50 protein-coding genes and 1 tRNA gene (2 of these 51 only partly in view) are annotated in these 57,671 nt (G+C 42.9%); 29 read left to right on the top strand and 22 right to left on the bottom strand.

Features of this window, described 5'->3' with window-relative positions:
• The 3 genes from K1X66_02190 to K1X66_02180 form a co-directional block, all read left to right on the top strand.
• Positions 1 to 1,186, top strand: the 3' portion of a protein-coding gene (locus tag K1X66_02190) for an ATP-dependent DNA helicase (GenBank protein ID MBX7157185.1). The gene continues 827 nt to the left of window position 1, outside the view; the window shows 1,186 of its 2,013 coding nt (coding positions 828-2,013); its start codon lies beyond the left edge, outside the window; the stop codon is at positions 1,184 to 1,186.
• Complete coding sequence (locus K1X66_02185) at positions 1,179 to 2,360, top strand: cysteine desulfurase (protein MBX7157184.1); 1,182 nt, start codon at positions 1,179 to 1,181, stop codon at positions 2,358 to 2,360. Before K1X66_02190 ends, K1X66_02185 begins: the two co-directional genes overlap by 8 nt.
• A gap of 143 nt (positions 2,361 to 2,503) precedes the next feature.
• Positions 2,504 to 4,882, top strand: coding sequence for an integrin alpha (locus K1X66_02180; GenBank protein ID MBX7157183.1), 2,379 nt, complete (start codon positions 2,504 to 2,506; stop codon positions 4,880 to 4,882).
• A gap of 1 nt (position 4,883) precedes the next feature.
• Here the strand turns inward: K1X66_02180 and K1X66_02175 are convergent, their stop codons facing one another.
• The 5 genes from K1X66_02175 to tmk form a co-directional block, all read right to left on the bottom strand.
• Complete coding sequence (locus tag K1X66_02175) at positions 4,884 to 5,759, bottom strand: bifunctional 5,10-methylenetetrahydrofolate dehydrogenase/5,10-methenyltetrahydrofolate cyclohydrolase (GenBank protein MBX7157182.1); 876 nt, start codon at positions 5,757 to 5,759, stop codon at positions 4,884 to 4,886.
• A gap of 17 nt (positions 5,760 to 5,776) precedes the next feature.
• Positions 5,777 to 7,147 carry an acetyl-CoA carboxylase biotin carboxylase subunit gene (accC, locus tag K1X66_02170; GenBank protein MBX7157181.1) on the bottom strand — a complete coding sequence of 457 codons (1,371 nt, stop codon included), beginning with the start codon at positions 7,145 to 7,147 and terminating at the stop codon, positions 5,777 to 5,779.
• Between the two features lie 34 nt (positions 7,148 to 7,181).
• Positions 7,182 to 7,652, bottom strand: coding sequence for an acetyl-CoA carboxylase biotin carboxyl carrier protein (accB, locus tag K1X66_02165; protein MBX7157180.1), 471 nt, complete (start codon positions 7,650 to 7,652; stop codon positions 7,182 to 7,184).
• 91 nt (positions 7,653 to 7,743) lie between these two features.
• Positions 7,744 to 8,628, bottom strand: a complete 885-nt coding sequence (locus tag K1X66_02160; protein ID MBX7157179.1) for a hypothetical protein — start codon at positions 8,626 to 8,628, stop codon at positions 7,744 to 7,746.
• Positions 8,588 to 9,250: a dTMP kinase gene (gene tmk, locus K1X66_02155; protein MBX7157178.1), complete on the bottom strand. Its 663-nt coding sequence runs from the start codon at positions 9,248 to 9,250 to the stop codon at positions 8,588 to 8,590. The genes K1X66_02160 and tmk overlap by 41 nt, the downstream gene beginning before the upstream one ends.
• Positions 9,251 to 9,412: 162 nt before the next feature.
• Here tmk and K1X66_02150 point away from each other — a divergent pair, with 162 nt between their 5' ends.
• From K1X66_02150 to K1X66_02140, 3 genes are read left to right on the top strand one after another with little or no spacing between them, the layout of a single operon-like run.
• Positions 9,413 to 10,726 (top strand): bifunctional UDP-3-O-[3-hydroxymyristoyl] N-acetylglucosamine deacetylase/3-hydroxyacyl-ACP dehydratase, encoded by a 1,314-nt coding sequence (locus K1X66_02150; GenBank protein ID MBX7157177.1) that lies wholly within the window; start codon positions 9,413 to 9,415, stop codon positions 10,724 to 10,726.
• Positions 10,727 to 10,730: 4 nt separating this feature from the next.
• Positions 10,731 to 11,510 (top strand): acyl-ACP--UDP-N-acetylglucosamine O-acyltransferase, encoded by a 780-nt coding sequence (gene lpxA, locus K1X66_02145; protein MBX7157176.1) that lies wholly within the window; start codon positions 10,731 to 10,733, stop codon positions 11,508 to 11,510.
• Between the two features lie 60 nt (positions 11,511 to 11,570).
• Positions 11,571 to 12,650 (top strand): polyprenyl synthetase family protein, encoded by a 1,080-nt coding sequence (locus K1X66_02140; protein ID MBX7157175.1) that lies wholly within the window; start codon positions 11,571 to 11,573, stop codon positions 12,648 to 12,650.
• 17 nt (positions 12,651 to 12,667) lie between these two features.
• On the opposite strand, the gene K1X66_02135 is transcribed toward K1X66_02140, so the two are convergent.
• Both K1X66_02135 and K1X66_02130 read right to left on the bottom strand, forming a co-directional pair.
• Positions 12,668 to 12,739, bottom strand: a tRNA-Ile gene (locus tag K1X66_02135).
• Between the two features lie 72 nt (positions 12,740 to 12,811).
• A complete protein-coding gene (locus K1X66_02130) occupies positions 12,812 to 15,355 on the bottom strand; it encodes a BatD family protein (GenBank protein MBX7157174.1) in 2,544 nt (847 codons plus the stop codon).
• Between the two features lie 114 nt (positions 15,356 to 15,469).
• On the opposite strand from K1X66_02130, the gene K1X66_02125 reads away from it, so the two are divergent.
• From K1X66_02125 to def, 4 genes are all read left to right on the top strand, one after another.
• Positions 15,470 to 16,357 carry a hypothetical protein gene (locus tag K1X66_02125; protein MBX7157173.1) on the top strand — a complete coding sequence of 296 codons (888 nt, stop codon included), beginning with the start codon at positions 15,470 to 15,472 and terminating at the stop codon, positions 16,355 to 16,357.
• Positions 16,358 to 16,424: 67 nt separating this feature from the next.
• On the top strand, positions 16,425 to 17,060 hold the full coding sequence (locus K1X66_02120; GenBank protein ID MBX7157172.1) for a MotA/TolQ/ExbB proton channel family protein: 636 nt from the start codon (positions 16,425 to 16,427) through the stop codon (positions 17,058 to 17,060).
• Between the two features lie 4 nt (positions 17,061 to 17,064).
• On the top strand, positions 17,065 to 17,478 hold the full coding sequence (locus K1X66_02115) for a biopolymer transporter ExbD (protein MBX7157171.1): 414 nt from the start codon (positions 17,065 to 17,067) through the stop codon (positions 17,476 to 17,478).
• Complete coding sequence (gene def, locus K1X66_02110; GenBank protein ID MBX7157170.1) at positions 17,475 to 18,017, top strand: peptide deformylase; 543 nt, start codon at positions 17,475 to 17,477, stop codon at positions 18,015 to 18,017. Before K1X66_02115 ends, def begins: the two co-directional genes overlap by 4 nt.
• Here def and K1X66_02105 read toward each other — a convergent pair whose 3' ends face one another.
• Both K1X66_02105 and K1X66_02100 read right to left on the bottom strand, forming a co-directional pair.
• Positions 18,018 to 19,172 (bottom strand): hypothetical protein, encoded by a 1,155-nt coding sequence (locus K1X66_02105; GenBank protein MBX7157169.1) that lies wholly within the window; start codon positions 19,170 to 19,172, stop codon positions 18,018 to 18,020.
• A gap of 94 nt (positions 19,173 to 19,266) precedes the next feature.
• Positions 19,267 to 20,442: a hypothetical protein gene (locus K1X66_02100; protein MBX7157168.1), complete on the bottom strand. Its 1,176-nt coding sequence runs from the start codon at positions 20,440 to 20,442 to the stop codon at positions 19,267 to 19,269.
• A 143-nt stretch (positions 20,443 to 20,585) separates the two neighbouring features.
• Between K1X66_02100 and K1X66_02095 the strand changes: the two genes are divergently transcribed.
• From K1X66_02095 to K1X66_02085, 3 genes are read left to right on the top strand one after another with little or no spacing between them, the layout of a single operon-like run.
• The gene (locus K1X66_02095) at positions 20,586 to 21,242 is read left to right on the top strand and encodes a class I SAM-dependent methyltransferase (protein ID MBX7157167.1); all 657 of its coding nucleotides are present in this window, start codon (positions 20,586 to 20,588) and stop codon (positions 21,240 to 21,242) included.
• Positions 21,164 to 22,258, top strand: coding sequence for a hypothetical protein (locus K1X66_02090; protein ID MBX7157166.1), 1,095 nt, complete (start codon positions 21,164 to 21,166; stop codon positions 22,256 to 22,258). The genes K1X66_02095 and K1X66_02090 overlap by 79 nt, the downstream gene beginning before the upstream one ends.
• 1 nt (position 22,259) lies before the next feature.
• Complete coding sequence (locus K1X66_02085) at positions 22,260 to 23,300, top strand: stilbene synthase (protein MBX7157165.1); 1,041 nt, start codon at positions 22,260 to 22,262, stop codon at positions 23,298 to 23,300.
• 549 nt (positions 23,301 to 23,849) lie between these two features.
• Here the strand turns inward: K1X66_02085 and K1X66_02080 are convergent.
• The 4 genes from K1X66_02080 to K1X66_02065 are packed head-to-tail and all read right to left on the bottom strand — an operon-like array spanning position 23,850 to position 29,639.
• Positions 23,850 to 24,854 (bottom strand): carboxypeptidase-like regulatory domain-containing protein, encoded by a 1,005-nt coding sequence (locus K1X66_02080; protein ID MBX7157164.1) that lies wholly within the window; start codon positions 24,852 to 24,854, stop codon positions 23,850 to 23,852.
• Positions 24,851 to 28,507 (bottom strand): alpha/beta hydrolase, encoded by a 3,657-nt coding sequence (locus K1X66_02075; protein ID MBX7157163.1) that lies wholly within the window; start codon positions 28,505 to 28,507, stop codon positions 24,851 to 24,853. The genes K1X66_02080 and K1X66_02075 overlap by 4 nt, the downstream gene beginning before the upstream one ends.
• 33 nt (positions 28,508 to 28,540) lie before the next feature.
• Positions 28,541 to 29,350 carry a hypothetical protein gene (locus tag K1X66_02070; GenBank protein ID MBX7157162.1) on the bottom strand — a complete coding sequence of 270 codons (810 nt, stop codon included), beginning with the start codon at positions 29,348 to 29,350 and terminating at the stop codon, positions 28,541 to 28,543.
• 13 nt (positions 29,351 to 29,363) lie between these two features.
• Positions 29,364 to 29,639, bottom strand: coding sequence for a hypothetical protein (locus K1X66_02065; protein ID MBX7157161.1), 276 nt, complete (start codon positions 29,637 to 29,639; stop codon positions 29,364 to 29,366).
• Between the two features lie 389 nt (positions 29,640 to 30,028).
• Here K1X66_02065 and K1X66_02060 point away from each other — a divergent pair, with 389 nt between their 5' ends.
• From K1X66_02060 to K1X66_02050, 3 genes are read left to right on the top strand one after another with little or no spacing between them, the layout of a single operon-like run.
• Positions 30,029 to 30,238: a hypothetical protein gene (locus K1X66_02060; protein ID MBX7157160.1), complete on the top strand. Its 210-nt coding sequence runs from the start codon at positions 30,029 to 30,031 to the stop codon at positions 30,236 to 30,238.
• 3 nt (positions 30,239 to 30,241) lie between these two features.
• Positions 30,242 to 31,051 carry a hypothetical protein gene (locus tag K1X66_02055; protein ID MBX7157159.1) on the top strand — a complete coding sequence of 270 codons (810 nt, stop codon included), beginning with the start codon at positions 30,242 to 30,244 and terminating at the stop codon, positions 31,049 to 31,051.
• Complete coding sequence (locus K1X66_02050; protein MBX7157158.1) at positions 31,048 to 32,235, top strand: hypothetical protein; 1,188 nt, start codon at positions 31,048 to 31,050, stop codon at positions 32,233 to 32,235. The genes K1X66_02055 and K1X66_02050 overlap by 4 nt, the downstream gene beginning before the upstream one ends.
• Here K1X66_02050 and K1X66_02045 read toward each other — a convergent pair.
• From K1X66_02045 to K1X66_02030, 4 genes are read right to left on the bottom strand one after another with little or no spacing between them, the layout of a single operon-like run.
• The gene (locus K1X66_02045; protein ID MBX7157157.1) at positions 32,228 to 32,584 is read right to left on the bottom strand and encodes a sulfite exporter TauE/SafE family protein; all 357 of its coding nucleotides are present in this window, start codon (positions 32,582 to 32,584) and stop codon (positions 32,228 to 32,230) included. The two genes, K1X66_02050 and K1X66_02045, sit on opposite strands and share 8 nt — an antisense overlap.
• Before the next feature lie 6 nt (positions 32,585 to 32,590).
• Positions 32,591 to 32,953, bottom strand: coding sequence for a 6-carboxytetrahydropterin synthase QueD (queD, locus tag K1X66_02040; protein MBX7157156.1), 363 nt, complete (start codon positions 32,951 to 32,953; stop codon positions 32,591 to 32,593).
• A gap of 29 nt (positions 32,954 to 32,982) precedes the next feature.
• Complete coding sequence (locus K1X66_02035; protein MBX7157155.1) at positions 32,983 to 34,038, bottom strand: hypothetical protein; 1,056 nt, start codon at positions 34,036 to 34,038, stop codon at positions 32,983 to 32,985.
• Entirely contained in the window at positions 34,035 to 35,078 is a 1,044-nt protein-coding gene (locus tag K1X66_02030; protein ID MBX7157154.1) for a hypothetical protein, read from the bottom strand. Before K1X66_02030 ends, K1X66_02035 begins: the two co-directional genes overlap by 4 nt.
• A 54-nt stretch (positions 35,079 to 35,132) precedes the next feature.
• On the opposite strand from K1X66_02030, the gene K1X66_02025 reads away from it, so the two are divergent.
• The 8 genes from K1X66_02025 to K1X66_01990 all read left to right on the top strand — a co-directional run bounded on the left by K1X66_02025 (position 35,133) and on the right by K1X66_01990 (position 44,913).
• Complete coding sequence (locus K1X66_02025; protein ID MBX7157153.1) at positions 35,133 to 35,498, top strand: polymer-forming cytoskeletal protein; 366 nt, start codon at positions 35,133 to 35,135, stop codon at positions 35,496 to 35,498.
• Complete coding sequence (locus K1X66_02020) at positions 35,498 to 36,055, top strand: hypothetical protein (GenBank protein ID MBX7157152.1); 558 nt, start codon at positions 35,498 to 35,500, stop codon at positions 36,053 to 36,055. The genes K1X66_02025 and K1X66_02020 overlap by 1 nt, the downstream gene beginning before the upstream one ends.
• 76 nt (positions 36,056 to 36,131) lie before the next feature.
• Positions 36,132 to 37,070: an ATP-binding cassette domain-containing protein gene (locus K1X66_02015; protein MBX7157151.1), complete on the top strand. Its 939-nt coding sequence runs from the start codon at positions 36,132 to 36,134 to the stop codon at positions 37,068 to 37,070.
• Positions 37,067 to 37,822, top strand: coding sequence for an ABC transporter permease (locus tag K1X66_02010; protein ID MBX7157150.1), 756 nt, complete (start codon positions 37,067 to 37,069; stop codon positions 37,820 to 37,822). The genes K1X66_02015 and K1X66_02010 overlap by 4 nt, the downstream gene beginning before the upstream one ends.
• Positions 37,823 to 37,828: 6 nt before the next feature.
• Complete coding sequence (locus K1X66_02005) at positions 37,829 to 39,289, top strand: GldG family protein (GenBank protein MBX7157149.1); 1,461 nt, start codon at positions 37,829 to 37,831, stop codon at positions 39,287 to 39,289.
• A 13-nt stretch (positions 39,290 to 39,302) separates the two neighbouring features.
• Positions 39,303 to 41,102 (top strand): DUF4340 domain-containing protein, encoded by a 1,800-nt coding sequence (locus K1X66_02000; GenBank protein ID MBX7157148.1) that lies wholly within the window; start codon positions 39,303 to 39,305, stop codon positions 41,100 to 41,102.
• Positions 41,103 to 41,106: 4 nt separating this feature from the next.
• Complete coding sequence (locus tag K1X66_01995; GenBank protein MBX7157147.1) at positions 41,107 to 43,479, top strand: AsmA-like C-terminal region-containing protein; 2,373 nt, start codon at positions 41,107 to 41,109, stop codon at positions 43,477 to 43,479.
• A gap of 81 nt (positions 43,480 to 43,560) precedes the next feature.
• On the top strand, positions 43,561 to 44,913 hold the full coding sequence (locus K1X66_01990) for a hypothetical protein (GenBank protein MBX7157146.1): 1,353 nt from the start codon (positions 43,561 to 43,563) through the stop codon (positions 44,911 to 44,913).
• On the opposite strand, the gene K1X66_01985 is transcribed toward K1X66_01990, so the two are convergent.
• Genes K1X66_01985 through K1X66_01970 form a run of 4 tightly spaced genes read right to left on the bottom strand, consistent with a single transcriptional unit; the run spans position 44,910 to position 50,170 of the window.
• Positions 44,910 to 46,607: a hypothetical protein gene (locus K1X66_01985; protein ID MBX7157145.1), complete on the bottom strand. Its 1,698-nt coding sequence runs from the start codon at positions 46,605 to 46,607 to the stop codon at positions 44,910 to 44,912. The genes K1X66_01990 and K1X66_01985 overlap by 4 nt on opposite strands.
• The gene (locus K1X66_01980) at positions 46,607 to 47,029 is read right to left on the bottom strand and encodes a DUF1844 domain-containing protein (GenBank protein MBX7157144.1); all 423 of its coding nucleotides are present in this window, start codon (positions 47,027 to 47,029) and stop codon (positions 46,607 to 46,609) included. The genes K1X66_01985 and K1X66_01980 overlap by 1 nt, the downstream gene beginning before the upstream one ends.
• 4 nt (positions 47,030 to 47,033) lie before the next feature.
• Positions 47,034 to 49,679 (bottom strand): insulinase family protein, encoded by a 2,646-nt coding sequence (locus tag K1X66_01975; GenBank protein ID MBX7157143.1) that lies wholly within the window; start codon positions 49,677 to 49,679, stop codon positions 47,034 to 47,036.
• Positions 49,676 to 50,170 carry a hypothetical protein gene (locus K1X66_01970; GenBank protein ID MBX7157142.1) on the bottom strand — a complete coding sequence of 165 codons (495 nt, stop codon included), beginning with the start codon at positions 50,168 to 50,170 and terminating at the stop codon, positions 49,676 to 49,678. Before K1X66_01970 ends, K1X66_01975 begins: the two co-directional genes overlap by 4 nt.
• A gap of 296 nt (positions 50,171 to 50,466) precedes the next feature.
• Between K1X66_01970 and K1X66_01965 the strand changes: the two genes are divergently transcribed.
• Genes K1X66_01965 through rnc form a run of 3 tightly spaced genes read left to right on the top strand, consistent with a single transcriptional unit; the run spans position 50,467 to position 52,777 of the window.
• A complete protein-coding gene (locus tag K1X66_01965) occupies positions 50,467 to 51,057 on the top strand; it encodes a redoxin domain-containing protein (GenBank protein ID MBX7157141.1) in 591 nt (196 codons plus the stop codon).
• Between the two features lie 55 nt (positions 51,058 to 51,112).
• Positions 51,113 to 52,033 (top strand): tyrosine recombinase, encoded by a 921-nt coding sequence (locus K1X66_01960; GenBank protein ID MBX7157140.1) that lies wholly within the window; start codon positions 51,113 to 51,115, stop codon positions 52,031 to 52,033.
• A gap of 12 nt (positions 52,034 to 52,045) precedes the next feature.
• Positions 52,046 to 52,777 (top strand): ribonuclease III, encoded by a 732-nt coding sequence (gene rnc / locus K1X66_01955; protein MBX7157139.1) that lies wholly within the window; start codon positions 52,046 to 52,048, stop codon positions 52,775 to 52,777.
• On the opposite strand, the gene K1X66_01950 is transcribed toward rnc, so the two are convergent.
• On the bottom strand, positions 52,683 to 55,259 hold the full coding sequence (locus K1X66_01950; GenBank protein ID MBX7157138.1) for a hypothetical protein: 2,577 nt from the start codon (positions 55,257 to 55,259) through the stop codon (positions 52,683 to 52,685). The two genes, rnc and K1X66_01950, sit on opposite strands and share 95 nt — an antisense overlap.
• An 85-nt stretch (positions 55,260 to 55,344) precedes the next feature.
• Between K1X66_01950 and K1X66_01945 the strand changes: the two genes are divergently transcribed.
• Together K1X66_01945 and K1X66_01940 are read left to right on the top strand one after the other, a co-directional pair.
• On the top strand, positions 55,345 to 57,054 hold the full coding sequence (locus K1X66_01945) for a chloride channel protein (GenBank protein ID MBX7157137.1): 1,710 nt from the start codon (positions 55,345 to 55,347) through the stop codon (positions 57,052 to 57,054).
• 47 nt (positions 57,055 to 57,101) lie between these two features.
• On the top strand, positions 57,102 to 57,671 hold the 5' portion of the coding sequence (locus K1X66_01940) for a DUF4126 domain-containing protein (GenBank protein ID MBX7157136.1). It continues 465 nt past the right edge of the window; 570 of the gene's 1,035 nt are visible here — the first part of the coding sequence; the start codon lies at positions 57,102 to 57,104; the stop codon falls past the right edge of the window.

The raw sequence follows: 57,671 nt of genomic DNA, 5'->3' as shown, positions 1-57,671 counted from the left end.
TAATACGAAAAAAGGGCTTCTGACTTTTTTGCGTGAGGCGGATGCGATTCGTTTAACAACGGATATGGAATTTTCAGCAGGCCAGTTTTTCGATAAAGTGGAAGGCGCGTGTCAATTTAAGGAATCGAATGAGATTCGTATTAAACGAGCAGATTTTGTTTCGGATGAGGTGAGTTTTCCATTGCGGCGATTGCAGACGGAATTAAGCCGGATTATTAAAACGGTTGAAGATCAAGAAACCAAACTGGAATTGCAAGAGGTGAATCATCGATTGGGAGAGTTGCGCGAGCATGTGGCAAATTTTTTGACGCAAGCGGGTCAAGATTTTGTGTATTGGGTGGAACGTGGCGGACGTTATCAGCGTAATCTTTCTTTGAATGCGGCGCCGATTGATTTGGCGGAGGCGTTGCGTCAACTTTTGTTTCGCGAGTCGAGCCAGGCGGTTTTGACGAGCGCGACTTTGTCCACTTCTACAAACAAGGGATTGGATTATATTCAGCGGAGGCTTGGCGCCGAGAATGCGAAGGCTTTGCAACTCAGTTCGCCTTTTGATTATGCGCGGCAGATGAAGGTTTATATTCCTAAAAAGATGCCGGATCCTCGGCAGGGGGCGGCTTTTGAGGAGGCTTTGGAATGTTATGTGAAATATTTTATTCGTAAAACGCATGGAAAGGCTTTTGTGTTGTTCACGAGTTATGGTTTGATGCATCGCATGGCTGAGCGGTTAAATTCTTTCTTTGAAAGAGAAAATTTAAATTATTTTGTGCAAGGCAAAGGCATGCCGCGGCATGAAATGTTACAGCGTTTTAAAGAGGATCGCGATTCGGTTTTGCTAGGAACGGACAGTTTTTGGGCTGGTGTGGATATTCCGGGAGAAAGTTTGAGTAATGTCATTTTGACGCGATTGCCTTTTGCAGTGCCGGATCATCCGCTCATTGAAGCGAAATTGGAGGCGATCAAAGAAGCGGGTGGTGATCCATTTAATGATTATTCTTTGCCGGAAGCAGTTTTGAAGTTTCGTCAGGGTGTGGGTCGGTTGATTCGCAGCCAATCGGATCGTGGAATTATTGTTATTTTGGATAATCGCATTTTGAGCAAAAGTTATGGCAAAGCTTTTTTGGATGCTTTGCCCGAATGTCCAATGGAACTGGTAGATGGCAGTGTAGTAGAAAATGATTATGAGTAGGCAGCGGGTTTATTTGGATCATGAGGCGAGCACGCCTGTGTTGCCAGAAGTGGTGAATGCGATGCAACATTATTTTTCAGAAAAATTTGGGAGTCCTTCGAGTTTGCATCGTGATGGATTGCGCGTGCGTGAAGCCATTCAACAGGCTCGCAAGCAAGTGGCAGAATTGGTGGGGGCTACGAGCCATGAGGAAATTTATTTTACTTCAAACGGAACGGAGGCTGTAAATTGGGCGTTGAAAGGATTTGCATGGGCTAATCGTCATCGCGGAAATCATATTATTATTTCTTCAGTAGAACATCCGGCGGTGATGGGTTCTGTAGCATTTTTGGAGCGACATGGTTTTGAAATAACAAAAGTTCAAGTTGATAAAGAGGGTTTTATTTCTTTGGATGAGATTGAAAAAGCGATTCGTAAAGAAACGATTTTAATTGGGACTCATTTGGTGAATCACGATATTGGCACGCGACAACTCCTTGCGGGAGGCGATTTTTCAAAGAAACTTGCAGAGCGAAAGATTGTTTTTTTCTGCGATGCGGTAGCGGCTGCGGGTTGGGTGCCGATCGAAGTAGAAAAAATTGGATGCCATTTATTAAGCTTGTCGCCGCATCGTTTTTATGGGCCTAAAGGTGTCGGTGTTTTGTATGCGCAACGGGGCACGAAGTTGGAACCGCTTTTGCATGGGGGGATGCAGGAGCAGGGAAAGCGAGCGGGTATGGAAAATGTGCCGGCGATTGTGGGGGCGGGTGTGGCATCTGAAATAGCAAGACGAGATTTATCGCAGCGTCAATCGCATGTTGAGAGGTTGCAAAAATATTTGGATGAAAAAATTTCTCAAACTATGTCGCAGGTGCATTTAATCGGTCCAAAAGTCGGAGAAAAACGGGCGCCTCATTTATTGAATTACGCGGCGGAAGGCACAGAGGGAGAAGCGCAAATGTTGGCTTTGGATTTGCAGGGAATCGCGGTGACATCAGGAACAATGTGTGCCAGTCGGGAGATGCGAGTGTCACCTGTGTTGAAGGCGATTGGTTTGGATTTGGCGTTAGCTCAGGGAAGTATTGTTTTGAGTTTAGGGAAAGACAACACGCGTGAAGAGATAGATTATTTTGTGGAGGTTTATGGGAAAATTGTTAAGCGTTTTCGAGAGATGTCGCTTCGTCGGAAAAATTGAAGTCATTAATTCTTAATAAGAAATTAATTCTATTTTTGATAAATCTTACTCCTATAATGCTCCTTTTTTCTTTAGGGGAATTATTTGACTTAATTATTTTAACCTTTACACCTTTGTCATTAATAAAACAAAAAGGATGACTAGTGGTTACGGAGAGAAAAAAATATAATGTATTGGGGAATGGTTCATTAGTTATAGGAGCCATTGGAATTTTAAGCGCATTTAAAGCTCATGCTATTCCGTTTACTGAAGTTTTTGAAACGTCGAGTTTGGGTGGAACGAATCAGGCGGGAGCTGTGATTAATGGTGAGGCAGCGAATCATAGTTCTGGTTTTTCAGTTAGTGGTGCGGGCGATGTGAATGGTGATGGGATCGATGATTTTGTAATAGGCGCGCCCTTTTTTATGTCACCTAATCCAGGTCATAGTTATGTGGTTTTTGGTAAGAAGGGCGGAATCCCTTCACAGTTGGCTTTAAGCAGTTTAAATGGATCGGATGGTTTTAGGATTGAAGGTCTCACAGGCACGCCGCGTTTTGGCTTTTCAGTAAGTAGTACAGGTGATTTTAATGGCGATGGGATTGATGATATTATTGTGAGTGACTATAAAGGATCACCTCCTGGAAAAACATCAGCGGGCCGTTGTTATTTAATTTTTGGTAAGACAGAGCCTTTTGATGCCAAACTACAAATCAGTTCGCTGAATGGCGTAAATGGCTTTCGTATTAATGGAATTGTGAGTTCTGATGGTGCTTTGGGTAATAAAGTGAGCGGAGCGGGTGACGTCAATGGTGATGGGATTGATGATGTGATTATTGGAGCGCCTTATGCTTCACCGAATGGAAAGTTTGCTGCGGGTCAAAGTTACGTGATTTTCGGGAGCCAATCACCTTTTCCTGCAGATTTTGAATTAAGTAGTCTTAATGGAAGTAATGGTTTTAAAATTAATGGTGTAGTGAGTGGTGATACCTCTGGGATTTCAGTGGGAGGGGGCCATGATGTGAATGGTGATGGGATCGATGATGTGATTATTGGTGCTCCTCATTTAGCTGGAGGAGCTCCTGGTCAAAGTTACGTTATTTTTGGTAAGACAGAGCCTTTTGGGGCAACTTTGGAGCTTAATAGTTTAAATGGTAATGACGGATTCAAATTAACCGGCGAAGTTAATGCTGATTTTGCTGGTATTTCAGTCAACCTAGTGAGTGATGCGAATGGAGATGGTTTGGGTGATTTGCTAACCGGAGCCATTAATTTTTCGGATCTTGGCAATGGCAAAAGTTATTTGATTTTTGGAAAAACCGACGCTTTTGCTTCGACTGTTGCTTTAAATAGTTTGGATGGTAAAAACGGAACCCGGTTTATTGCGCCGCCCTTGAATAATACCACTAATATTGCATTGGGCGATGTGGTAAGTGAGGCAGGAGATATCAATGGAGATGGTTTAAGCGATCTTTTATTCCATGCCCCTTTTGTAAGGATTAATGGTAATATTAGTAATAATTTTACTTATGTAGTTTTTGGTAAGCGTGCTGGTTTAGGCGCTAATTTAGATTTGAATGATCTTCCGCTTACAAAAGGATTTAAAATTAGAACAGCTAACTTTTTGCAGCTTAATTTCACGAGTCCACATGAGGTGGCTAGCAATGTTGGTGATGTCAACGGTGACGGAGTGGATGATATTATTTTGGGTAACACCCTTGCTTCTCCTAATGGCGCGAGCTCGGGTGAAAGTTATATTATTTATGGTCACGACTATAGTCCACAGGGCGATTTTACCGCGAATAGCGCCCCTGATTTATTTTTAAAGAAGGGTAGAAATTATAGTGTGTTGCCATTAGCTATAGATGACACCAAACGAGTTATTGCTGAGTTGCCAGACAATGGCACTTTCGCTTTGCCAGCATCCATTTTTGCCAATCAAAAACGTCCTAAAGTATTGGTGACATTGGATTTTGATGATGGAGGTGTGACGGATGTTTTAGTAAAAAATGGCAAGAGTCAATTGAAGCTTTTTAGATTGGAAAATGACGGAAAGCCAGTAACACCCACTTTATTAGATGAAATAGATTTTACTTTAGCTAAAAAACATCGCTTTTTAGCGGCTGGACCGTTTACGGGTAAAAGAGATGATAAACTCGATTTATTGATAAAGAACAAAAAAAATCTTTTCGTGGCCGAAAATACGGGAAGAAGTTTTAAGACTAACTTAGTTCCGGTAAGCGGGAAATTGGCAAAAGGAAAAATTTTATCGATTCAAAAAGATGGGATTTATTTGTTAAAAGGTAAAAAGATCAGTCGACAAACGATTGATAATTTAGCGCTAGGCGCCACAACGGAACTGGGAAAATTAGCTTCGGGACAAAAAGCCAAATTAATTTTAGACATTAATCAAGATGGTAAACTTGATGTCGTGGCTCAAGGCAAAAAACGAGCCATCGGTTATGTATCGATTGATAGTTTGGCCGCCACACCGACTCCTATTTTAACTTTGCCTAAGAAAAATAAATTAATCGGTCCGAAATAATTTAGATTTTTGAAGTTAATTTTTCGCAGGCGCGGACGACGTTGGCCATGAGCATGGCAATGGTCATGGGGCCAACGCCACCAGGATTAGGAGTGATGAAGCTGGCGGCTTGTTGCACAGCTTCAAAATCCACGTCGCCCACAATGCGATGGGTTGCGGGATCACGGCTTACACCGACGTCAATAACGGTTGCTCCAGGTTTGACCATTTCTGCTTTGATGAAATGAGGCTTTCCCATTGCGGCGATCAGAATGTCGGCGTGCTGGCAAATTTCTGGAATATTTTTACTGTGGGAGTGTAACACTGTGACTGTGGCATTACAGTCTTTGGCTTTTTGCATGAGAAGCGCTGCAATGGGTTTTCCGACAATGTTGCCACGGCCGAGGAGAGCGACGTTTGCGCCTTCGATAGGAATTTTATATTCTATTAACAAGCGATGAATGCCGGCGGGTGTGCAAGGAATAAAGCCAGAAAAATCGCCGAGAAGAAGTTTGCCCATGTTTTCGGGATGAAATCCATCGACATCCTTTTGCGGAGCGATTGCTGAAAAAAAGGTTTGTTCATTAAGATGAGAAGGGAGCGGAGATTGCAGTAGAATGCCGTGGATTTTGGGATCGGAATTAGATTGTTGGATGAGAGAAAAAATTTCTTTTTCTGAGACACTATCGGGTAAAATATGAGTTTGGGTGAATATGGCGAGTTCGGCCGCTTTTTTGTCTTTCATGCTCACGTAAATTTGTGAGGCAGGATCTTCACCGACGCGAATGAACAAGATGGAAGGAGTGACGCCTTTTTCTTTTAATTGTTTAACTTGTTGAAGCGTTTGTTGATGAATTTTTTGAGCAACTTTTTTTCCGTCGAGCAGTTGGGCTGTCATAGTGTAAAAAATGGCAGCTAAGGAGCTTTGGGGAGGAGGTTTTGGGTTTTGGAAAGGAGTTGCTCCACGAAGCTGGTGGAGTATTTGCCACGTCGGAAATTAGGATCGTTCATAACGAGGCTGGCAAATGGTAAGGTGGTTTTGACGCCTTCAACGATATATTCATTGAGTGCGCGCGACATGCGATGGATGGCGATGGAACGTTCGCTACCATAGGTAATCAGCTTACCGATCATGGAATCGTAATGGGGAGGAATGATGTAACCGGAATAAGCATGAGAATCCACTCGAACACCACGACCACCGGGTGGGTAAAGGAGAGTAATTTTACCCGGAGAGGGACGAAAGTCATTAAATGGATCTTCAGCGTTGACGCGTACTTCGATGGCGTGGCGTCGGGGTTGGGCTTCGACGACGCGCTTGGAAAGAGGTTTGCCTTGAGCAATGAGGATTTGTTCGCGAACGAGATCGACATCGTAAACTTCTTCTGTCACAGGATGTTCAACTTGGATGCGCGTGTTCATTTCCATGAAGTAAAAGTTACCTTTGTTGTCCATGAGAAATTCTAGAGTGCCGGCGCCTTCGTATTTGACGGCTTGGCAAAGTTTAATAGCAGCACGTTGCATTTTTTTACGAGTGTCTTCGTTGACGATGGGGGAAGGGCACTCTTCTATGAGTTTTTGATTTCGCCTTTGAATCGAGCAATCGCGTTCGCCTAAGGCTACGACTTTTCCTTCCTGATCGGCGAGAACTTGAATCTCAATATGATGTGGATTTTCTACCAGTTTTTCGATGTAAACGGCGTTATTATTAAAGGCTTTTTCTGCTTCGTGTCGGGCCGAGTGGAAGCCTTTGATTAAGCTGATATCGTTATGAGCGGGTCGCATGCCACGACCTCCTCCTCCGGCCACTGCTTTGATCATGACAGGGTAGCCTATCTTTTTGGCAATTTTTAATGCTTCTTCTTCGGTTTCTATAATGCCTTCGCTTCCGGGGGTGACTGGCACGCCGGCTTTTCTCGCAGTTTCGCGCGCTTTATTTTTATCCCCCATAACTCGTATGGCGTGAGGTTTGGGGCCGATAAATTTAATATTACAGCTTTCGCAAATTTCTGAAAAATGGGCATTTTCTGCTAGGAAACCATAACCGGGGTGAATAGCGTCAACATCTCCGATTTCCGCTGCGGCGATGACACGCTCAATTCTTAAATAACTTTCTTGGCTGGGGGCTTTGCCAATACAAATGGCTTCATCGGCAAGTTGAACATGGAGTGAGTCGATATCGGCTTCGGAATAGACTGCCAAGGTACGAATGCCTAATTCGCGACAGGCTCGGATGACGCGCAAAGCAATTTCGCCTCGATTTGCAATGAGAACTTTATCAAACATAGAAGGGGGTTAGAAAAAAAGAAAAACTACTGACTTAAAGAGGTTGAATGCGGAAAAGGGGTTGCCCAAATTCAACGGGTTTATTGTTTTCTGTGAGAACTTCAACGATAACGCCGCGCATTTCTGCTTTAATTTCGTTCATAACTTTCATGGCTTCAATAATGCAAACGACAGTCTCTTCGTTGACTTGTTGACCGACATCAACGTAGGGAGGAGAATCGGGAGAGGGAGTTCGATAAAAAGTGCCAACCATGGGGGAAACGATATCTTTTGTATTCGTAGCAGGAGCAGAGGAAGTGGGGACTGGAGCGACAGCCACGGGTGTGGGAGTGGCGTGAGCGGCTAATGCGGGGGCGGACGAAGGTAAGACAGAAACAGTGGGAGTAATGGCTTCGTGACTGCCACGCTTGATACGAATTTTGAAACCTTCACGCTCGAGATCGAATTCTGACAAATTGTTTTTTGTCATGAGATCGATGATATGTTTAATTTCCTTAATCTCCATAAGGAGAGATTGTGAAAGGTTTTTTAAATCGGTCAATGGGAAAAAGTAATTTAACTAGAAGCGAGTACAGCTTTAATGTTAAAGTATTATTTTATTTAGGGGATAGGGCTAAAATTAGCTTTAAAAATAGCCGTTCCAAGACAAATATTTCAGGCAAATTTTTTATTAGCGCTTTTTGAGTTTGATCGAAAAGGTTAATGATAGACTTTTTTCGAGGCAATGATTCGCAAAGCCAAGAAAGGAGTTGTTGGCGTTGCGCAAGGTAATGGGTTTCAATTTGAGCAGTGGCAGTTTTCTCAATTTCGTTTAATGCATCGCCTTCCAATCCACTTTCTTTAGCGTGTTGAATTTCTTTTTGAGCTTCGTTTTCTAAAGTTTCTCGGATTTCTTTTAAATAGTTCAGGCAGGAGTTAAGGAGAAGGTAAGATTCGACCCAAGAATCGGAGAACGTTTTGTCTGGGACTTCTTTATTTTCTATTTTGTTCCATTTTTCAATGACGGTTTTTAAAGAATCTGGAGCGGTTTTTAGAGAAGAGGTTTGGAGTCGTAGGATGAGACAACGCGAGAGGATAGTGGTGGGGAGTTGTGAGGGGCGAGCGGTTAAAAGAAGGATGAGGGTTTTATGGGGTGGTTCTTCCAAGGTTTTAAGAAAAGCGTTAGCGGCTTCTTGTCGTAATCGTTCCGCTTCGTCAAGAATAGCGATTTTCCATCCGCCAAGAAATGAGGTTTGGTTGAGTTGGGAAATAAGGTTACGTATGGTTTCGACTCGTATTTGTCTAGTTTTAGATTCCGGCTGAACGATGTGAACGTCAGGATGGGGAAATGGGTCTGTTTGGAGCAGTTCTTTAAGGAAAGGTTCAAGCAATTGATTTTTAATTTCTTGAGGCTCACCAATCATGGCGTAGGCGTGGGCGAGCTGGCCGGAATGGTAAGAGCTAATGAGACGGTTCAGGGCATGGACAATGGTCAAGGACATGTGAGATTTCTTTCCAAATGTGTTGTGCCAATTCTTCCGGAGTGATGTCGGCATTAATGATATGAAATCGTTTTTCTTTTTTTGCGATTTGGAGATAGCCTTCTCGCACTTTTTGATAAAAAGCGGGTTCTTCAATTTCCATGCGATCTTCTCCCACGTAAGCAGGGCGAACGCGTCGTAGGGCGCGAAGGCGTGCTTTTTCGGCGTCCATATCTAAAAGAAGAGTGAGGTGAGGGCGAAAATCGCCGAGGGTGATTTGGTGAGCGGCTTCTATCAAGTGAATGGGAATGCCGCGAGCGAGACCTTGATAAACGGTGGTAGAATCAAGGAAGCGGTCGCAGATGACGATTTTTCCCGCTTCGATGGCAGGTTTAATGAGTTCGCGATAATGTTGGGCGCGACTGGCGCAAAAAAGTAAAAGTTCAGCTTCGGGCACCATGCCTTTACCCGCGGTGGAGAATTTTAGAAGATGACGGATGTGTTCTCCAAGTCGAGTGCCGCCCGGCTCACGAGTTAAGAGTGCGGTTTGTCCTTGGGCTTTGAATTTTTCCATGAGAAGTTGGATTTGAGTGCTTTTTCCGCAGCCTTCGGATCCTTCAAATGTGATGAGACAACCGGTCATAAAGGAGGAGTAAAAAGTAAGAAGTAAGAAGTGAGAAGCAAAAAGTGAGAGGTAAGAAGTAAGAAGGAAGAAGTTGAGCCGGCTTGCCGGAGGTTCACCCTCCCAAACTTCTTACTTTTTCCTTCTTACTTGTCTAGAAGTGTGTTAGATGCTGCTACGAATATGGCTGAGTTACAAAAAACATTGGGCAAAACGGTTGCAATAAAGGGTTTGGCTTTGCATACGGGGCATGCGGTGACATTGACATTGCAACCCGCTGCAGAAAATAGCGGTTTTATTTTTAAACGGATGGATTTGAAGGATGAGCCGGTGATTCATGCCCACGTGGATCATGTGAAGCAGGTGGAGCGAGCTACTACCATTGCTGAAGGTAATGTGAAAGTGCATACGGTGGAGCATGTGTTGTCGGCGTTGCGAGGGCTGGATGTAGATAATGCGATTATTGAGATGGATGCTATGGAGCCGCCCATTGGCGATGGGAGCGCGAGACCATTTGTAGAGATGATTCAAAAGGCGGGAGTGATCGAGCAAGCAGCGTCGCGAGATTATTTTGAGTTAAAACAGCCTTTGTTTGTGCGAGGTAAGGATGGTGGTGTTTTGGCGGCGCTGCCAGCGAAAGAGTTTGAAATTAATTGTACAAATGTAACTCATACCAAGTGGCACACGCAGTTTTGTCGTTATCTTTATGATACGAAGACTTATGCTGAAGAAATAGGTGGAGCGCGAACTTTTGTTTTTTATGAGGAGGTTCAAAGTTTGATGAACAAGGGTCTCATTAAGGGTGGGAGTTTGGAGAATGCGGTAGTGATTCGTGATGGTAATATTTTGTCGAAGGAACCCTTGCGTTATGACAATGAATTTGCGCGACATAAGGTGCTTGATATTATTGGCGATTTGGCGCTTTTTCCCAAGCGGTTGAAGGCACAGATTATTGCAATTCGCACCGGTCATGCTCTCAATGTGGAGCTGGCGAAGGCTTTAGCCAAAGAATTAAAGATGCGTGAAGCACAAAGTTTTCCTGTCGAAAATATTCCAGTAGGTGAGGGAGCTTTAGATATTAATGAGATTATGCGAATTCTGCCTCATCGCTATCCTTTCTTATTAGTCGATCGCATTTTAAAGTTCGAAGGGGATAGTAAAGTCATAGCCATTAAAAATGTATCGATTAACGAGCCTTTTTTTGAAGGGCATTTTCCGGGGCATCCGATTATGCCTGGGGTTTTGCAAATCGAAGCTTTGGCTCAAGTGGCAAGTCTTCTGTTATTGCGTCAAAAGGGTTCTGCGGGAAATATTGGCTATTTTATGAGCGCGGACAAGGTCAAGTTTCGCAAGCCAGTATTACCGGGTGACACGGTTATTTTGCAGGTGGAGCTATTGCGCGCGAGAAAAAATATTGGAAAAGCGTGGGGACAGTGTTTGGTTAATGGAGAGATTGTTTCTGAAGGCGAAATGACGTTTGCTTTTATCGACGAATAAGATCATGGCGGCGACAAAAATTCATTCGACAAGCATGGTAAGTCCCAAGGCAGAAATTGGTGATGAGGTGGTGATTGGTCCTTATTGCGTGATTCATGATGGAGTGAAATTGGGAAAGGGTTGCTATTTACATTCGCATGTGGTCATTGCGGGACCGACGAAGATTGGAGAAGAGAATGAATTTTACTCATTTTGTTCGATTGGCGGAAGGACACAGGATTTAAAATATCAAGAGGAACCGACTTATCTAGAGATTGGTGATCAAAATTGTTTTCGAGAATTTGTTACGATCAATCGCGGCACCGCTCCAGGCAGTCGAACGGTGGTAGGTTCTTTTAATAATTTATTAGCATATGCTCATGTTGCTCATGATTGTGTCGTGGGAAATTATTGTATTTTTTCCAATAACGGCACGTTGGCGGGTCATGTGATTATGGAAGATTATGCAATTGTTGGCGGATTAAGTGCAGTGCATCAATTTTGTCGTTTGGGCAAACTAAGTATTGTGGGCGGCTGCGCGAAGATTGTTCAAGATGTGCCCCCATTTATGATTGCAGATGGAAATCCAGCAGCTATTCGTTCGATTAATACGGTGGGATTACAGCGGCAAGGAGTGGAAGAATCTGTTCAACAGGATTTAAAACAGGCTTTTAAATGGCTTTATGGGGGTAGTTATAATACTACTCAGGCATTGGATAAAATTGAAGATGAAATCCAGGCCTCGCAAGAAATCAAGCATTTGCTTCATTTCATTCGTCATTCACAGCGAGGAATTATTCGATAAGATTTCATTATTTTTGCATTTGAATTGCACTTTTTTTTTGTCGTTTTATCGTGAAGCTTAATGAAAGCTTCCGATTCGCTCGGTTTAACGCAGGAATCACTCGTTCAATTGCAGTCGGAATTTGAACGGTTTTGGCAAATTTTTTTTCTTTCGCATCAGGCGCGTTTTAGTCGAAATGATTTTTTTGAACCGCTCTATTATGATGTGGTGGAATTTGCGTCTCGACGAGCTAAACGCATTCGTCCGATATTGTTTCTAGCTTCCTATCGCATTTTCACTCGCGAGGGAAAAATTGCATCAGATTTATGGCAAATGGCAGCCGCTTTGGAATTATTGCATTCTTTTATTTTAATTCATGATGATATTATTGATCAAAGTGAAAAGCGTCGGGGATTGCCAACCTTCCATAAATTAATCGAATTAAAGCAAGGCAATCGTTTTCAAAAAGAAAGAATAGGACAAAATATTGCGTTGGTGATGGGTGATATTTTGTTGGTTTTGGCGATTGAAACTTTTTCCCGAGCAGTGGAAGGTTCCCCATTGAAGCAAGAGGCGTTACAGAAATTTTTATCATATGTGACTGAGACGGGTATGGGAGAGGTGCATGATATTTTGTTAAGCGCGAGTGAACTGGGGAGGATAAATTTCTCGGATATTGAACAAATGTACCATAAAAAAACCACTCGCTATACTATTGAATGTCCTTTGTTATTAGGAGCGTTATGGGGCGGGGGAAAAGAAGAGAAATTATTTGCTTTGGAGACTTTTGCTCGACCGATTGGTATGGCATTTCAAATTCAAAATGATCTATTGGAATTTCAACATTTTGATTGGGATGATGTCATGTTTCAAAGTGATATTTTAGAGGGGAAGAAGACTTTTTTATTACGAGCGGCTTATGAAAATTTGAGTGATACCGATCGTGCTATGTTGCAATTGTGTTTAAAGCCGGGTTTGGGCAAAACTTCAGTTTATCAAATCCATGAGTTGATACAAAAATCTGGCGCTGTGGAAGTATTGAATGAAAAAATGCAGCAGCTTTTTGAGGAGGCAGAAAATATTTTAATTCACTCTCCACTTTCTGAATTGGAACAGAAAGAATTATTGTTGGTGATTAATTGGATTCGTCAGCAAAAGTGAGAGCGAAAAAATAAAAGTGGGTCCAGCAGGGTTCGAACCTGCGACCAAGGGATTATGAGTCCCCTGCTCTACCGCTGAGCTATAGACCCGGTAAACAAACCTTGTGTATGTTAGCCTATAATTGATTGGTGACCAAACTCAAAATTCTGTGTTATGGGATTTTATTTTTTTACAGAGAAAGAGGTGGGTGATTGATAGAGAGAGATAAGAGAGTCGCGACGAATCCAACCGTTTTCTTGATTGGTTAGCTCTACTTTTAACCAGTTTAAGAAACTTTTTTTCACAATCACTAAAGTTCCAGATGAAATTTCATGACTGGTCTGTTCATCAACATCAGTGGGAATGGAGTGAAGTTGAGCAGTTTGCCAGATCAAAGCGGCGTTGGGGTTGGCTAAGATATCGTAATTTTTCCAGCCAAACCAGGCCAACGATCCTGTCCCTAAGCTGAGAAATAGAAGAAAGTAAATAATCCAACGGTTTATGAAGAAGGATTGATTTTGTGTAAGGCGGTAGCGCCGGAAAATGAGCAGAATGAGGCTTAAAGTGAAAGCGAAAATTCCTAGTAAAAAAAGCCATTGCCATTCTGCGGGAGAAGCGAGAAGAAAAAAGGAGTGAGAATTTAAAAAATTAAGTTGAGGTGAATCCACAAATTCTGAATGTTGCAAGCCGAGGGGCAGGTTCCATGCGATGGATGTTTCTCTGGGATTGAGTAAACGACCTGCGATCCAATGCGAGGTGGCTTCAGGCCATCTTTCTTGTTGAGCTAGAGCAAGCGCTAAATTGTTTCTAACAGCCCAGTTGTTGGGGTTTTGGTTCCACTGGGTGGTGAGTTGGTTTTCCGCTTTTTTGAAATCGCCTTGGTTATAGTCGTTAAGAGCATCAGTTTCATTTTGGGCGTGGACTAAAGATGAGCCAAGAAAGAAAAAAAAGATGAAAGCGGGTAGCAGATTTTTTGGTAAAAATAATCGCCAGAAAGATTGACGTGGCAGGTTAATGGGATTTAACGCTTGTCGTGCTTGTTGCTGCCATTCGGTAGAGAGACGGTTTTGTTGAGAAAATAAATAGGAATCGGTTTGTTGCCAAAGTTGTCGCCATGTTTCAGCTATTTCAAAGTTGTAAAGTGAACTGATTTTTTTATGCACTTCTTCGGCAGTCGGTGTGGCGTGGGTGATGTTGAGAAGTTGGGCAGTGTGATGACGCCAGCTCATGAGCTGTTGATTAATTTCTTCATGAGAATGAGTGGAGAAATGTTTGAGTAAAAGTTGAAGTTGTGATTTCGCTTGTTTGCGAGGCGCATTCGGATCGGTGAGACAAGAGCGACGAAAAGCCAAAGTGATCCAGCAAGCGAAAAAAGCAAGGAGAGGTGAGGCGGCAAAATAGAAAAAGTGTGAAGGTTGAGGAACCCAACCTTGAGCTTCGTTTTTTTCGATGGGATCCCGGGGAAGTAGGGAGGGAGCCGCTTCTGAGCTTGGCTGATTTTCTAGATTTTCTTCTAAAGAATTGGGTGGATTGACTGCGAATGCGTTAGCGTTGGAAGGTTTCACTTCGATTTCAACTGGTTCGGTGGTAAGATTGATGTAAGTCGATCTTTCGGGATCAAAATAGGAATAGCTTAAAGGACCCAAGGTGTAGTGACCGGGTTTAGTTGGAATAAGGATGACGTCTTCGGTGAGAGTTCCTTCAAAGGGTTTGCCGTCGGGTTTGACCAGTTTGGATTTGGGTTCAATAGCGCGAAAATCGCTGGAGACTTCACGTGCTGGCAAAGTTAATTCTGCCGGCCAGTTGCCTGTGCCGGCCAATTCCAAGGTCCAAGTGATAGGTTCGCCGACGGTGACGGAACGAGGAACAATTTTTGAAGTTAACTGAAATTGGCCCACTGCATCGAAGAAATCGTGAGGTTTTGGTGGAAGCTCTTTAACCTCCAGAGTAAAAGGCTGGGATTGAACTGTGAATTGTTCCATTTTGGGTCGTGAAAAAAAGCCGAAGCGTTGTGTGCCGGTTTGGATATTTAGTTTTTGTTCTGCTGGCGAAAAATTTAAAACCCCGCTTTTCAAAGCACAAGCGTGTGCGACTTGTTGAATGCCCTGTCGCATTTCGCCGCTGACTTGGGCTTGGACTTGACTGGGCTGTGTCCAATCTTCTAAGGCCAATCCAACTGGTGACCATTGTAGTGTGCCAGAGAGTTGGGCATTATAATTTGGCGATAGCAAAAGGAGATAGTCGAGAGTAAACACTTCACCTAACCAAACACTTTTTTTGTTGGCGTTGATTCGCGAAAAGACGATTTGATCTAAGGAAGAATTAGGGCGGGAAGAGGGGGTAGAGGTTGCGCCTACTTGCAAAGTTAGAGCCTCGACAGTAAGTGGACCTTCGCTGGTATTAACTTCAAAAGCAGGTATTGTCAAAGTGCCTTGTTGCGTGGCTTGAATGGGATAGCTTAGCACGCCCCGTTGGGAAATTTTAAAATTTTCCATGGAATATTGCGTGCTGGAAGAAGGAGTTCCAAAATTTAAACCATTGACTTGTGGTAAATCGGGTGTGTCGTCTGGCTGACAGTCTTCGAAAACCAGTTCTAGAGTGGTTGTTTCTCTTTCGGAGAGAGCATTTGTAGGTTTTTTCCAATAAACTTGCTGTGATTTTAGGCTCAAAATCGAACCTAAAAACAGTGACAAAATGAACCAAGGTAAAGTCCAAAGTCTTAACATACTGAATTTCATGTCAAGTTAGACGACGCAACAAGAGGAACAAGCGATTTTTATTGAAATAATATTTAATGAGAGATTGGAAAATATGTATTTTTTTGGTTAATTTAGAGAGTGATGTCACAAAATTCGCATCATTATTTTTTGGCGGCGGCTCTTTCTTTGCTGCTGCATGGGCTTTTGGTTGTTAGTGCTACGTTAGGTTGGTTGCCTCGGTGGAATGCCCCTATTATATCGGAAAAAACTCCTGTTTTGCAGATGATCGAGCCTTTCCCTCGGTTTATGGACACAGCCGAAATGCTGGAAGTGGAAAAGCCGAGTGAGCATGCGCCTTTTATTTCGGATCGCAATACACGATTGAGCAGTCAGCAATCAGGACACGAAGATCCTATGCTACCGACTCAACAAGGTCGCGATATTCCTGGGATTCAAATTGTTGAAAGACCAGAAAGTGTGGCGAATCAAAATCCCTCGTCCCAAACACCACCTTCTGAAACAACTCCAAAAAATGAAGTTAAAGCAGGTGAGCAAGGGATTTTATCTGCGCCAGAGTTTGAAGAAAAAAAGCGTAAAGCCAGGGAAGCTTTTTTGGCAAAAACCGTTTCGCGACAACAGGAATCTGCGCCGCTTTCATTTCGACAAGAAAAGTCGGCTGTGCAAGGGGGAGAGGCCGCTTTGGGCGAGACAAGCGTAGAAGCCGAGGCAACGCCGCTGGGACGCTACAAAGCGAAAGTTTATCAATTGATTGGTTCGCAATGGCGCTTTATGGTTCGCCGACAAAACAGTTTGTTGAGTTATGGGACGGTGCAAATGCGGTTTTGGATTCGTTCCGATGGTGTTTTAGAAAAAATGGAAGTCATGAATCAAACTGTGGGCAGCGAATTGTTGAAAACTGTTTCTGAAAATTCCGTGCAAATTTGCGCTCCTTACGAAAAATTTTCTGATGCCGTTCGGCAACAGGTAGGCGAACATTTGATGTTGGAAGCGAGTTTTACGATTTATTAAAGGATGGGGTCATGAAGTTGGCGGAAAGATTTGCAGAAGTTAAGAAAAACGGTTTAATGCCAAGCATATGAATTGGAATCCGGCAGCGATTGATTTTTTATTAAAGGGCGGTCTTTTTATGATTCCGCTGGGTTTATGTTCGGTTTTAGCGTTAACCATTATTATTGAGCGGGGTATTGCTTTGCGACGAAATCGAGTGTCGCCTCAAGCGCTTGTGGATTTAATTCTGAAATTTCCTCGGGAAGAGCAAACGTTGTTGTTAAAAGCTACGGAAGGCAAATCTTCCTTAGCGCGATTGATTAAATTAGTGATTAATCATCAGGATTTTTCAAAAAGCGAAACATCGGAAACGTTGCAAATGCAGGCGCGTCACGAGATTGTTACATTGGAACGTGGTTTGGTTTTATTGGAGATTGTTGTGGGGGTAGCTCCATTGCTGGGGCTGTTAGGGACGGTGTCAGGGCTCGTTAAAGTTTTTGAAAATGTGGGAGTGCAAGGCTTGTCGACGCAAGGCATGGGGATAGCGCGCGGTATTTCTGAGGCGTTGAATACGACGGTGGCGGGTTTGGTCATTGCGATTCCGACCTTAACCTTTTGGAGTTATTACAGTAAAAAGGTGGAAAGTTTAGCGGCGGAAATGGAATCGTTATGTGGCGAGTTTTTGAGTCATTGGTATCGTTCGCGTAATTCTTCTTCTCAATAATGTTATGGCTTTTTATCAACGCAGTCAGCGAAGGCCCGTCATTAATATTGTGTCGCTCATTGACATTTTAGTGTTGTTGCTCATTTTTTTTATTGTAACGACAACCTTTAAGCAAGAGCAGCCGGCGGTCGAGATTCAGTTGCCTGAATCGAAACAAGCCGCGGCGGCCGAATTAAAAGAGCCGATTGTGATTTATGTAACTGAGGACAATAAACTTTTTTGGGAAAAGGAGGCAATTGCATGGGATCAGCTAGCTGAGCGTTTGAAGCGGAATAAAAAAAATAAAGATGCGAGGACAGTTGCTATGAAAGCAGATGAAAAAGCGGATTTTGGTTTGATAATTAAAGTGTTAGATGCTTTTAAAGAGGCGGGCATTGAAAATATTCCGGCTTTTACAGAGCCCGCGAAAAAACCATGATTTTACCTATTGTTCAATACGGCGATCCTATTTTGAGGAAGAAAGGTGAACCCATTCATTCTATTACGGCTGAAATTATTACTTTGGCTGAGGATATGATGGATACGATGCGGGATGCCATGGGGATTGGTTTGGCGGCGCAGCAAGTAGGGCAGGCTTTGCAACTATGTGTATTAGATGTGCCGTATTTGGAAAATCGTCCCTCTCGACTTTGGGTAAAAGAAAAAGAAGTCGCTTTGGAAGATTGGATGCCGATGGTGTTGGTTAATCCCAAAATTCAGATCGTTAAGAAACGTTACGTCGATGTAGAAGGTTGCTTGAGTTTCCCCGACATTACGGCGGATATTTCCCGATCTGTGCAAGTTGAAGTGGAGGCTCAGGACTTAGAAGGAAATGTGGTTCAATGGAAGGGCGAGGGACTGATTGCTCGCGCTATCCAGCACGAGTTTGATCATCTCCAAGGAATTCTTTTTATCGATCGCATGGATTCTGCCACGCGATCGAGTTTACAGAAATCTTTAAGAGCTCTGTTGAAATAATTATTTAATTTCTGGCTCAAAAAAGGTGTGAGCATAGTAAACGGTGTTTTCAAGACCCATGCGATCGTACTCCACTTTGAAAGCCATATGAAGAGGAGCCGAGCCTTTTAAGCCGCGACCTGCACGATTTTTTCGTTTACCCGTTTTAAAAACTGCAAGATAACCTTTGCGATAAAGTCTACCTTTGTGCAGGACTTTGAATCGGCCAAATTCAGTGAATTCTAAATCAGCTGGGATTAAGGTTTCACCCGATTCGGTTCGATAAGTGGCGTAAGAAATGCGTTTAATTTTGGGAGCATCATTTCCTTTCCCTTTACCTTCGGTTTCAACACCTTCTTCTAAACCAATTCTGCCTTTGATCTTAAATCCTTTTTTACTTCTATATCTTAAAAAAGTGTCTCCCCGAGGACGAGTAAACTCGGCAAAAATAGGAACTCTTTCTCCTTGAAAATCTATGGTGAGATTATCAATGCCAAGGCCAGGATAGGAGTTGCCTCCGTTGTTGCGATATTCCCAGCGCAGCCAAAATCTTTGTCCTGGATTTACTACCATGGCCGTAGAAGGTAAGTTAATGGAAACTAGATTTTGATTAGAGGGTAAATTACCGTTCAAAATTCCTTGAGAAGAAGATTGTGGAGCAGTTAGGCCCGGATGAGAAAGCGGAATCCATTCATTCGGTTCCGGTTTTGAATTATTGCCAATGTAATAAAAAAGTGAAAGGGATTGTGGGGTAAGACTATTATCGTTCCATTGTTCCACAACAAACGAAATATCAATATTGGTAATATTTAAAAAGTTGTTGTTATAAAATTTTATTTCCCAGGCATAATTCAAGCCATTGCCAGGAATAGCGCCTAAAGCAACCTCGGTGCTGGTGCCAAAATAGTAAGGAGCCGGCTGTGTTTTGGAGCCATCATTATCAATCAATGCTGGCACCGTATGATCGCCACTAGCTGTGGATTCTATCCAATACCATCCAACCCGATTCACATTGTCTTCCCAAGGGTAAGGAAATCCAGGATTGATACCGAGTTGATTAAAATCTTCTGCATAAAAGTAAGGCAAGCCATCAATTCCAATTTCGGCTTGAGCTGTCGAAAACGAAGATAAAGTAACAGCTACAATAAATCCAAGATAGAGAGATAAATTTTTCATAATTGGCGGGAATGTATTTAGATTTGGAGCGAAGTCAAATAATAATAAAAAAAGCCCACAATTTTTCATACGGGCTTCATTCGATTAGTAAAAATTATTTTACAATAACATCTGAAAAGACATTAGTAACCAGCGCGCTGGCAGCATTGGTGCCTTGCAGGCCATCGACTTTGATTACCAGAGTGACTGGTGAAGAGCCTGCGGGAATGCCAATACCGGCTTTATTGGTTTTGCCCTTAGTTTTTGCAAGAACATTAACTCCTTTTTTCTTGAAAAGTTTGCCTTTCGTTAAGATTTTAAAAGTGCCAAAATCGGTAAAGGTTAAATTCGTGGGCGCGTTCGTGCCGCTTCCTCCAAAAGCTGCAAAAGAAGCCTTACTTAAGGTATTGGTGCTGCGCAACCAGGCTTTTACTTTGAATCCCTTTTGAGCGAACTTGAGTTTTTTTGCAGGGTTAGGCTTTTTAAGTTCTACGCTGACGTTTAAAATATTATTGGTGTTAGGTGAAGGCGGATTATTCGTATTGCCGCTCGCAATTCCTGTAAAAGTGATGGATAGATCATCAATACCCAAGAGTTGATCGTTATTAACGCCGGGATCATCCGTATCAGACCATCGAATCCAGAATTCTTCATTGGGAGCAATTGTAACGGAAAGGTTGTTAATGATATTAGTTCGGTTAGCAGGAGCATTGCCATTTAAACTCATGTTGGCATTCATGTTTTGTAGGCTGGTAAAGTCAAGGGTAGGAGTTGCAATCCATCCCACATTATTGGGATCGCCTAAGAAATCGGTGCCTCCTACGCGGTGAAAAAAACGCAAGGTTTGCTGAGTTGCAGCTTGATCGCGCCATTGTTCTCCAAAATAAGAAACGCTTACGTTAGTGATCGTGTTGCCTGTAGAATTGACAAATCGCGCTCCAAAAAAGAATTCATTGGTAGCGCCAAGACCTAAAATAGGACCTGCCGCGCTGCCCAAAGCTCTATCTGGATTGCCTGTTGCGCCATAATTAAATGCCATTCCATCAAAAAATAGAAATAAATTTCCATCAGTAACCGTTGCGGTAGTAATCGATCCTGCATCGATTGCATTAGTAGATTGAACAAATCGCCAGCCAGGAATCGTAACTTCATTGGTCCAATTGACGCTGTTAGTTCCCAATGAATCAAAGTTTTGAGTGTAAACTTGGCCTAAATTATTAATAGCAATTTGAGCTTGAGTCTGTAAGAGAAGACTAGGGAAAAAGATAGCGGCAAAAAATATTTTTTTCATTCAAATTTCCTCGGTTGAAATTCACTTATCCAAACTAATCAATATAACAACGATTGCTTTTTTGTCAATGATTGGGAAGTTGAAATGATGAGTAAAAATAGACTTCGTTTGACAGTTTTTATGTCTGTTTTAATTTACTTTTTGTGTTTAGGTCATTGACACCGGAAATTTTGGACACTCTTCCACATCATCATACTGATGCTATTGCATCGCGGCGGGATTTGGTTCGTGTGAATGCCGCAATGAGAAATACTTCCTGGCTTTTGCAACAAATTCAGCGAGCCCAACGCGAGTTTCATATTCACCAGTGGGTGGAAGTGGGAGCGGGCGATGGTCATTTAGGCAAACAACTTGCACGCACAATAGAAAAAAATCATTGTCATGTTACCGGTTTGGATTTTGCTCCGCGACCCGAGCAATGGCCAGCGGCGTGGGATTGGCAACAGGGTAATCTTTGGCAATGGGATCAATGGTCAAAAGTCGAGGGAGTTATTGCCTGTTTAGTTTTGCACCATTTTTCTTTGTCCCAGCTTGCTGAGTTGGGGCAGCGCATTCAAAAAAACTGTCGTTATTTTATTGCGGTGGAACCTGTGCGAAAAAAAATTCATCTTTGGCAAGCTAACCTCTTGACTTCATTCGGCATGAATCGCGTGACTCGTCATGACGCAAGCCTGAGCGTGAAAGCAGGTTTCCGAGATGGTGAATTAACTCAAGCGATGGGATGGGATCCGCAACATTGGACAATAACTCTAAGCCAGACGTGGCGTGGCGCTTATCGTTTCATCGCATGGCACAAATAAATTCCATTCGCATTTTAGGAGGTGGCTTGGCTGGGCTTGCTTTGGCGATTGGTCTGCGACAGCGACAAGTTCCTGTGGAAGTGATCGAGGCAGGATATTATCCCCGACATCGCGTTTGTGGAGAATTGATAAGCGCTACAGGTCAAAACATTCTCGCATCTCTAGGATTCCAAAAAGAGTTGCAACAAGCCGTTTCTCATCAAACCGTGACATGGTGGCTCAAACAAAAAAAATTGATCACTGCAACCTTGCCCACCCCCTCCTTGGGATTATCGCGATTTTATCTGGATCACAAACTTTCCCAACATCTGCGCGAATGGGGAGGGGAGCTGCATGGTAACCAACGCCAGGAGCCCTCGAGACAGGAAGGAGAAGTTTTGGCGATAGGTCGTGTAAGAGTGCCGCGCAGTGATTGGTATGGCTTAAAAATTCATTTAAAAAATTTAGAACTAGCTAGCGACCTGGAAATGCACCTGGGCAAAACCGGTTATGTCGGGCTTTCGCAAGTCGAGGAGGGATGGATAAATCTTTGCGGACTTTTTCGTCGCACGAAAGCTGAAGGCCATTTTGAAAACACAATCAACTTTCATTTAGAAGCTGCCGGGCTACCTGACCTGGCCGAAAGAGTGAAACTCGCAGTGCCACGACCCCATTCCCAAGTAGCCGTTGCAGGATTTCAGTGTGGACTAAATTCTCAAAAACGAAGTCCAGGGCTTTTGTTCTTAGGCGATTGCGAACGCATGATTCCACCTTTCACGGGACACGGCATGAGTATGGCTTTGCAATCGGCTTCATTGGCTTGGGATCCGATTGTAGCATTTGCAAAACAAAATATTTCATGGGATGATTGCGTCACGCGCGTACAGCAGAGATTAGATCGACAATTCCAAAGACCTATGCGTTATGCGACTTGGCTGCATCCTTTCTTATTAAATTCGTGGGGTCAAAAAATATTGTCTTGGTTAAACACTTATCGGCTTTTGCCCTTTGCTCATTTATTTCATCTGGTGCGTTAACATGTATCAACTTGCTTTAGAAAATGTCACCCCATCGCATTCGATTACCCAATCGGAATGCTGGGAATTATTAAACGCTTCCCAAACACTGGAAAAATTAGCTCCCGACTCTCAACAACTTTTAAAAAAAATTTTGTTGAAAGGCCAAGGCATTCACAAACGCCATTTTGCCGTGGAACATTGGGAAAAACTTTTTACCGACGACGCGCAAGCGCTTAACCAACGCTTTGAAAAAGAAGCGCCCAAACTAGGGACGGAAGCTTTACAAAAAGCGCTTCACAGCGCGGCATTAAAAGCCAATGAAATTGACGCTTTAATCGTTTGCACCTGTACCGGCTACCTTTGCCCCGGTCTTTCCAGCCATATTGCGGAACAACTCCGTTTACGACCGAACATCCAACTCATCGACCTCGTGGGACAAGGCTGCGGAGCGGCCATTCCTATGCTGCAGCTTGCTTCACAACTCACCACCGCACATCCCGAAAAAAACGTGGCCTGTCTAGCTGTAGAAATTTGTTCCGCCGCTTTTTATATAGATAACGATCCCGGCGTATTAATTAGTCTCTGTTTATTTGGCGATGGCGCAAGTGCGAGTCTATGGTCGGGGAAATCGACCAATCCACAGTGCCCCAAAATTCGCTGCCATAGTTTTAGCTCCTTACATCGTCCGAAGCACCGTCAACTATTGCGTTTCGAAAATGTGGCAGGAAAACTTCGCAACCGACTAGACGTCGCCGTGCCACAGCTTGCGGGAAAAACAGTTCGGGAATTATACGAACAAAATGGATTAAATGGCGCCCATCGCATTTTGACCCACCCCGGAGGAAGCTTAGTTTTGGCTGCAATTCAAAAAGAACTGAAACTTCATGATTTGCCTGAAAGCAAACGCGTCCTTCACCAATTTGGCAACATGAGCAGCCCCTCCATACTTTTCGCTTTATCCGAACACTTGCGTCAATCCCAACCCACTCGCCACCTCTGGCTTACCTCCTTTGGCGCCGGCTTCACCTGCCACAGTTGTCATATAGATATCGAAATTTAATTTCGCATTCCAATCTGACTATCTATGAAAATCAGTGAATCTTTGAGAATAAAAGACAGCTTTAAGACCCACTTTTTCTGAAAATTTATAAAATATCAAGTAATTATAAATAAACAACTTAAATAAACTAATAAACAAAATTGTTCAATTATTATACCAAAGGTATAAATTTTAAAACTATCCCCTAATCTCCCTAATCATACGAATATTTTACCTGTACCATTTTCGCATCCCTCAGCAGTCAGTAATTTTCGAACCTATTCGCGCCCGCCTGCAGCGATTGCGCAGCATTTTGGGCAGGTCATTCGCCGGCAAGTTTTAGTTGATTCCAACTTGTCTTATTTCATCAATAATCAAGAGTCGACCCCGTAAACGACGACATCAATAATCAAGAGTCGACCCCGTAAAATCACCCCGTAAACTGCCAGGCCTTATCTGTTTCTAGCAGGCGCAGTGCCGGAGCGGGGCATGGTTAGTTTATAATTAAAAAACTGGGGTGGCGCTCTCTGTCCGTCGCCAGGCGATTTAAATATTAAAATTATTTTACGGCTAGGGAGAAGGTCTGATTATTTTAGTTTCATCATATTCTAAATTTCGAGAGCCCGATGGATTGAGCAGAGATTTAGTTAAAATATAATTTTCAGGTCCCACTTCAATATCGATTTCGGCACGTGCATATTTACCATCAGGCAATTTTAAAAAATAATCTTTATTAATTGATCTAGTATATCGATTCGTTCCTGTTGGTGGATATTGATGTTCAAAATCAATGACTGATTGGTAGCCTGTTTCTGGAGCCACAAAATCAAATTCATTTTTTCGCTCTATTAACCCACCGCCTGGCATCGTCAAACGCGCTTTCCATGGGAACCCAAAATTTCCGTTGGAATCATAAATCGATCCGTTGATCCAACATTGAATAATTAAATCGGGTGAATCTTTCACGATTCCTTTGATATTTCGTAAATTAATCTCAACTGGTGTGCCGTTGGTTGGAAGGTCTTTGTTCAAGCCTGATTCTAAAAGTGGTTCGGCGATGCCTTTCTTTTTTAAAATAAAAATTGAAGGATTATCGGGTGTTGGAATAGGTCGATCCTTTGTTGTGGGAGGCGTGCAATAATCTATTTTTCCATTCGATTCCTTAATTTGATAATAGCCTTCTTTAGAGACATCAATAGATAATGAAGCTCCTTTAGCATCTGTTAAGGAAAATAATCCATCTTTATCTGTTTTGGTAAATCTTTCCTCTTGGCTTCTAAGTGAAAGTTTACTCAGAATTCCAAATCTCACTTTAGCGTCTGCAATCGGGTTGCCTTGCTCATCGACTGCCTTGCCCCAAAAATAAATGGGGGTTTTAATTGCCAGAGCCATAAAATCCTCAAGAGTTGGATAAAGGCCTGGTCTCATAGGAAGAAAATAATTACTAGGATTATAACCTGGCGGAGGACGATTGATTTGCGTTTTTTCTGCTGCGATCGCATCCGTTAAAAAATTAAATTTTAATAAAATTAACGCACTAACTCCGAGGAGGAAAAATAATAATTTTGTTTTCATGGTTTCGGTGCTCCTAAATTGTCCAATAATGTGCCGTAAAAATCATAAACGGATTTGCTTTTTACTTTCCTTTGAATATTCCAATAAAATTGAGCACTGTGTATTTCATCAAAGCCATAGGCTAAATCCATATCAAAAGTTTCATCTATTTCTCCAGCGGCTTGGCCCTCGGCTCCTAAAGCCTTGGTTCTTGAAGCACAAACAAAAGATAATTTTTCGTGGGGATCAATCACATCTCTGATCTTAGCATTATATAAAGTTGTTAAAGTTGTCTCCTCATTATCAGAATTATATTGGTAAGAACGATTTAAATTTACTCCAGCATTAGGTTTATAAAGAGCATTATTAGCTTTCCACGCGGTTGCAGTAGCAAAGTCTTCGGATAGGTAATAATTAAAAATTTTAGTATTAGCTGAAATTCCTTGTAAAAAACCTCGATACAAATCTTCTGTATTATTTCCCCAACCAGGTTGATTTAGATAAGGACTTGGATCGTAGGCGCTCGCTGAGATGGCGGGATTCATCATGACATAATTATTAATTCCGCTCAGTCCTTGTTTCAAAGCAGAGCTTGCTACGATATTGCCCATGCTGTGAGCGGTAAGATTAATATTGGCAAATTGACCTTTTAAACTGTTAACACAATCTTTCAGTGATTTGCCATATTTCCAAGCGCGATATTCGCTGCGGTTAAAAGTGGTTTTTGAAAAAGTATAAGTGTCCCAACGAAAGGCAACAAAATGACCTTTATAACCGCGTTGCCACATTCGTTTAAATAGTGTCTCAGCAAAATTATAACTTTCATCATAATTTAAATCCCAGCCATGCACAAAAACAGTGCAATGAGCTTTTTCATCCCAAGGTTTTTGAAATGGATTGCCATTAGGATCGGAGACGAACGAAGCGGAGTTATCGTTAAAAGGTGGATTTGTATCGATTTCAAATGGCGGCGGAAAATTAGCGTCTTCCGGTGTTGCTTTGAAACGTTCATACATCTTTTTGATATTGGTAATTTCCAAATAGATTGGGGGTGCTTCACCGATTTCGTTTTGGTTTTTGTCTAAGAAAACAATTTGTAATTTTCCTTTGCCCTCGCTGACACCCTCGAACAAGAAATACTTTTTATAATTCTCTTCATCTAGCTGTTCCCACACTTCAGGATAAAAGATGAAGATGTCGCTGCCTGAAACTACAGCTTCGCCATTTTGATTTTGCACCGCTGTGCCATATTTACCTTGCCGTTGCTGAGTGGCTACTGAGTCATTCGATAAATAATTTGTGCCACCGTCTTGTTCATAAGCTTCAAATAAACGAATCGCAGGATTTCCCGTAGTGTCTTTCCATTTCAAACCGACGAGCATGGCATCTTCGCCTTTAACCATTTCATGAACGCCTTTTAAGTAAACCCATAGTCGGCTAAAGTCTTCTAGGTCGCGCTTGCTATCTATATTAATATCGTCGCTATCTTTGAACACAATCGGGATGCTATCGCTATTTTCATCTTCATTATCAGTATCGTCGTCCTCATTGGCCCAAAACCTAAAATATTTGTCTGGTTTAGTCTGATCGACCTCTTCGCCGACGTTGTCTGGCTTATCCTTTTCATTGAGAAGCACAATCTTTCCATCCCGATTGGCATCAACTCCGAGTTCGACGGGGATCATAGTAAGATATTGCGGTTGATCTTTATAGTAGCCCACGCCTCCCATAATACCATATTTATTCGGATTATGCAGTGTTTGCACGTGCCAATCCTGGGCTAAGCTTGTTTTTTCTAGCATGGTTTCTACTTTTTGACGCACATACTTGCCATTGTCTTGATTTTTTTTCCAAAGTAGGGCCTCTTCATAGATTGTGTTTTGCTGGGGAGTTAAAGGAACATTTTGAAGATTTTTTGCTAAAGCAGGCCTTTGTTTTGCAGGAAATCTTTCTCTTTGGGTTGTAGGCTGACGCAGTGAAGCTTGGTATAGAGCGGGGGTTTTATTTATGGGCTCTTGAAGAAGGGTTTGTTGTTGCTGTCCTGAAAACAGTGAGCCGGTAATGAGCTCGCCTTGAGGAGCAATGCCGATAGCCTGACCTTTGCCTAAGGCTTGCACGGGACCATTGGCTTGGGAAACGGTGGCATAGCTTTTGCCTTGATAAAAACTGCCTGCAACTTGAGCATCGTTGTTTAATCGAGAGCGCGTGTCCCAAGGAAGATCGAGAGTTTGAGGCTCTTCAGAGGCATGATGGTAGTATAAAAATTGGCTACCTTCTTTCATTAAAGCCACTGCGTCTTGATTGTTAATATTGGCGGTGTGAAGATAGCTATAAGTTTCCATGAAATCTTCATTGACTGCCATAGCATTACCCATCTGACTTTGCGGCCAATAAACGGGTCTGAAATCGTTGATGATTTTTTCGCCATTGCTTTGTTTCCACTGTTTTGAAACCTGATCATAATAATAGCTGTGATATTTCACTCGCCATTGGAACACTGTCGTGCCCGCTAAACTGCCTGGATCGTTGATGCCTAAAAGAGAAGTCTTTTCTTCAATATTTCCCTCACAAATAATCTGATCAATAATAACATCCATCGAATAAACCTCTTCCAAATCATCGGGCAGCAACGAAGGAGGTGAATTAATGGGAGGAGCACTGGTAAAGTCGCCACTTTCAAAATCCCAGACTTGATAAATAAAGCCGTCTCCTTCTTCTCCTTCCTCAGCGGGACTCTCTAAAATGGCTTTCCCATTATTATTAAAATTGTAACACATATAATCTTCTAACTCAGCGGTGACAGAACCTTTTGCAAACGCTGTTGTCCAAACCCCGACACCTTGACCTGCTGTCGTAGCAATAGCCTGGCCTTTATCATTCACGAACACTTGCCAGGTGGCATACAAAGAGTCACTATCGCCCAGTTCATGATTCACAGGCTGCCAATGAATTAACCCGTAGGAAGCCATGGGTGGCAGAGGATTCTCAGGATCCTCATCCGGTTCATTGGGATCGGTGCCATCTTGTTGCTCCTGGCTATTGGGAATCCCATCGCCATCCATATCGTCATCGGGCTCTGGTGTGAGATTTCCGAAATTCTCCAACTCCCAATTATCATCCAACCCATCCTCATCCTCATCCACCCAATTCGGAGGCTTAGGCTTCCACTTATCCAAATCAAAACTGAAAACAAACTTCAACTGACCTTGATTAATTAAAGCAAAATTCGCGTCATCCGCCTTCGTCTCCGTCCAAGGATAACTGTTCGTATAACCCTCCGCAATTAGCCGATCATAAAAAAACTTCGCCACATATTTTAACTGACCCGCATTCACCGGCGCATAATTACCATTGGTCTTAGAAAAACTCTCCACCAAATCCAAACAATCCCCCGCGCCATTAGGGAGCTTCTCCTCCAACTCCAAAGCCGCCTGGTAAGCCACATGCTTGAGCTGTCCCACATTCACCGGCCCATAATTGTCAGCAGCCAAATTCGTATCAATCACCCCGCGCGTAATCCACCATTGGGGAACCGCAGCGGAAACGCCGCTGCTGAATAACAAATGACAGGTGACTAGTGACAAGAGGAACGGCTTAACGACAAAACGGCAACACCCTTTAACAGCCAAGATGGCTGTGCTACTTCTTTTTTGATTTTGGGTTTTGTTTTTCACCTGTTACTAGTTACCAGTCACTTATCACTGCCGTTACTGATTAAACTGCCCCATCGGCACATCGCCCTGTGGTTGCAAATAAAGTTTGCCATTCACCTGCAAATCTCCACCAACATAAGCGCTACTCATCATCTCAGTCACACCTGAAACCATCACATCGCCTCCTGCGCTGATGTTATCGGTATTAATATCATTAAAATAGCTATAGCCTTTCACCGTCGCATTGCCTTTCACCACTGCATCCCCGTTCTTCTTCACCGTGAAAGCGTTCGAGCGTTGATTGGCTGATGTGCCATTACCCACCACAAACAAATCATCGGTAGCCACCCAATCTTCGGCAGAACCTTGAGCCACATTATAACGACCTACCACCACTTGATTCATGCCTTGAGCAATCGTGCCTAAACCCAAAGAAAAAGCCGATTCACCACTTGCTGTAACCGTTTCACCCATCGCTACAGAACCATAACCACTAGCCGTAGCAAAACCTCCCACCGCAAAAGACAAATCCCCACTTGCAATCGTCTTTTCTCCCAACGCTACAGCGGCTCCTCCACTTGCCAAAGATTGGTTGCCCGCCGCAAACGCAGAAAAACCCGTCGCCGTCGCATAACCCAAAGCCGTTTTGTCTGCTCCTTTTGCTACATAACGCCCATCACCCAACTTCCTAGTCAGAATACTGCCATCACCCGAAAGCGACTGATTAGGCATCACACTATTATTACCATTAACCGTCAAAGAATTCTGAAACACAGAATTGTTCCCACCCGGCACCAACCACACCTTCCACTGACCATAAGAATCATAAAGCACCAACGAATGATCCACATCCAAACGCATCATCGGCAACCAACTATTATTGCCATTCCACCTTTCCCAAGTCCAACCGGCCGTCGGTCGGATTCAAACTAAAGCGAAACTCCCCATACTCATCATCCGGATAATCCGTGTAATTCAAACTCACCCCCGCCTCATTGGTCTGCCCCTGCCACGAACCCAAATTTAAAACATTACCCTGCACATCCAAATTGCCCGTTACTGTCAAATCTCCAGCACGAACAACGGCGACGCTAAAAATAAAACTACAAAAAAGAATGATTTGTTTTTTCATGACACCAAAAATGACTCCCACACATAAAATTAGCAAGAAAAAAAGGATAAAAATTAACTATAAGTATCTCTTATACAATGTATTAGATTTTCTTATAGTTGCTTTTTGAGACGTAGGATACAGCAGGATAAGCAGTTAGGTAAAAAGCTTGGAAGCACCAAGCCTTTCATCACCCTGGACCTGGTCTCCTGTCATCCTCGGGCTTGACCCGGGGATCCAGGGGAATAAAGAATGGATTCCCGATCGAGTCGGGAATGACAAGAAGTTTTTTCTTAGCTATATAAAAGATAATTAAAGAACTTCGGACAGTTGTAGAGCTAGCCCGAGGATGACAGGAGAAGTCGTTGAGCTAAAAAGATCTTAGAAATTTTTTCGTTGGGCAAAGAGGAAATTCGTTTAGAAAGGTGAGGATGCAAAAAATTTTGGTTGTATTACAATTTTGGGGAGGGTTTTTTACGGAGGCGGTAGAGAAAAGAGCGGGTGCGGGACTTTTTAAAATGGGTAAAAGTTTGGAGAGGTTAATGGTTCAACGCTTGGAGTTTTTGCATCAAAGTTTTGGTTGGATGAGTATTGGAGTTGCTTTGTTGGGTTTGATGGGGTTGGCTTTGGTTTATTTTTGAGTTATGTGGGCATTGATCTGGGAACAGTTGGCGATGAATGGGCGGGTGGATGAAATGCCATTTTTATTGGGACTGGGCTTAGGAACAATGGTTTTATTTTTTTCTTTCTTTTTGGGCTCGCAAAAAAATGAGTTTTATATTTGGTCTTGCTTGAAGGTATTGGGGCTTCTTTTGAGTTTGATTGCTCGGAGTGATTTGGTTTCTTTAGCAGCTTGGGTGTTTGCTGGGATTTTGAGTTGGGTGTTGGCTGTGCGATTTTATTATTTTTTTGCAGCGAGTTGGCTGGTGGTTTTGGGTTATCAACTTTTACGATTTCAGCCGATGTTTTCAATGTATGTTCCGCCCGGGTTTTGGGTTGGGCTGGGATCACTTTTTTGGCTTTACGGTGGAGCCAAGGCGGTAAGTGGTCGAACGATTCGGCAGGTTTGTCAGGGATGGTTGCTGGGTCAGTTGGGATTTTTTATTTTAGTGAGTGCTAAGGAATTTCACGTTAATTTGTTTTATGAGGTGGTTGTTTTGGGATTTCTAGGAGAGGCGCTAGTTAGCATTTTGGCTCAAAATACTCAACGGTTTGGATCGATTTTTTTAAGCGAATGGGAAGGGAAGCGAAGTGAGAGTAAAGAGTTGGGATTTTTCATGAGTACGGGGGGATTAGCGATTGCATTCGTTTATGAAGGATTTGTTTTTTGGCAAAGTTTGGGTGCGATCGTTGGGTTGGGTTTTTTATTGGGTTGGTTGTTTTTGATTTTGAGTTATTGGCGTGTGGGTCAGCATTTATTTGTTAAGCGATCGCTGCGATTGGAGGCGGTATGATTTCGGCGCTTTTACTTTTATTGGGCACTCTTGTTGTTGGCGGCTACGATTATCGTTATCGTGCAACGTTGTTGAAACGCGAGCGCAATCGATGGCTTGGGTGTTGGGTTGCTGTTTTATTTATTTTAGTTGCGGGGTGGGAATGGTTTTATGCTTATCGCGTTCATGAAGGAGCCGCTTGGGCAAGAGGTTGTTTGGCGTTATTGGGTGCGGGCGCGGTTTTTTTTGCAAAGGATGCGCGTTTAGGTAAGCGAGGCGCTATTTTTTATGGAGAGTTGGTTGCGAGTTGGATAGGGTTTTCGGCAGCTTTGACCGAGTTGGGTGGTAATCCTTTGGTTTTATTTTTAGGTTGGGAATGGGGTTGGTTTTGGTTGGTTCGTTTGATTGGGTTTCATCGTAAGATTTCTGAGAATCGTTTTTTTCGAAAGGTGATGCATGCACTTGGTTTTTTAACGACTTTGTGTTTGGGATTAGGACTTTATGGAATTGTTACGGGATGGCATCAAAAGGTTGCCCTTTTTTGTTTTATCTCGGGTTGGGGATTTCGCTTGGGAATCGTTCCTTTTTATTTGTGGGGATTTCGTGCGGTGAGCATTTCGCCGATTGGCATTTTTTTCACAACAGTTGCCTTTGTTGCTCAAGTTGTTTTGGGAGGAGTGGTGCTGAGCGATTATATGATTCCGGCTCAGTTTGATGCAGATAGTGAGCATTTGTGGCAAGGCTTTCAGCAAGGTCTTTTATTTTTGAGTTGGGTGAATTTAATTTGGGCGACGATTCTTTTGTTTTGGCAAAGGAGCTTGAGACAGTGGCTGTTTTTTCTTTATTTGTTTGAATGCGGTTGGTTTTTATTTTCACTTTCGCAACGGCAATGGGGCAGCGCTGTTTTCTCTTGTTTCCTGTCAGCAGTCATTAATTTGGGGTTGTGGGGAGTTATGCTAAAGGTGGGGCAACAGAAGGAGGGGTCTGATGCCGTGATTCATTTTGTGGGGTTGATGGATCGTAGTAAAATTTTGGGTATGGGCTTTTGTTTGTTGTTAGGAATTTTTATTTCTTTGATGATGGCGCAAAGTTTTATTTTTTTGTTTGGAACAAGAGGGCAACAAGGAGTAGCAGTCATCGCGTTCTTTGGGTTGGCGGCTATTTTTCAGATGTTGAAAAAAATAGTGGATCAATCGTCTACTTAGACCAAAGTCGCCACGCAGCGTAAATGAGGAAAATGGAGAAAGCGCGCTTAGCATAAAGAGCGGGCACTTTTTGAATGAGCAGCGCGCCAAGAATTGCGCCGATGATGCCTGCAATGCAACAAGCCGAAAAAATTTTCCAATCGATTTTTCCCAAAGTAAAATTGGTAAGTGTGCCGGCCAGTGAAATAGGAATGATAAGCGCTAACGAGGTGCCCACCGCAACGTGATAAGGCACTTGAAAGAGAAGAATTAAAATGGGGACAATAATTGCGCCACCGCCGATGCCGAAGCAGCCGCTGGCAAATCCGGCAATGAGTCCCAATAGAGCATAGCCAATAAAAGGTGACATAGTGAATTAGTCTCCACGATAAATGCACCAGGCGCGAGGTGTTTCTTGTAATTTAATTTCGCTAAGACCAGGGAGTTGGGGGTGGAGTTTGTCCCATAACCATTTGACGATGGTTTCCAGTGTGGGATTTTCCAAGCCAGGGATATCATTCAAATAGGCGTGATCCAATTTTTCAAGAAGTGGCTGGATGGCCTGGCTGATTTTAGCGTGGTCGTAAAGAAGATGAGTTTTTGGATCAACTTCGCCCGTAACAGAAATTTCTACGGTGAAACTGTGACCATGCAATTTTTGGCATTTATGATCGCCTGGAAAATTGGGCAAAGATTGTGCTGCTTCAAAATCAAATTTTTTAACCAACGTAATTTTCATCAAGGGAAGGCTTTACCATAAATTCGGTTTCATTCAATCGTTTCCCATGTAACCAGTTCGCTGAGGGCGCCAAAACCATCCTGTTTCCAAAAAAGTGAGGGAAACTGCATTTGGCCAATGGGACAAAATCGGGTGGCACCGCAATCGAAGGGTTGAACTCGTGACATGCTAACAGTCGACAGATAGGGGCGGATGGGGGATAAAAGTTTTGTGACGTGAGCTAGATTTCGGGCTGGTTTAAGATAAAGCACGCGATGGAGGCAGAAAGTTTTGAGATTGGAGTTTTTTTCAATGATCAACGTTGTGTTAAGATCATCAGTCGGCGTGAAGATTTTATTTTTATGCAAAAGCGCTTCCTGGCGTGTGAGAAAAATCTGTGCTTTTTGTTGCGAAGTTAGGGCAGGAAGAGAAAATTTTTTGAAATTTTTTTTAATGGTTTGAGCAAGTAAGTGAGCAAATTGATTGGTATTGCCCAACACATAAAAGAGGTGAGGAGATAAACAGCCCTCTTGGTTGTAGGTGAGGAAGTCGATGGTAACTTTTTTGGCGGTTGAAAGATTAACGTCTTGAGAAAAAATAATGCCGCAGCTAAGTTTATGGCCGTAACCCACGAAACGTTTTTTCTTTTTTTCTCTTAGAACGCGTTTGTGAAAAGTTTCTAGGGTAGAGTCGTTACCGTAAACAATAACTGCATCAGCTTTCCGAATTGTGGCATCGGAAACGGTTTGAATAAAATGCAAGTTTTGAATAAAACGATTTTTCAGAAAAAGCTGGGCAATTTTTTTAATTTCTTGTTGATAGGGTGATGTGGGAGGTTTGAGATAAACAGTTTTGACCTGGAGTAAAGCGAGTCGTGTAAGCGCTTGCCAAACCGCAACGGACAAGTTGCCGGCGCAAATGAGTAAAACAGTTTTTGGAGCGTGAGCTCGAAGTTTAACTTTTTTGCTTATGCGACACGGCTGAGATAGAATATCAGCGTGACCCAATTCTAGTTTGATGAGTTGGGACAAAGTTTTTTCGTTAGCATCGGGCCACACGCGATGTTGGTTAAGGAATTTGGCCAATTTTTTTAATAAAGGTTTCATGTTAATAAATCCTCCGCAGTGAGAGAGCAGCCACGCATTTCGGGTGAGATACGACCGAGTAATTCAAGTCGGTTGCCATGTTGGATGCCTAAGTCTTGGGTTTGAATGGCAAGACAGCTTTGCGTGTTGGCGAGATCGATTAATTCGATAATTCCCGAATTGCCAGGAGTTGCGGGTTGTTGGGTCTCAGGATTTAAAATGCGAAAACGCATCCAGGGGGGGAATTGATGATAACCCGTAGCGCCACACGCGTAAGCTTGGGAAAAAAGTTCGGTCATGCCATATTCATTATAGATAGCTTTGTCTGGCACTTGAAATTGTTTACGAAGCGCTTGGTAAAATTTTTTTTTGTTAATATTTCGTGTTTTGCCTTTGAATCCGCCAGTTTCCATAATTATCGAGCCTTTGGGGAGAGAAAATTTTTTATCTAATAAAGAAGCAAAAGCAAAAGCCGTGCCCGCAAGAAAAATGGGCGTTTGAGATGTTTTCACAATTTTAGTCAAGCTTGCGATATCAAGATGGTTTTGGGAAATGAGAAAGCGACTGGATGTAGTTCCAAAAGTGCGTTTCCAGTTTTGAAACATATAGGAAAGTGACGAGTGATTGGTTTCTTGAGGCGATTCCTTCAAAAAGAGAAAAAGAACTTTCTTTTTTAAATCGAAATGTTTTTGAAACGTGAAACGAAAGCCGGCTGCTGAAGCCAGATGATAAAGAGCAAGATCTTTAAAATAATGTCTACCCTTTCGCACTGAAGTAGTGCCACTGGTTTCAAAATAATTTTTTGCTTCGGGTTTAGGAAAAACAGTCAGCCAAGTTTTAGCCTGTTTGAATGCAGTCTGAGGCATGGCTGGAATTTGGTGCCAATGAAAAACTGTGTGTGAAGTTTGATTCAATTGCCGGCAATATTTGCGATAGCCGGGGTTGTGACGATAATGGAAATGAAAAAGTTCCAACGCCAGCTCATCAAAAAGCCGCGGATCTGCAGCATTCGTTGAGCGAATGAATAGTCTTACTTTTTGGGTTAGAATGCTAAGTGACATGATCAATACGTAGACTTGCGAATTGGGAAGGAGATCTCTAAATGGTGTAAAACGATGAAAAAGCAAGCACAAGCTAATATGGAAGTCTCGGTGACGGTGCGCGGGGAGTTGGTGTCGGCTGGGAATATTAAGATTTTGCATGGAGGCGAGATTATTGGTGTGGTGTCGGGCAAAGAAGTAGTGGTGGAGGGAGTGGTGAAAGGAAAAATTTTGGGGAAGGAAAAGGTGGAGGTTACGCCTGAGGGCAGGGTGGAGGGTGATGTGGAAACAGCGGTTTTGACGGTTTCGCGCGGGGCGCATTATCGTGGACGTTGTCGTGTAGGTCAGGTGTTAGGCGATGAGCAGGAAGAAAAGGTCGAGTCAGCGGTTTTGCCTAAGGCGGCGGAATCAGTGGGACGACGTTGGTTTTGGCAAAAGTGATGAGTGACGAGTTATCTATCATGGATCAGTTGGGCGTTTCGCAAGTGGGTTGTTTTGCGTGTGGCGCGATGCATGAGTTGGCGTCGGATGTGATTACATTGAATTGTTATCAATGTGGCAAGCCGATAGATTTAAGTTCTTACAAGATTGAAAGTTTATATAATCGCCGAATTCAGACACATGGAGAGGTGTTTATTACGGCTCGAGGTAAATATCAGGCATCGAATCTAACGGCGGGACGTTTGGTGGTGGAAGGGATTTTGGAGGCGCCTTATGAGTGCCGAGAGTTGGCTTTGGGTAAGGTGGCACATTTGGCAGTGGCGGGTAAGGCGGATCGCGTGGTGATTTTACCAGGAGCGCGGCTGCGATTTTCCGATTTTGCGCATTATATTACCACCACGCAAATTCGTGTGGAGGGATATTTGGAGGTGGAGCTTTTGAAATTTAACGGTGAGGTGATTGTGGGTGAGGGAGGAAGTTTGTCGGGCAATTTGGAGGTGGAGAGTTTGATGGTGGAAAAGGGTGGTAATTTTGAGGGTAAATTGTCGGTGGGTTAAATTTTGAATTTTTTACAAGAAGAAGTCGTCTTGACAGAGAGCATTCTAAAGCTAGTGGATTAGGAAACGCATGATGATGATTGAAGTTAAAAATTTGATAAAACGTTATGCGGGGCTAGAAGCGGTAAAAGGAATTTCGTTTGAGGTGGCTCAAGGCGAGATTGTGGGTTTTTTAGGCCCGAACGGGGCAGGTAAAAGCACGACGATGCGAATTTTGGCTGGGTTTTTACCAGCTACGGCAGGGACGGTGCGTGTGGCTGGGTTCGATATTTTTCAAAACTCGATTGAGGTGCGGCGGCGTGTGGGTTATATGCCGGAGATTGTGCCGCTTTATACGGAGATGACGGTGAATGAGTTTTTGAATTATCGCGCGCGTTTGAAGGGGGTGAGAGGGAAAAGGGTAAGTGAGCGTATCGATTATGTGAAAGAGGTGTGCGATTTGAAAGAGGCGCAGAATCGGATTATTGGCACCTTATCGAAGGGGTTTCGTCAACGTGTGGCGCTGGCGGATGCGATTGTGCATGATCCGGATTTGTTGATTTTGGATGAGCCAACGATTGGGTTGGATCCGAATCAAATTCGGCAGGTTCGCGAGTTGATTAAATCGTTAGGACAAAAACATACGGTTCTTATTTCGACTCATATTTTGCCGGAAGTGGAGATGACATGTCAGCGCGTGTTGATCATTAATAAAGGCAGGATTGAAGCATCGGACAGTCCGGATAATTTGACGCGTCGCGTGCGGAGCGGCGGTGGGATGAAGTTGGAGGTGCGAGCGGCTCAGGAAATGGTGCGTCAGGTTTTGTCTACTTGGGATGTGCTTGAGGAGGTGGTAATTTCTTCCTTGGAGGATGGATGGTTGCAGGTAGAGGCTTTTCCCAAGCGTGGAGATGATTTAAGGGAAAAACTTTTTCAGTGTGTAGCAAAGGAAGGTTGGGGTTTGCGCGAGCTAACGCGACATCGCGCGACGTTGGAAGATGTTTTTGTGGAATTGACCCATGAGGATAAGCTATGAATTTTCGAACAATTGGGATTATTTTCAGGCGAGAATTGCAGGCTTTTTTTCTTTCGCCGATTGCTTATGTAGTAGCTTTTTTTTGGCTTTTGTTAACGGGTTTTTCATTTTATTTCGCGATCGCAATTTTGAATAAGGAGCCCAGTGAATATACGGTGATGCAGGTTTTTTTTGGGATTTTTTTTATTTGGTTGGCCCAGGTGATGATGGTGCCGATTTTAACCATGCGAACTTTTTCTGAAGAATATCGTTTGGGAACTTTTGAAGGGTTGATGACGGCGCCAGTGCGCGATTGGGAAGTGGTGCTGGGCAAATTTTTGGCGGTTTTGATTTTTTATTTAATTTTGTGGTCACCTACAGCGCTTTATCCTTTTCTTTTTAAGTTGGTAACTTTTTCAACAACGCCTTTAACAGCAGGTCCGGTGTGGTGCAGTTATTTAGTGGTCTTACTTATGGGGATGTTTTACGTGGCGATTGGGTTGTTGGCTTCTTCATTGACGCGCAATCAAATTATTGCAGCAGTGATTGCTTTTGCGACGATTGCGCTTTTCTTTTTCACCGGCTTTTTGATTTATTTTAATATTCCTTTTACGTTACGGGAGTTGGTGGGTTATTTGTCAGCTTATGATCATATGGAGCAGTTTAGTAAAGGGTTAGTGAATACGAAGGTATTGGTCTTTTATTTGAGTATGACTGTCATGACGCTTTTAATAACGCAAAAGGTGATTGAAAGTCGGCGTTGGAAAGGTTGAAAAATAGTGAATAAAAAACCCTCGCGAATTACGATTGCAAGCAGTGTCGTGTTGACATTGATTTTTGCTGGAGTGTTAGTGACAGCAATTAATTATTTGTCTTATCGTCATTACCGAACGTTTGATTTTTCGGATTCGCAATATTTTACTCTTTCCGAGAAAACGATAAATTTTTTGCAACATTTGGAAGAGCCGGTGACGATTTATTTATTTTTTAATCCAGAGAATCCGCTTTACAGTCGTGTAGAACCCTTGTTGCGTCGTTATCAGGATGAGGGCGGTAGTAAGGTGATTTACGAGTTGATTGATCCTTATCGTGATGCGGTGAAAGCGCAAACGTTGAGTGCGAAATATCGTTTGGGCGAACAAGATAATGTGGTGATTTTGGATTACCAAGGGCGCAGTAAATTTGTGGATGCGAGTGAGATGGCGGAAATGGAGACGCCATCGCCTTTTGGAGATCAAACCGAGCGCGTGAAATCGTTTAAAGCGGAGGAGGCGATTACCTCTGCGCTGGTGAGCTTGGTGCAAGAAAAGCCTTCGAAAATTTATTTTACGGCGGGTCATGGAGAAGGTGATGTGACTTCATCTGATCCCAAGATCGGTTTTTCTGAATTAAATTTGCGTGTGGAACGCGAGAATATAGTAACGACGAATTTAAATTTGCTATTAAACCCTGTTTTGCCAGATGATGCGGATGCGATTGTGATTGCGGGTCCGACGACTGCATTTCAAGAAGATGAAGTGGCTGTGTTGCGCGATTATTTAAAGCGTAATGGAAAGTTGTTATTGCTTTTGGAGCCTGGAGTCAAAACGGGTTTAGAACTGTTGCTGGAAGAATATGGGGTAATTGTGGACAATGATTATGTGGTGGGCATTGTGAATGTGTTGGGCGCGCAACGATTATTGGGTTCGGTGCCGGTGGAGGATTATGGAAACCATCCGATTGTGGAAAAGATGAAATCGGTAACCACGGTGTTAAATAGTGTTTGTTCGGTGCGCGCTAAGCTGGATGAAACGGATTCGGAAAAAAATAATGTGGTGGAATTATTAAAATCGCCCGCGGCTTTTTGGGGTGAGACCGATTTTAAGCAGGAGTCGGTAAGTTTTGAGGAAGCTAAAGATTATAAGGGGCCGTTAAGTTTGGCTGTAGCGGTTGATACAGGAAAAGTTGGCGAAGAAAAAGTGGACTTGAGTGGAGCGCGTTTGGTTGTGATTGGTTCAACGAGCAGTTTTTCCAATCAGCAATTAGTTAGTTTGCCTGGGGTTTTGGATCTTTTTCTTAATTCCATGAATTGGTTGTTAAAGAAAAATAATTTAATTGGTATTTCGCCAAAAACAGCGAAGGAGTTTAGTCTAGGTTTGACGGACTCTCAATTAATGAGTTTGGCTTTGATCATCGGTTTTGCATTGCCGGTGAGCGTGTTATTAATTGGATTTGGCGTTTGGTGGAGGCGTCGCCGTTAAATGAATCGCGTTAATGAATTTTAGAACACCTTTATTGTTGGCTTGCCTTTGTTTAGGAGTAGCCGTTTTTATTTTTTTCGGCGAGCGCCATTGGCAATCGACAACGGATCGACAAATTCACGCTAAGCGGCTTTTTGATATTGTTCCGGATCAAGTGGATCGTATTACCATTCGTCATCCGCAAGAAGATGTGAGATTGGAAAAAGTGAAAGGAAAATGGCGGTTGAAGGAGCCAATCCAATATCCTGCCGATGAAGAAGAGGTGAAAGGTTTTTTGAGCGATTTGGAATATTTGGAATCGGTGGAAGTTTTTCCTGTCAAAAATCCAGAAAAAGATTTGGAGCGTTACGGGTTGAAAAAACCCAGGTTTGTATTGCGCGCTAACTGGGGAGAGGATCAGATTGAGCTGCGCGTGGGAAATGAGACGGCATTGACCAATGTGGTGTATGTTCAAATCCAAAAAGGGAAACCGGAAGTTAGCGTAATTTCTCGTGATTTGGTGGATAAGTTGGCGCGAAGTCATCAAGCTTGGCGTGATCATCAAGTGTTGGATTTTGAACCGGCTCGAGTGACGAAAGTGATTTTACGCGATACGATGCAAGAAATTGAGTTGCAGAAAAATAAAAAGGGTTGGGACATTATGCGACCTCTTTATGCGAGAGCTTCGGCTCAGGAGATGCAAAATTTGTTGCAAGCTTTGCAGAATTTAAGAGTGAAAAATTTTGTTGCGGAGGATAATAGTAATAATTTGTTACAAGGATTGAATGATCCCGCTGTGCGTGTTCAGCTTTTTTATGATGATAAGAAAGAGCGGGTAGCTGCTTTGCAATTAGGGAAAAATGATCCTAATGATCCGACTGCGGTTTTTGCTAAGCGAAGCGGCAGTAAATCGGTGTTTACCATAGAGACTAATGGGTTGGAGGTATTGAATTTGTCGACAGAAAATTATCGCGATCGCAAGTTGGCGCGTTTTGCGCCGGAGGCTGTGTCACGAATTAAAATTTATCATCAGGACGCTCTTTTTCAGCAAGCTATGGAAACTAATGGAGCTTGGCAATGGAGTGATGCTACGGCTTCTTGGCATTTGGCTAATGATCAAGCTATTCAGAGGTTTTTGATGAGGCTGAGTGCTTTGGAGGTTTTTCATTTTATTTCTGATACCAGTATGGATTTGGAGCGTTACGGGTTGCAATCGCCGCAGACAAAAATTGAACTTTCTTTCCGTTCTTTGCAGGATTCATCCATTCCACCCCAATTGATTACTTTTGCATTTGGTCACACTGATCTTCAAGAGACGTTTGCTCGATTGGAACAAGAACCATTTGTGGTTTCTGTGTTGCCGCAACATCTTGATTTTCTTGCTTTAAAACCTTGGGATTGGAAAGGGTTGATCGTTACGCAGCAGGACCCGAAAAAGGTGACGCATTTGGAAGTGAAACAAGGCGATCAAGTTTTTTCTTTGCAACGCAATCAGGAAAATTGGTCAAGTGCTACAGGAGAAAAAGTAGACGATGTGGGAGCTGATGCGGTTGTGGGTTTGTTATCGCAATTACATGTGAAGCAATGGTTGGGACCGGATTATATGAGTGGAGGCGCTGCAGATTATGAATTGAGTTGGAGTGGAGCGGAAGATCGGAAATTAAAATTGTGGCAGCGAGAAGGCAGAACCATTGGATTTTTAGAGGGAGTGAGCAATGATTTTTTTGAATTGGAAACGGGTGATGCCACTTTGCTCATGCAGCCATTGATCATCAGCGCTTCTTCCAATATTTTGAGCGCAAACTCTAACGTCGTAGAGACGGGCCATCCTTAAACTTATGCGTGATCAAGTGAGTTTGGCGCATCGAATGGCGTCTTTTTTTCTGCGTTGGGTAGTGATTTTGGTAGCGTTGGCTTTTATTGGGTTTTGGCTTGTTTTGTTGGGAGTGCGTCTTTTCGGTGTGCCACAATCGTTGCAGGTAAAGTTAAAAGAGGAGTTTAATAAGCGCAATCTTCGGTTGGATTACCAGAAACTTTATTTGGATAGTCGCGGTAATTTTGTGGTGCGCCAGGTTGATCTTTATTCAAAAAAAGATTTTTCGGTGCCTCTTCTTGAAATGAGCCGACTGCGTTTGAAGGTGGAATGGTTTTCTTGGTGGCGTGGAGAATCGTTTCTTAACGGCGTAGAGATTCGAGGTGCGGATGTGGCATTTCCTTTAAATGCTAAGCAGAAAATTCTTTTGCATGATGCTGATGCCAAAGTGCAGCTTCACAATCAGGAGATTCAAATTGATTCTTTTCAAGCTGATCTTTTAAACATGCGAATTGATGTGGAAGGTCAGTTGCCCTTGGCTAGTTTATTGAAAAAAAATGATAAGAATTTAGCGCAGCCTTTTTTAATGGAAAAGTTAGCTGAGGTTTGGAAGCAGGTTAAAAATTGGAGTGGAGAGATTAATAGTCGATCTCCGATTGAGATTCATGTGAAATTAAATCCTGATCAAGTCGATAAAGCGATTCGTTATGAAGTGGTTTTGGAGGGGCGACAAGTCCGGTGGCATGAGTTGGCGTTGGCTTATCTTCACGTTAATCTTTTGGTGGATGGCAAAGGGTTAGAGATGCCTTCTTTTTATTGTAAAATTTCTGATGGTCTTATCCGTAGCAAGGCTAGTGTGTCATGGGCCGCGCAGCAAGGCTGGTTGGAAATTAATTCTTCGGCTAATCCCGCTTTTTTAGCAGCATGGTTGCCAGAAAATTGGCGAGAACGATTAAAGGATATGACATTTGAAGAGCTGCCCGTAACGCAGGTGAGAGCTGATTTTTCTTGGAAAGAGGGTTTTCATTATAAGTTAACTTCGGATTTGGATTGGAGAAATATCGCTTGCAATGGGTCGATGATAAAACGTTTGCAAGTGCCGGTGGCTTTGGAAAAGGGAAGATTTTTTGTTCCTGAAGCGATTTTGGAGTTGGACGAAGAAAAGGAAAAAATTAACGCAAAACTAATATACGAAAAATCGGCTTCGCGTTTGGAAGGGGCTATTGTTGGAAAACTGGATCCCACACGATTAAAGGGTTTTTTCCCGACAAATTTTTTACCTTTTTTTAATTCTTGCCAATTTTCAGAAGGAGCCGATTTGAATCTTTCCTTGCAGGGAACCGCTTTTCAAGCAGGGGCTTGGAGTTTGGTAGGCAATCTCTTTATTCAAGATGCGATTTATAAGGGGATTGCTTTACGGCAAATTGAAACTGGAGTAGCGACGGATTTACGATCGCTAGATTTAAATCGTGTTAAGCTGACAAGAAAAGAGGGAGTGGGGCAGGCGGCTAATGTGCATTACGATTTTTCTTCTAAAATAGTAACGTTGAAAGAAGCCACAACTCAGTTGCAAGTTCAGGAAATGGCGCATGTGTTCGGTGGAAATTTCGAAAAATATTGTGAGCCCTATCGTTTTGAAAAACCGCCACATGTCGAAGTCGATGGTGTAATTGATTTAGGTGGTGGGGAAAAAACTCAATTGGTAGCGCAAGCTGAAGGTGGGAAAATGACTTATCCCTTTTTGGGTGTGTTGGTTCCGCCCGATAGGGTGAGAGCGACTTTGCTTTTTAAGGGATTGGAACTTACGCTTTCGAATGTAGATTGTGATTTACACGGTGGCCGATTGCGAGGCGATGCGCTTTTTAATTTTGAAAAACCGCAAGCGGAGTTTGAAGCAAATATAGAAGCAAGCGACATGGATTTTGGTTTGGTGATGCAAAACTTTTTTCAAGCCACCAACGTTTCAGGCGCGATGGAGGGAAATTGCCGAATTCGCGGGAAAGTGGACGATTTAACTTCGCTGCGGGGTTCTGGAGAGGGAAAAGTGGAAGAGGGTTATTTGATGAGCATCCCTTTTTTGGGTGGTCTTTCGGATGTGTTAAATTCGGTGATTCCTGATTTTGGTTATGCCAAGGCGAAACAGGCGCGATGCACTTTTACTATTGATAATGGATTTGTAAGAACGGACGATTTACAGGTTAGCAGCTTGGCTTTTAGCCTGATTGGGAATGGTAATTATAATTTTGTGAAAGATGCATTGGATATGGATGCGCGTATTAATATCAAAGGGCCAGTTGGCCTTGTTTTATTTCCCGTCAGTAAGTTGTTTGAGTATCATGGAACCGGAACTTTGGATAAACCCATTTGGAAGCCTAAAATTTTAGGGGATGATCAATAGTCGAACACAACTTGGATGTGATTTTATCATTTTTTAAGGAAAATGATTGTATTTATTGTTCAGTAAAATAAATTCTTATTTATGTCTAATAACAAACACCATGATCGTTTGGGTGTGGCTTTGGCTTCTTACGAAAAAAAACCTAAGATTCACATTCTTAACGCTCAAAAAAAACCTGTAAATACTTTAACTATTGCCAATTTCATGGATGGCAGTGTGAAGGCATCTGTTCAAATTGGTTTCGAATTGGATGGCATAAAATATTTGTTCAATCAAAAAGCGGTTCAAGCTAAAGCCGATCAGCTTAGAAAGGCGGGAGTTGCTGAAAATGATCTTTTTCAAGAAATTCTTGATGATAAGACCATGTATAGAAAAATGCCCGAAAACTATTCAGAATTTTACGAGGTTAGGAACGGCATGATTTATAGTGCTGGCAAGTTTGAGCCATCGAAGTCTAATGATAAGTTTTACATTGAATATCAAGATTCGGATTTAGCAGGCCAAACGAGCATTGAAGTTGATGTTAGAACTAACAAAGATTCTGTGAAGGTTAAGCTTCATGCTGATCCGAAACGTCCCGGTGTTTTCATTTCAGATGAGTTAGTTTTAGCCCCCAATTCAACAGTTGATATGAATCCTAAAACGGATCAAACGATTGTGGCAGAAGCAGGAGATTCGGTGAGGGTTTCTTACCAAAAAGATCAACAAACTTATACCGCTTCAGCAAATGTGCCGGTAAAGAAAGTGCTTCCTCTCCAATTTATTATTTTAAAAGATGATCGAGGACGACCTATGGCTAGTGAAGTCGATGTGAGACGTCATTTAGAATGGGCACAGGAAGCGCTTAATTTGACTCATACGCAGATTCAAAATCTAGAAATTGTTTACTACCAGCCACCGGCTGATAGCGGTATTATTGTTGAAGATGGATTAAATGACATCGAAAGATTAATGATAGCGGATCGGACTAAAGAGTATGCGCCACAACCTGGAGTTCGTGTGTTTTTAACGGGTGATGACATTGGCACAAATGCTGCTGGTCAACCAGTCGAAGATCAGGCTTATAGCGAAAGAAAATTTGGAAATTTGCCGAATTATGATGTCGCTAACACTATTTTTATTCGAAAAGACACCGATCGATTAACGTTGGGACATGCCTTGGGTCACATTGTTTTCGGCGCATTAAATGAAAAAGATTATAACAAACTGAAATTTGATGAAGGTGGCCATAGTCCCGAGTTATTAGATCTTATGGTTTTAGGAACGGCTAAAGGTCGCAAAGACAACATGTTTCATCCCGGCCAATATCTTAATGATGCTGAGGTTAAAGCGTTTCAAAGTTCGCCAGTTTTAATCGATCCTCCAGCCAAGACTCAGGCTCCCCAAGCTGCTCCAGAATATCGTGATGGTTTTCGCTTGGTTCCAAAGCCTTAATTTGCAGCTGGTAAATATTCGTACAGTCGAAAAGGTTGGATAACCGCGCGCAATTTTAAAGCCGTAGGCACAGCTTTTACGGTATAAAGTCGCGCGGCTAAGGTGCTGGAGTATTGTTTCAATCGTTTGCCTTGTTTGTCTTCTTCTTCTGGGATGCCAAGAATTTTGAAGGATTGGCTTAAAACTTGTCGAGGATCGCCCACAACAATCCAGCGCACTTGGCGTTCTTTTAGGAATTTTTCGCTTTCGATCCAATTAACGCTCGTAAAAAATTTACTACTATCAATAATTCCGGACAAGCTTTCGTGGGAGCTGCTGGCGATAATCGGCGCGCCACTGTAATAAAGCAAAGCGGGTGATTGCCACCAGGGCGCTAAAACGCCTTCTGAAGTTTTAATTTCTTCAGCAATTTTTTTTAAATTTTGAAACTCGTATTGAGTTGAGGGGCGTGAATTGGTGTAAAAAATATAAGCAATCAAAGGTATCGAAAGAATCAAAGTGACGCCCCATTGCCAAAAATGTCCCGGTAAACGAAATAGAAGTGGAATAATGAATAGACTTGTAAAAACAGCTAGCAATCCGGACCAGCGCATTTGCCAAAAAGTTAAAACTAATAAAAAAAGTGTTATGATGCTACTGAGCCAAAAAATTTGTTTGTTTTCATAAGAATGATTGCGAATGGCGAAGTAAATCAAAACAGGTAAAGCCCATATCCACGCGCCAAACCAAAGGGTAAGACGAAAGGCATCCAAACGTTGCAGTTCACCAATTTGATGAAACCAACGTTGTAAAGTTTCGGGTTGAGTTGATAAGTTCTGCGTGAAAAAGTTGAAAAATGTAAAAAAGTTTTTTCCTTCAAATAAAAAAGCGATTCCAAGCATTATCACTAGGCTTAACCACCAAAAGGGGCGACTTACCAAGAAGTAAGATCTTTGTTGAATCAATCGAACTATTAAAAAAACTAAAAAAACAAGACCAGGTTCATACCACGATGTCCAAAGTGCTAGCCCCCAAAAAGCGCCAGCGACGATTTGTGTGCCGCGCGATAAGGAACGAGCCAGATTGGCTTCTAAGGTAATGGCGATTGTGAGACAGAAAATAATGAGGCTTTGGTGATCGGGGCGTCCAATATTTTGGGTCCAACTTAAAGCGGGAAACAGGCAATAAGCGAAAAGTGCAGCAACGCGCGCTTGGGTTGGCAGAAATAATTTGGTCCACCATAGCAAAAAAATTAAAAGTCCGATTCCTAATAAGGGTGAAATGAGCGCGCCAGCTAAATCTAAAGCATCTTTTCTTTGTAAAAGATCGAGAAATTTTCCTAAAAAAAGAATTAAATAATCAAGAGGCGCTGTGGCGTGAGAAGAGATGCCATAGGGATAATTTTCAAAGGCGTGAAAATGGATAAGGGGCCATGGTTGATCCCACAATAATTTAACACGAAACATGCGCGTGTAGCAGTCGGAGTCTAGAAAGAAAATGTCTCCGTTCATGAGCACTTGATCCGCTTTTTCTAAGCGAGCACTGAGACAGAGTAAAATTAAGAGTGGGAAAAAAACAAATTTTCCTAAAGAAGAGAAGAATTTACTTTCCATTGGTTGGGAGGGCGACGCTTCTGCGGAGCCTTTTGAATCTCTTGGCTCGCCGGGAGGCTCGCCCTCCCCAAGACGTCGAAAAATAATTTCAGATTGATTCACTAACCGTATTTTTTAGTAAATCGTTTTTTATTTTCTTCATCGCCGTCTTCGTCATCTTTTTTAGAGGATTCAGGGGATGCAATTTTGGTTTCGGAAACCGATGAGGAAGAGGGTGGAGAAGGTTGAGATGGAGCAGGGCTTCCTTTAGCAGTTTCCACAAAAACCAACCGAACATTGGCTAGTGCATTTTGTAAAACTTCACTTTCTTGAGAGGTGAGATTGCCTTGGGTTTTGGATTGAATCATTTCGAGTTGATCAATGAAAATGCGAGCTAATTCTAAATTAACTTGCGGCTGTCCGCCATCGGGCGTAGGAATGCGTCCTAGTAAAAAAAGAATATTTTGCGCATGCATTAAAACGAATTCAATAAATCGCGATTGCATTTCGCTCGATGAGGTAGGAGATTTTTGAACTTCAGCCATAAATTTAAGGGGTTTGAGGTTTTACCACGGCCACAACATAATGTTTTTGTGAAAAATATTTTTTAGCAACGGCAGCAATGTCTTCTGGAGTAAGCGATTGAATTTTTGTTTCATATTGCTGATAAAAATTGGCGCCTAACCCATATAAAGTATCCAAAACAGTGAGTTGCGCAAAGCCTCCATTGCTTTGACGGGCCATTTTTTGGGCGCCGAGCAGTTTAGCTTTAGCGCGTTGTACTTCTTCTGGACTTAAACCGTGTTCTGCTAAAATACGGATTTCTTCCAATAAATCGTGAGTGACTTTATCGGCTTTTACTGGATCCGTTCCAGCGTAAAAAATAAAATAGCCAGGTTTCAATCCAATGCGTTGCGCGGCGCCTACAAAATAAGCAAGTCCTTGCTCTTCGCGAATTTTAATAAAAAGGCGCGAACCTAAATCGGACAAAGCTTCTTCTAAAAGATCTAACGCGGGCCGATCAGGATCGGTAACGGAAACTCCTCGAAATCCAATTTGAACAATGGCCTGAGATTTATCAATCGCTTCATAGACTTGAAGGTTGGTAGATAAATCAGACGGCGCGGCGGCAGTAGACGTTGGCAACGGTTTTTGGGGCACAGAAGAAAAATGTTTTTCCAGTTCTGTTAAGACTTGTTTTTTATCTACAGCGCCAAATACGGCAATAGCGAGATTAGAAGAAACACAGAGTTTTTGATAAAAAACTTTTATCATTTCGGCATTTAGTGAACTGATGCTTTCCGGGGTGCCTAAGGGATTTCTTCCATAAGCGCCATCAAGGAAAAGGTGGCGTCTTAAAAGATTGCGACAAACTGCCATGGGTTCATCTTTTTCTTGTTGAAGCGCGGCCAGTTGTAAAAGTTTTTCTTTTTTTACTTCTTCTTCAGGAAATTGAGGATGAAGCAGCACGTCCGCGGCAAGTGCGATGCCTTGATTGAGATCCGATTTCAAAACATCCACTTGCAAACTGGTGGTGTTAAAACCGCTATCGACATCAATATTGCCACCGAGATTTTCCAGTTCATTGGCGATTTGTTCTGCAGTGCGATTTTTTGTGCCCTTGAGTAAGGATTGAGCGGTAAGATGAGTGATGCCCTGATTGGTTGGGGTTTCAAATAGCGTGCCGGATTTAAAGGAAATTCTTACCGAAGCTAAAGGCAAACGATCATTTTGACCGATGATTACGGGAATGCCGTTGCTGAGTTGATGCGTTTCCATGGATAACGAAGCAACTTCATTAGTGGCGGAAACCACATGAGCTGCGGGCGATAAAGAACCTTTAGGATTCAAAGAGACGATGGTTAAATTGTCGTCATTAAAATAAGTTTTTGCCACGCATTGGACATCGGCAGCAGTTACGGCTTGAATCTTTTTAAGATAATTTTCGGAAAAATTGAGATCATTCGCGACAAACCAACTGGAGCCGATGTCCGCAGCTTGACCTGACATGGTTTGCAATTGATTCAAATGGGATGCCAACGCTTGTTTGCGCGCTTTCTCCAATTCTAATGTGGAAATGGGTGATTTTTTAACTTGCTCGATTTCGTTTAAAATAGCTTGTTGCGCTTCTTCCCGTTTATCGACATCGCACACAGCGCTTATGGCAAATAAGCCTGCTTCTCCAGGCGTAAAAGAAAAAGCGCCAATGGAATGAACCAACGCGCGTTTTTCTAAAATTTCCTGATCCAATCGTGAGCTTCGTCCTTGTCCTAGCACGACACTTAACAAATCAAGCGCATAAACATCGGGATGCGTAATGGAAGGAATATGGTAAGACAAACGAAGTTGAGTGAGTGAAGTGTTAAATTCCTGATGTTGTTCGCGTCGGCCGAGTTGTTCCGGCTCTTTAGGAATGAAAATTTCTTTACAAACGCGACGCTTTTCCTGTTTCACCAAAGGTTCCAGATATTTTTTGACTTCTGAAAACGAAACATCCCCAACAACAATAAAGGTTAAATTATTGGGTGCATAGCGAGCGTGATAGTAATCAAGAACATCTTGGCGCGTAAGACGATTGTAAATATCCAAATAACCGATCACGGGATAACGATAAGGATGTTCGCGATAGGCGGTTTCAAACATGAGCTCCGAAGCCATGCGATCAGGATTGTCGAAACCCATCGCAAACTCGCGACGAATCACTTCTTGTTCTTTAGCATATTCTCCTTCGGGCAGCGTGGAGTTAAATATGGCATCGGTTAAAATATCCAACAACGTTTTCCAGCCTGAACTTGGCGCATCGACATAGAAAACAGTGCGATCGAAAGAAGTGTAAGCATTCATATAGCCTCCCACTCCTTGCACCGTTTGCGCAATTTCCGAAAGGCCGCGAGTTTGGGTGCCTTTAAAAAGCATATGTTCCAAAATATGAGATAGACCAGCGCCTATCCATTGATCTTCATGAATACTGCCCGTCCGACACCACGCTTGCACGGAAACCACCGGAGCCGAGCGGTCTTCACGAACAATCAGCGTCAACCCATTATCAAAAGTAAATTGCGAAGTTTTACTTTCAGGAATTTGAAGCGCAGTGGAAGAAGATGATGCCGGTGGTGTGCCGAAAAGTGCCATTTGAAAGTTCATGATAATCCAGAGTCCGCATCCTGCCGTCCAAACCACTGTCTTTGCTCTCATAGTTTTGGAGCTTTAGACGCATTATCTTTCTTTTTATTAGATCGAACTTTTTTATTTTTCAGATTTTTACGAGTTTTAAGCGTCACAATCGAAGTGCGACGTTCTTCCGGCAAGAAAGGTTTTACGAAAGCTTCATCGAAATCGTAACCCTTCTTAAAATCCTCAAGACTATCGCTTTCGGTTTTTCCAAAAACGCCAAGATTCACTAAATTAAAAACGATTTGCCCAAAATCTTCGCATTGACGCAATCCCCAATATTCCAGCAGGGTCTTTCCCATAGGGCCGTATTGTTTCAAAGTATAAATTCGAATACCTTCCAACAATTCTTGACCAGTGATGTGTTGAGGCGCGGGATTTTTGGAGGAATTCTTTTTTAATATTTTCGTCGTAAAATCCAAAGCCTCTTTCATGAATTGATAGGCATCAATGGAATAACGAGAATCCAAAATCACAATTTGCTCGAGTGCTTGTTGAAAAGAAATTTTAGCCATGTTACAACGATACAGAAAGATTAGACAAAGTAGTTGAACTAGAGGCGCGATAAGCCTTTACCCCGGCGCCTACTAAAAAGACGCCAAGAATGGCCACAATCACCATTTGTTCTTTACGAGTTAACTGCCACATATCAATGACTCATGTTGCCTTAAATTTTTTTTGGTGCAAGATTCAAAATGAAAATAAAAAGTAAAAATTCTCAAAAAGCAATCGAATTGAAGAAAGGATTTAATTGAATAAAATGATTACAGCCCTCATCCAAGTTTTATATTTTAAAGAAAGGAATAAGTTCATGAAAAAAATTTTATCGTTAATCGTTATGCTATCGCTTGTCTCTAGTTTACAAGCTGTAGAAGTGGGCAAAAGCGCTCCAGAATTTTCTGTTAAAGATTGTTGCGGTGAAGAAGTCAAATTGTCCGACTATAAAGGTAAGACTGTGGTGCTGGAATGGACTAACCCGGAGTGCCCTTTTGTTAAAAAATATTATGACGGCGGTCATATGCAAGATTTGCAAAAAAAATATACCGATAAAGGTGTGATTTGGTTGCGAATTAATTCTTCAGCGCCTGGGAAACAAGGTTATTTAAAAGATATGGAAGAAGCCATGGAATTGACAAAAAAACAAAAGGCCAAAGCTACAAAGCTATTGCTTGATTCGGACGGTCATGTTGGAAAGCTTTATGGTGCCAAAACTACGCCTCACATGTTTGTGATTAATACCGCAGGGATTCTCGTTTATGCTGGTGCCATTGATAATGACCCTGACACTTCTTATGATTCCAAAGCAAAAAATTATGTCGCGGACGCTTTGGACGCTGCGCTTACTAACAAATCTGTGGAAACAGCCAATACTCAACCTTATGGCTGCTCGGTGAAATACTGACATCATTTAATAAGTTTGGTTTTTGACTCAGTCTTGATAAAATCAAGGCTGAGTTATGGTTTCGATCGAGGTATATCACGGTTTATTGACTAAACAAATTGAGAATTATCTCAATTATTTGACTGTTGAAAAAGGAGTATCGACGAATTACCGTTTAATGAATCAACGCGCGCTCAGAAAATTTTTTGGTGCTTTGGAGGTTTCCTCACTTGAAGCGATTCGACCTGAACAGTTGCGCGATTTTTTAACGATAGAAAAACGCGGGGGTCGACGACCTGCAGGGTTGAAAATTTTAACTATAGCATTACGAAATTTTTTTCGATGGTGGTCAGAGCAAGAAAAAGGAAGAGAGAATCCCGCAGAATTTCTAGAATTGCCGAAACTGGATCGACGTTTGCCCGAAACTTTATCGCAAATAGAAATAGATCAGCTTTTGCAAGCGCCTTTTGGAAACGATGTTTTGAGTTTGCGAAATCGTGCGATTTGTGAACTTTTATATAGTTGCGGGGTGCGTGTTTCGGAACTGGTCAACGCGCGACTAGAAAATGTGGATTTGGAAAAAGGTTATTTACGCGTAATCGGTAAAGGGAATAAAGAGCGTTTAGTTCCGATGGGAAAAGTTGCCATTCATGCACTGAACGATTACTTGCAAAAAAGTCGTCCCCAGTTGATAAAAATTCACACGGGTGGAGAAATTTTTTTAGGACAACATGGGCGTAAGCTGACCATTACGCGCATTTGGGAGATCGTTCAAGCCCAGGCCCAAAGAGCAGGCATTCAAAAACGTGTTTATCCTCACGCTTTGCGCCATTCGTTTGCTACGCATTTGTTGCAAAATGGTGCGGATCTTCGTGCGATTCAAGAAATGTTGGGTCATGCTGATATTGCCACAACTCAAATTTATACCCATGTCAATGATGCGGCGCTCAAAAGCGCGCACTGGCATTTTCATCCGCGTTCAGGTAAGAAAAAGTAAAAAAAGATAAAGATGGAATTATTGGAAGAAAAAATTGGCTACCATTTTCGCGATCCTGCCTTGCTTCAGGAGGCACTAACTCATTCTTCGGTGCTTCATGAAAAACGCATGGCCCAGCAAGATAATCAGCGGCTGGAATATTTGGGTGATGCCGTGTTACAGTTACTGGCTTCTGAATTTTTATTTCATGCTTATCCCGAAGGGAAAGAAGGTGTTCTCACTCAGCAGCGCGCTCACCTGGTTAATCGTCATGCGATTTGCGAATTGGCGCGTCATCTTGATGTGGGTTATGCGTTGCTTCTTGGCAAAGGTGAAGAAGCGGATGGTGGACGTGAGAGGCTTTCGAATTTGACCGATGCCATGGAAGCAATTTTGGGGGCGCTTTATCTAGATGGCGGTTGGTTAGCCACAGCAGAGTTTGGCGAAAGAATTTTAAAACCATTTTGGCAAAATTACAGTCAGCGCGTAGCTCCGGAAAATCCTAAAGGTCAACTGCAAGAAATTTTGCAATCGCAAGGGTTGGAAACGCCCTATTATGAATTGACAAGCGCTCAAGGTCCGGATCATCGTCGCGATTACACCGTGTCATTGAAATGGCGAGGTCGGGAAATTGGTTGTGGCCACGGTCACAGCAAAAAAGAAGCGGAAGTTAATGCCGCAGCTGCTGCATTACGCGATCAAAGCTGGCTCGGATCAATGGGCGGATCTCCTGTAACTGATGACTCATTTGACTCTGAGAAGTGAACCCAGCTCGTTGCGCTAAAGATTCCAACTCTTTTTCATCGGCGGGCAGTTGAGCGCTAGCGGTAAATTCCCATTTTCTTAATGAGGATTCGATTTGGCGCAAGAGCGTATAACCTTTTAAAAAAAATTCTGCTTCTTGATGAAATTCTTGTTTCATCCCTTCCAAAGCGATTCGCGTAGAAGGCTCAAGAAAACCTCGTCGCATTTGCCAAGTTTGTGTGACAAATTCGATGTCCATTAATCCGCCTTGCCCTGTTTTGATTAATCGATCGTCAGGAGTGCCATGGGCGCGTTGTGTTTCGACGCGTTGTTTGATGTTGAGAATATCATCAATACAACTTTTTTGCTGACCGCGTTTGCGCCAAAGTTCAGTGACCGGCGTGATGAAGGCTTCCATTTTTTTGGTGTCGCCAAAAATGGGCCGAAATTTGGTGAAGGCTAAAAATTCCCACGTCTGCGCGCGATTTTGGTAATAGGAAATGGCTTGTTCAATAGGCAAAGTTAATGCACCGGCTTCGCCTTCAGGTCGAAGTCGAGCATCGGCATGATAAAGATGACCTTGAGGTGTGGCTTGGACGAGTACGTTTAATAATTGACTGGCTTCTTGAGGATTGCCCTCCAGAAAAACTAGATCCAGATCGCTACCATAACTTAATTCTTTTCCGCCAAATTTTCCTGCTGCGATAATGATCAATGAAGAATTTTTGCTTAACCAGTGCACACAACTTTCTGCCAGTGCGCTATGTTGAGTCTCAACCTGAACGGGAGTGATCAGTTTCAAGGCATCTTGAATCGCAATGCGAAGTCCTTGTTCCCAACGCCACAGACGAAGAGATTCTAAATTATCCAAGAAAGCTGTTTGTTTTTCATAATCGTTTCGGCCCCAAACTGAGTCAATTTCGCCTTCTCGACAAACCATCTCTAGCCAATCGGGATGATTGACCAAAAGATCGCGAAACCATCGACTCGAATCAAACAAACACAATAAAAGTTCCAACACTTTGGGGTTGGAGAGCCAGGTTTCATACAATTGTCCGCGCGAACCGTAGCGTTCAATAAACCGTTCTAAACCTATCAAAACATCGCTCGGGGCGACTAAACCACTGAGCTGTTTAGCAAGTTGGGATTCTAATTGTCGGAAAAGCTGTTTGGTGCGCGGGGCGACATTGAGAAAGTTTGAACCCTCTTGCAGCTCTTGCAAAGTTCGTTGCGCATCCGGCGAAAGCGGAGGCCAGGCGATTTCATTTTTTGCAGTTTTGTCAGCTTCAGAATCTTCGATGAGTTGATCAAACCATCCTCTAACCCGCTTGCGATATTGAGCGCACAATTCATCGAAATTTTCCAATGAAGAAAAGCCTAAACTTTTTGCAATTTTTGTTCTCAAATCGCGATTGGAAGGAATGAGATGGGTCTGTGCTTCTTCTCGCATTTGGATGCGATGCTCTAAACGTCGGAAGAAAAGATAAGCCTCTCGCAGTTCATTAACCGCAGAACGAGACATCAGACTAGTTTGATTGAGTTTTTCCAAGCATTTTAACGTGCTGGTTTCCTGTAAAAAAGTGTGACGCCCGCCATGGAGTAATTGATAAACCTGCACAATAAACTCAATTTCGCGAATGCCACCGACACCTCGTTTTAAATCGCTTTCGCGTGTTTCGTAATCGAGCAATTCTGTTTCCATGCGCTGTTTTAAATGTGCTATGGATTGCACCACATCGGAACTTGGATTTTTGGGATAACAGAACGATTGCAGCATCATTTGCAATTCGTAAGTCAATTCTGCACTGCCTGCGACGCGACGCGCTTTCATGAGCGCTAAACGTTCCCACGTTTCACCAAAGGCGGCATAATAATTTTCTGCGCTATCCAAAGAACGGGTTAATGGTCCCGAATCGCCTTCGGGCCGCAATCGCAAATCCAATCGAAATAAGTTGCCTTCTTTAGTTCGCTGAGTGAAATGATTGGCAAAAAGTCGACCCCAACGCTCGAACCATTCGTGGTAAGTGAGGCGTGGGGAGAGTTGACCTTCTTGGCCATAAAATAAGATTAAATCCACATCGGAAGAATAGTTAAGTTCATTGCCGCCCAGTTTGCCTAAGCCGAGAATTAGAAAATCGGTCTCAGGAATGTCTCCTTTTTCTCGCATTTCCTGATGGGCAATTTCGGCTGTCGTTTGAATGCATAAATCGGCTAAGGCCGACAAGTGCGCCATGCTCGCTTGCAGGGGAACGGTGCTGGTCCAATCTTGAAACCCGATGAGAACCATTTCGCGTCGTTTCATGCGACGCAAAGCATCTAACTTTTGGTTTGATGATGAGAAAGGTTGCAACAAAGTTTTGGCTTCGCGTTGTAAAACAGATGAAGTGCGCGTTGAAGAGGAATGAGTTTGCGATAAAATCCATTCGCGCCATTCTGGAAAAAGTTCAAGAGACGCTCGCGAAACGGGCGAAAACTCTAAAAAGGCGTCGAACTGTTTTTCCACGTTTTTCTTTTAACACAATCACCAAAAAACGGTGAATGATAAAAAATTATGGTTTTACTGCGACGAATTTGAGAGGATGAAATTTATGCGTTGGCTAATATCGCAATTTCAAAAAATTCCGCAGCGATGGCGTGGCATTTTTGGGATTTGTCTTTTTGGGTTGGTTGCAAGTTTGGGAGCTGTCGGCTTCCAACTGGTTATTAACTGGATTTATCAATTTGGCTTTATTAGGACGAGTCATTCGCCGCATTTTCTTTGGATCAGTCTTGGTGTTATTTCTATGGGTTCATTAATTTCAGGATGGTTATTGAGCAGCTTTTGTCCGGAGGCGGCAGGCAGTGGGATTCCGCAACTAAAGCTAGCATTTTGGAAAGAGTTTGGTCATACACCGCGACGCGTTGCTTGGGTGAAATTTGTTGCCGGAGCTTTGAGTATTGGAGGCGGGCAAAGTTTGGGGCGCGAAGGGCCGAGTGTGCAAATTGGAGGTAGTTTGGCATCGACCGTGGCAGGATGGCTGGGGTTCGCGAAACAAAATAAGCGCGCTGCAGCTGCTGCCGGTGCCGCGGCGGGTCTTGCGGCCGCTTTTAATGCGCCGTTGGCTGGTGTGGCATTTGTGCTGGAGGAAATTTTGGAAGATCTTAATAGCCGTTTTCTCGGGGCGGTGTTGTTAGCGGCGGTAATTGGCGCTTTTGTGGTGCACGCTTTTGTTGGACCTCAACCGGCTTTTGAGTTACCTCGAATTGGTGAGCCGACTTGGCGCGCTTATTTGTTGATTCCTGTGGTTGCAGCCGTAGCCGCATTGGTGGGAGTTTTTTTTCAACGGTGGTGTTTGCAATTGCGAATGGCGACTAAAAAACTTCATGTTGTTCCAAGGATGTTGCATCCGTTTATCGGGGGAATCATCACTTGGGGCATCGGAGTGGCGGTATTTTACACAACGGGTCGGTTAGGAGTGTTTAGTTTGGGATATGAAGATTTATCGGCGGCTCTGAATCATCGTGTTGTATGGCAAGTTGCTGCGGTTTTGTGTGTGGCAAAATTGGCGTCTACCATTATCTGTTATGGCTTGGGAGGATGTGGTGGAATTTTTTCGCCGAATCTTTTTTTTGGTGGCATGTGTGGTGTGGTGATTGCGGGTTTAAGCTCATATTTTTTTGATTTAACCGATTCCGGTAAATTGCTGTTAATAGTGGGTGGAATGAGCGCTTGCTTAGGTGCCGTGGTGCAGGCGCCCGTGACAGCGATTTTGATTATTTTTGAGATGACGCATCAATTTGCGCTCATTCCAGGTTTAATGCTTGCGGGGTTGGTGAGCCAAGCGGTTGCTCGTTCGCTTAATCACACCAATTTTTACGAAGAGGTTTTGCTCCAAGACGGTCATGCCATGGAACATATTATTCCGCCACGCGATTTGCAAAGTTGGCAAAATCTTCCCGCATCGGCCATTGCTAATTTTGATCCTGTAACGGTGGAGCGGTTGGAAGAAAAAGAATTGGCAGAACTGCTTCGGCGTGCGCCTTATCGATATTTTCCGGTTGTGGAAAATGGCAAGTTAAAAGGAATTTTAGCGCGGACAGAAATCGACGAAGCTCGAGCAGAAAATCGTCCCGCACAATTATTGCCAGCGAGCACCATTCGACCGAAGCAAACCATTCGTGAATGTCAAAATGTGCTCATTGAGTCGGTTGCAGGAATCGTGGTGCTCACGGATAAACCCGAAGGTATGCCACTTGCTGTGCTCACACTTCACGATATTTTGCGAACACAAATTGCAATGAGCGAGCGGGAAGGGTAAACAAGCATTGATTTGTATTTTTTCAATTTACTGCTTGAATATAAGATATGGAAACGCTCGAACTACTAGGGGCTACAATGGGCTTGGGCGCTTTATCAGGTATTAGTCTTTATTTAACGGTTTTTGTGGTGGGCTTTTCGTTGAATATGGGGTGGTTGATTTTGCAACCGGGATTGGAACCATTGGAAGCGTTGGCAGAACCATGGATTTGGACGTTGGCGCTGGTTTTTTATCTTTTAGAATTTTTTGCTGATAAAGTGCCTTGGGTTGATTCGCTGTGGGACGCAATTCATACCATCATCCGTCCGGTGGGAGCGATGTTTGTTTCGATAACTGTTTTAGGTCAAACGCATCCTTCCGTTGAGGTTTTGGGAGCGTTATTGGCTGGTGGCGCGGCGACGACGACGCATTTGACGAAGTCGGGAACGCGATTGCTAATTAACAGTTCGCCTGAACCGGTTTCTAATGTTGTGACGAGTGTTTTTGAAGATGTGATTGTGGTGGTGGGATCGATTTTAACCGTGCGTTATCCGCTCTATGCAATGGGGGCGGTTATTATTTTTGCCATTATTTTTGTGTTTTTGGCGCCTCGCATTTTTCGCATGGCTAAAGCGTAT

The organism is Verrucomicrobiia bacterium, assembly GCA_019694135.1.
In the GTDB taxonomy this organism is placed as follows: Bacteria; Verrucomicrobiota; Verrucomicrobiia; order JADLBR01; family JAIBCM01; genus JAIBCM01.
Note: the sequence above shows the minus strand (reverse complement) of the source record. Positions and strands in the feature narration are given on the sequence as shown.

Bases quoted from the DNA above. Each gene is read 5' to 3' on its own strand.
- K1X66_02010 (MBX7157150.1), top strand. From the start codon at position 37,067: ATGAATTTTCGAACAATTGGGATTATTTTCAGGCGAGAATTGCAGGCT.
- K1X66_02150 (MBX7157177.1), top strand. From the start codon at position 9,413: ATGGCTGAGTTACAAAAAACATTGGGCAAAACGGTTGCAATAAAGGGT.
- K1X66_02105 (MBX7157169.1), bottom strand. From the start codon at position 19,172: ATGAAAAATTTATCTCTCTATCTTGGATTTATTGTAGCTGTTACTTTA.
- K1X66_02055 (MBX7157159.1), top strand. From the start codon at position 30,242: ATGTGGGCATTGATCTGGGAACAGTTGGCGATGAATGGGCGGGTGGAT.
- K1X66_02030 (MBX7157154.1), bottom strand. From the start codon at position 35,078: ATGTCACTTAGCATTCTAACCCAAAAAGTAAGACTATTCATTCGCTCA.
- def (MBX7157170.1), top strand. From the start codon at position 17,475: ATGATTTTACCTATTGTTCAATACGGCGATCCTATTTTGAGGAAGAAA.
- K1X66_01975 (MBX7157143.1), bottom strand. From the start codon at position 49,679: ATGAGAGCAAAGACAGTGGTTTGGACGGCAGGATGCGGACTCTGGATT.
- K1X66_02120 (MBX7157172.1), top strand. From the start codon at position 16,425: ATGAATTGGAATCCGGCAGCGATTGATTTTTTATTAAAGGGCGGTCTT.
- accC (MBX7157181.1), bottom strand. From the start codon at position 7,147: ATGTTTGATAAAGTTCTCATTGCAAATCGAGGCGAAATTGCTTTGCGC.
- rnc (MBX7157139.1), top strand. From the start codon at position 52,046: ATGGAATTATTGGAAGAAAAAATTGGCTACCATTTTCGCGATCCTGCC.
- K1X66_02050 (MBX7157158.1), top strand. From the start codon at position 31,048: ATGATTTCGGCGCTTTTACTTTTATTGGGCACTCTTGTTGTTGGCGGC.
- K1X66_02015 (MBX7157151.1), top strand. From the start codon at position 36,132: ATGATTGAAGTTAAAAATTTGATAAAACGTTATGCGGGGCTAGAAGCG.
- K1X66_02100 (MBX7157168.1), bottom strand. From the start codon at position 20,442: ATGAAAAAAATATTTTTTGCCGCTATCTTTTTCCCTAGTCTTCTCTTA.
- K1X66_02090 (MBX7157166.1), top strand. From the start codon at position 21,164: ATGGGATCCGCAACATTGGACAATAACTCTAAGCCAGACGTGGCGTGG.
- K1X66_02140 (MBX7157175.1), top strand. From the start codon at position 11,571: ATGAAAGCTTCCGATTCGCTCGGTTTAACGCAGGAATCACTCGTTCAA.
- K1X66_02085 (MBX7157165.1), top strand. From the start codon at position 22,260: ATGTATCAACTTGCTTTAGAAAATGTCACCCCATCGCATTCGATTACC.
- K1X66_02060 (MBX7157160.1), top strand. From the start codon at position 30,029: ATGCAAAAAATTTTGGTTGTATTACAATTTTGGGGAGGGTTTTTTACG.
- K1X66_01945 (MBX7157137.1), top strand. From the start codon at position 55,345: ATGCGTTGGCTAATATCGCAATTTCAAAAAATTCCGCAGCGATGGCGT.
- K1X66_01995 (MBX7157147.1), top strand. From the start codon at position 41,107: ATGCGTGATCAAGTGAGTTTGGCGCATCGAATGGCGTCTTTTTTTCTG.
- K1X66_02160 (MBX7157179.1), bottom strand. From the start codon at position 8,628: ATGTCCTTGACCATTGTCCATGCCCTGAACCGTCTCATTAGCTCTTAC.
- K1X66_02185 (MBX7157184.1), top strand. From the start codon at position 1,179: ATGAGTAGGCAGCGGGTTTATTTGGATCATGAGGCGAGCACGCCTGTG.
- tmk (MBX7157178.1), bottom strand. From the start codon at position 9,250: ATGACCGGTTGTCTCATCACATTTGAAGGATCCGAAGGCTGCGGAAAA.
- K1X66_01965 (MBX7157141.1), top strand. From the start codon at position 50,467: ATGAAAAAAATTTTATCGTTAATCGTTATGCTATCGCTTGTCTCTAGT.
- K1X66_02035 (MBX7157155.1), bottom strand. From the start codon at position 34,038: ATGAAACCTTTATTAAAAAAATTGGCCAAATTCCTTAACCAACATCGC.
- accB (MBX7157180.1), bottom strand. From the start codon at position 7,652: ATGGAGATTAAGGAAATTAAACATATCATCGATCTCATGACAAAAAAC.
- queD (MBX7157156.1), bottom strand. From the start codon at position 32,953: ATGAAAATTACGTTGGTTAAAAAATTTGATTTTGAAGCAGCACAATCT.
- K1X66_01980 (MBX7157144.1), bottom strand. From the start codon at position 47,029: ATGGCTGAAGTTCAAAAATCTCCTACCTCATCGAGCGAAATGCAATCG.
- K1X66_01990 (MBX7157146.1), top strand. From the start codon at position 43,561: ATGTCTAATAACAAACACCATGATCGTTTGGGTGTGGCTTTGGCTTCT.
- K1X66_02020 (MBX7157152.1), top strand. From the start codon at position 35,498: ATGAGTGACGAGTTATCTATCATGGATCAGTTGGGCGTTTCGCAAGTG.
- K1X66_02000 (MBX7157148.1), top strand. From the start codon at position 39,303: ATGAATTTTAGAACACCTTTATTGTTGGCTTGCCTTTGTTTAGGAGTA.
- K1X66_01970 (MBX7157142.1), bottom strand. From the start codon at position 50,170: ATGGCTAAAATTTCTTTTCAACAAGCACTCGAGCAAATTGTGATTTTG.
- K1X66_02125 (MBX7157173.1), top strand. From the start codon at position 15,470: ATGTCACAAAATTCGCATCATTATTTTTTGGCGGCGGCTCTTTCTTTG.
- K1X66_02045 (MBX7157157.1), bottom strand. From the start codon at position 32,584: ATGTCACCTTTTATTGGCTATGCTCTATTGGGACTCATTGCCGGATTT.
- K1X66_02175 (MBX7157182.1), bottom strand. From the start codon at position 5,759: ATGACAGCCCAACTGCTCGACGGAAAAAAAGTTGCTCAAAAAATTCAT.
- K1X66_02130 (MBX7157174.1), bottom strand. From the start codon at position 15,355: ATGTTAAGACTTTGGACTTTACCTTGGTTCATTTTGTCACTGTTTTTA.
- K1X66_01960 (MBX7157140.1), top strand. From the start codon at position 51,113: ATGGTTTCGATCGAGGTATATCACGGTTTATTGACTAAACAAATTGAG.
- K1X66_02025 (MBX7157153.1), top strand. From the start codon at position 35,133: ATGAAAAAGCAAGCACAAGCTAATATGGAAGTCTCGGTGACGGTGCGC.
- K1X66_02080 (MBX7157164.1), bottom strand. From the start codon at position 24,854: ATGAAAACAAAATTATTATTTTTCCTCCTCGGAGTTAGTGCGTTAATT.
- K1X66_02115 (MBX7157171.1), top strand. From the start codon at position 17,065: ATGGCTTTTTATCAACGCAGTCAGCGAAGGCCCGTCATTAATATTGTG.
- lpxA (MBX7157176.1), top strand. From the start codon at position 10,731: ATGGCGGCGACAAAAATTCATTCGACAAGCATGGTAAGTCCCAAGGCA.
- K1X66_02070 (MBX7157162.1), bottom strand. From the start codon at position 29,350: ATGATGCGTTTGGATGTGGATCATTCGTTGGTGCTTTATGATTCTTAT.